A 56,706-nucleotide genomic window follows, 5' to 3' on the forward strand; every position below is an offset into this window, starting at 1 on the left:
TGGGCCTGAACCCGACGACCGCCGGGTTCGTGCTGTCCGTGATGACGCTGAGCTGGCCGCTGTCGGCGGCACTGAGCCAGCACGTGTACCGGCGGATCGGCTTCCGGCAGACGGCGATCGTGGGGATGTCGCTCGCGGTGCTGGTCCTGGCCGCGTTCCCGCTGCTCCCCTTCCCCGGGGAGGCGTGGCAGCCGGCGCTGATCATGCTGTTGCTGGGGGCCGCCCTCGGGCTCTTCCAGCTGCCGCTCATCGTCGGAGTGCAGTCGACGGTGGGCTGGTCGGAGCGCGGGACGGCAACGGCGTCGATCCTCTTCTACCGGCAGTTGGGGCAGAGCGTCGGGGCGGCGGTGTTCGGCGCGGTGGCGAACGCGACGCTGGCGTCGCGGCTGGCAGCGGCACCGGCGGAGATACGGGACGGACTGCCGGACGACCTCGACTCGGTCTCGCACGCGCTGACCGACCCGGCGTCGACGCTGCCCACCGCGGCGGCGGACTACCTGCGGCGTGCCGTGGACGTGGCGGTGGACCACGTCTACGTGGGGGCAGCAGGGGCGGGGGTGCTCGCACTGGTGGCCCTGGTGGTACTGGCCCCCCGCAGGTTCCCGGTCCTGACCGACCCGGAACCCGGCCCGCTCCCGGAACCGAAGCAGGAGCCGGCTCCGGGGGCGGGCCGGGCGACGTCTCGGCAACGGGAGCGGTAGCGGCAGCGGGACGTGCCGTCCCGCCCCCGGCGAATCCGCACGCGAGGCCCCGCACCCGAGCCCCCGGGCCCTACCCCTCCTCCGCCGCCGTCCTCCCCGTCAGCGTCGCCAGGCTGTTCCGTACGTGTGCCATGTGCGCGTGCATCTCCTCGCGCGCCTGTGTGTGCTCCCGCAGCACCCGCTCCGTCTCCCGGGCGACCCGTTCCTCCCGGGTTCGGGCCTGCGCGAGCAACTCCGCGCCCCGCGCCTCGGCGTCCTCCTGGGCGTGGCGCGCTTCCTCCGCCGTCTTCACCAGGGCCCGCTCCGCCGAGGCGAGCAGCGCCTCCGCCCGCCCCGTCAGCGCGGCGAAATGTTCGTCCTTCTCCGCCTCGCGCCCGGCGAGCTCCCGCTCCGCCGCCTCCCAGCGTTCGGCGTGCTCCTTCTCCTGGGCCGCGAGGATGCCGTGCGTGCGCCGACGCGTGTCCTTCAGCGCCGCCTCGGCCTCCGCCCGCCACTGCCCGGCGTCCGCCCGCGCCGCGGCACGCCGTTCATCGGCCTCGCCCCTGGCCAGCTCCAGCAGCCGCCCGGCGGCCTCCTCCGCCTCCGCACGGACCGCGTCCGCCTCCGCACGCGCCGCGTCCCGCATCGCCCGCGCCGCCGCTGCGGCCTCCTCCCGTACGGAAGCCACGTCCTCCACGGCGGTCTCCCGCAGTTCTTGGGCCTCCTCCTGCGCGAGGAGGAGGAGCGACCGCGCGCGCTCGCCCAGCGACTCGTACGTCTGCGGGGCCAGCCGCGCCACCCGCTCGCGCAGGGTCTCCGCCTCGGCCTCCCGCTGCTGGACGAGGACGGCCAGCCGGGCTGCCCGCTCCCGGGCGTCGTCGCGGTCCCGGGACAGTCCGGCGATCCGGTGCTCCACCTGTTCCGGTCGGTAGCCGCGGCCCCGCACCTTGGTGAAGCCCTGGGGTGACGTCGATGAATCCATCCCTGTTGTCCCCTTACATCCGGTACTGCGATGCCCGGCCGAACCCCGGCACATCCTGGTGGACCGGTTCCAAGTGTCCACAAAGCGACACTCCACCCCATACCCAGCCCCGGGGGCAACCACGGGAAAAGGCCGGGACGCACGGCCCGTCAACGGGTCGCGCACCCCGGCCTCCACTCGCGGCGGCGGAAGAGAAGCCGCTACAGGAGCCCGTCCCACATCTGTTCCAGCAGCACCGACCACCAGCTCTCCGGCGAAGCCAGCGCCGCCGGATCGAGGGCCGCCAGCTGCGCCTGGAAGTCGACCGTCCAACGACCCGCCTGCTCGGGGTTGAGCCCGAACCGCAACCGCCACATCCGCCCCAGCAGAGCCAGGCACCGCACGAACTCCGGCAGACCGGTGTTCACGAACTGCGGCGGTACGGGCTGCCCGCCGGGCCCCGCCTCGACCGGCACGGCCACGATGTTCGCCGTCCCGTACTGCACGCAGATCGCCCGCCCGAAGTCCGAGCCCATGACGAGGTACGAACCCGCGTCCGACGCGGGCTGCACACCGCGCTGCTGCGCCAGCTCGGCCAGCGTCGGCACGGGCTGCCCCGGCACCGCCTGCGCCCAGAAGAACGGGCCGAAGTCGACCGGCAGCCCCGCCCACATCAGCGTCACCGCCACGGCCTCCGGCACGCCCTGCCGCGACACCGCACCCTGGTCGAACCGGAAGACCGCCTGCGGCCCGAACGCCGAGACCAGCTCGTGCGCCACCCCGTCGGGCGGGATCGGCGGCAGCTGCGGCAACTGGCTCGGATGCGGCAACGGCGCCCGCACCGGAGCGGGCCGCGCCGGACCGTCCGCGACCTGGTGCAGCTCGCCCTGGTGGGTGAGCAGGTGCTGCATGCCCTGCTGACGCGACGCGTGATCCGTGCCGTACGGAGCGACGCACGTGATCCGTACCTGCGGCCAGGTCTCCCGGATCATGCGCGCACAGTAGCCACCCGGCAGCTCGCAGGACGCCAGCTCCGTGTGCAGCTCCAGCACCTGCTGCGGCGGCACCTGCATCGCCCGCAGCTCGTGCAGCATCTGCCACTCGGGGTGCGGGGTGCCCGGCGCGGAACGTCGGATGAGCTGCTGCTCGGAACCGTCCTGCGCCCGGTAGCGCAGGACGGCCTGGTAGCCGGGGCCGACCGTGGGCAGCCCTGACGGCTGCTGCGGATAGCCGTACGCGGGCGGCGGGCCGGGCTGCGGCTGCCGCGCGTGCGGCGGCGGCATGTGCGGCGGCGGCTGCTGGGCGTGCGGGGGCGGCATGTGCGGCGGCGGCTGCTGGACATGCGGCGGCGGCCCCGGCTGCGGGTGCGGGGGTACGGCACCGGGCGGACCCGGCGGCTGCGGCGCGCCGGGGCCACCCGGCGGCGGGCTCGCGAGCATCGTCGCCGCATGGTGGACTCCCCCGCCGGGAGGCGGAGTCGAGCCGGGCGCGCCGGGTGCACCAGGGGCGCCGGGCGGGCCGGGCGGCCGAGGAGCCCCCGGGACGCCCTGACCGCCGTGGCTCGGGTCGGCGAGCATGGTCGCCGCGTGGTGGACTCCCCCGCCCGGAGGCGGAGTCGAGCCCGGCGCGGACGGCGGACCCGGCGGGCCCGGCGGCTGAGACGCACCCGGGCCGCCCTCGGCCCCGAGGTGCGGAACCATGGCCGTCGGTACGTAACCACCCGGTGCCCCGGGCGCCGACGGCGGCGGCGTCGCACCGGGCCTGGCGCCCGGCGTGCCGGGAGCGCCGGGCGGCGGCGGAGTCGTCGCACCGCCGCCCCGGCGGGCGCCAGGCGGCAGGGTGGCCTTGCTGGTCGCGGCGTCGGCGATGTCCTCCGCCCCCGCGGACAGGCCGGGCCGGCGGGCACCACCCGGCGGGGGCGAGGCCGCACCGGGAGCCCCGGGCGGCGGTGTGCCGGAACCCGAAGCGGAACCAGGCGCACTGTCCGCGTCGGCCCCCGGCCCGGAACCGGCGTCCGTGCCCGGCCCCGAGCCCGGCAGCGGCTGCGGTTGCTGCGGTCCCGACGGGTCCGTCAGGGCCGGCGACACCGCGGTCCGCGGCAGCCGGCTGCCGCCCTGGATGAGCGAGGTCTTCGCCTCGGGTCCCACACCGGGCGGCGGCGTGTCGTCGTCGTCCGCGCCCACCAGCGGCGGCGCGAACACGGTGGCGGGCAGCGGAACACCTCCCGCGTCACCGGAGTTGGTGTCGGTACCGGCCCACGGGGTCGCCCCCGCGGGCGGCGTACCGGCCGGGCCCGGGGTCCCACCCGTACCGCCGCCGGCCCCGGACGCCGTCGCAGGCACCCCGTCCGCGGCCGTCGGCTCGTACTCGTCGGAGGCATCCCCACCGGCGGCCGGCCACGGCACGCCGACGGAACCGGAACCGGCGGAACCCGCTACCCCGCCCCCGCCCGCGCCCGACGGGGCCGCCGCGCCCGCCGGGGAAGCCGAGACGGAACCCGAAGCGGAGGACGAACCGGAACCGGACGCCGACGTACCCCCCGACGTGCCTCCGCTCCTGCGACCGGGAATACCGATCTTGTCCGCCGCCTCCTGCAACCACTCCGGCGGCGTCAGCAGGAACGACGTCTGCTGCAGGTCCACGCTCTGCGACGGCGCCGGAGCCGGCTCGGCCGGCCCGACGGGCGTCCCGTACTCCTCCTCGTACCGGCGAATCACCTCACCCACCGGCATCTCCGGCCACAGCGTGGCCTCACCGCTGTCGCGGGCGACGACCAGACGCTGCCGCCCACCGTCGGAGACCGGACCGTTCTCCCGGTCCTCGGCCCACACCACGAACCCGAGGTCGAACTCCCGAACCCGCACCTCCCGGTGCTGGTAGGCGGGCACGTCACCGTTGACCCACTCGTCGCCGCGTTCCTGCGCCTGCGCGAAAGTCACCATCGGACATTCACCCCTCGTCCGAGACCGCGACCGCGCGCGCGAAGCCGCCGTCCACCATCAGATCCGCCACTGTCTGCAACTCCGGCGGGCTGCCCGCCAACCGCTGCAGGAACTCGTCGAAGTCGTCGCCGCAGGGCAGCAACAACCGCTCCACCCGCTCCTGCACCGACCAGCCGTCCTGGTCGCGCGCGTCGTCGTACGCGCAGAACCACACCGACCCGGTGCTCTCCCCCCGCACCTTCACGGCAAGGATCCCGCCCTGCACGAACGCGACGCCGAGATAGTCCTTCGTGAGGTGATCGCGCAGACACTTGTTGACGTAGACCAGGTCATTGACACCGGCCTCGTCGCGCACCGTGAAGAACGGCTGGTCCACCAGCAGACCCAGCTCCGGATCCAGCGCCGCACCCACCGGCGCACAGCCGCCCGCCGCCTTCAGGAAGGAGCGGTACGCACCTGGCAGCCGGTATCCCAGATCCTCCTCCACACCGAGCACCTGGGACTCCGACACCGCCACCGCCCCCCTGGGCAGACCGAAGTGGACCGGCCGGGTCTCCTGGAGCGGACGGGTACCGCGCTTCTCCTGGTCGACGGCCGTCGTCGCGAGCCCACCGTGGTGGCGCAGCAGCGCCTTCACCTCCACCGGCACCAACTGCATGCGGCGGGTGTACGGAACGTGGTGCCACGTCCAGCCGTGCGGGGTCGCCACCGGGTCCAGCGTCTCCCACAACGCGTGGCCCTCGGCGTGCAGAGCGGCGTTGGCCGACACGTAGTCGGTCAGCCTCAGCTCGTCCACACCGAAGCCCTCGGGGGGTTCGGCGATCTCGGCGGCGGCACGCGCGTAGGGCGTGAAGTCCGGGTAGCCGTCCTCGTCCACCCGCACACCCCGGGGGTGACGGGCGGCCCGGACCGGGTCCGGAAAGTTCACGAGCTGCCCGGCGTAGGCCGCGTTCGGTGGCGCGGCTTGCTGCCCGAGCCGACCTGAAGTCATGGCGGTTGCCCCCTGCTGCGTCTGGCTGGATCCACCACAGCCTATGCGGTGGTGCAACAGCGGGTCCCGCCCCCGGACAGCCTCCGAGACACCCCCAGCCGCACCCCGTGACGGGGGGTCCACCGCCGGTCCACGGGCGGTCACCCGCACCCGCCCCAACCCGCTCCCCCACCCCGCCCGTCACCGCACAGCAACCCCTCCGCCACCCGGCCCGCACACCACCCACCGACCGCTCCACGACCGCCCCCGCACGGGTGACGCGCCCGAACCAGTGCCCCAGCTTCCCCAGCACAGGGCACATTTGGCAGGCTGTCCCCCGCAACTCGGGGGATTGCAGGGAGGGAACGCACCACCATGCGCACTGCACATACAGGAAATCCGCACACGTCGCGGACCACGGGGCCGAACAGCACGACAGGAGCAACGGGGACAACAACAACAGCAACGACAGCCGGACCGACGCCGACGCCCACCGGACCGACCGCCGGTGCCGCGCCCTCCCGTACCCCGGCACCCGCCTGGGCGCCCCCCTCGGCCCCGCCCCACACCTCCGCCACACCGGCCCCGCTCGGAACCCCGAGCACACCCGGCCGACCGAGCACATCCAGCACCCCAGGCACTCCGGACCCGTCCGGGACACCCGGCCGACCGGACGCATCCCGCACCCCCGGCACATCCGGCACATCCAGCCACCCGAGCACCCCCGGCACCCAGGACCCGTCCGGCACTCCCGGCACATCCGGCCGACCGAGCACATCCCGCCCACCCGTAACGCCCGGCACACCTGGCACGCCCCGAACCACAGACACCCCCGGCACGCCCACCTCGGCCGGCGCACCCCGCACCCCCAGCACCGCCGACACGCAGAACCCGTCGGCCGCCCCGGGCGCCCCCGGCGACCCCCGGCTCACCTGGAGCGCCACCACCGAAGCGCCACCCCCCGTCCTGCGCCACCGCCGCGACGGCATACTGCCCGCCGTCGCCGCCGCTCTCTCCGTACGCGGCGCGGACACCCTCACCTGCACGGCCGGCCGGGCCGACCGGCCCCCCACCCTGCACCCCCTCGTGCAGGACTTCCTCGACACCCTCAGCACCAGCCAGCGCACCCGCTTCACCGGCCGCTGCCCCGAAGCGATCCTGCTCTCCCGGCACCTGTCCGCCGCCGCGGCCGGACGCTCCAAGCGCGCGGCCCGCAAACCGCTCACCGCGAACGAAGCACGCCGCTCCCTCAAGCACTCCAAACTCACCGCCCGCCGCATCCGCGAGGACGGCGACCCCCTGCACGGCAGCTACGCACCACCCTGCCGCTCCTGCGCACCGCTGCTCGCCCACTTCGGCGTACGCCCGGTCGACCCCACCGCCGAGAAGGGCTGACCCGCACCTCATGCCCCCCAGCTCCACCACGCCACCCACCGCCGACCCGGCCCACCACCTCAACACCAGCACCACCCGCTTCCCCGTCGCCGTCGACGCCGCACTCCGCGAGGCGGGCTGGCAACCGGGCCGCTGGGACATAAGGCAGGCCGAGCACTGGGCCGACACCCTCCGCGCCCACGTCTCCCCCGCAGGCCACCGCCACAGCGTCTTCCCCGCGGCGGTCGAAGCCTGGGCCGAATTCGGCGGCCTGCACATCAACCCACCCAGCGCCGGACGCCAGCTCGCCCCCAGCCCCCTGGTCCTCGACCCGCTGCACGGCCTCCACCTCGCCCGCACGTTCGCGGACCTGGGCCGCGCCCTGGGCACCGAGGTGTGCCCGCTGGGCCAGGAGAACCACCCCGGCGGCGAGGCGCAGGCCATCCTCGCCATCGACACCGGGGGCCGCGTCTACAGCCTCGACCACACCGGCGACTGGTTCCTCGGCCACACCCTCGGCCAGGCCCTCGCCACCCTCGTCACCGGCGCCCAGCCCCACCGCCTCACCACCGGCTGAACCACCCGCCACCCCCACCACCACCGACCCGCACGCCTCCCCCGCCCCAGCGGAAAGCTCCGCCCAGCACCCACCGGACCCCCGCCCGGCACCCACCGGCAAGTCGCAGAACTCGCAGGAAAAAGGGCGCGCCCCGCCCGTAGGCTGGTCCGTATGACCGTTACGGGGGCAGACCGGAGCGACTCGGACCTGACCAGTCCGAGTCCGCGTTTCTGGTGGTGGGAACGACGCCGCAGCGTCGTACTGGACGCAGGACTGGCGGCGGCCTCGGCCGTCGAGTGCGCGCTGGAGGGAATCGACTTCGCCCAGGAGACCAGGGCGCCCCTCGCACTGGGCGTCCTCCTCGGCCTGCTCGCGGGCTCCTCACTGCTCGTACGGCGCCGCTGGCCGATCGCCGTCGTCCTGGTGTCCATCGCCGTCACCCCCGCCGAGATGGGCTTCCTGCTCGGCCTGGTCGGCCTCTACACCCTGGCCGCCTCCGAGGTCCCCCGCCGCATCATCGCCGTCCTGGCGGCCATGTCCTTCACCGGGACCCTCATCGTCTCCCTCGTACGGATGCGCTCCCTCGCGGGCCAGGAGGGCGACGCCGACTTCGACCCCGGCACCGGCTACACCCTCACCATCTCCTTCGTGCTCGCCCTCGGCATGTCCGCCCCGCCCCTCCTCCTCGGCCTGTACATAGGAGCCCGGCGCCGCCTCATGGAGAGCCTGCGCGAACGCGCCGACTCCCTGGAGCGCGAACTCTCCCTCCTCGCCGACCGCGCGGAGGAACGCGCCGAGTGGGCCCGTACGGAGGAACGCACCCGCATCGCCCGCGAAATGCACGACGTGGTCGCCCACCGCGTCAGCCTCATGGTCGTCCACGCCGCCGCCCTCCAGGCCGTGGCCCTCAAGGACCCCCAGAAGGCCGTCAAGAACGCCGCCCTCGTCGGCGACATGGGCCGCCAGGCCCTCACCGAGCTCCGCGAGATGCTGGGCGTCCTGCGTACCCCGGTAACCACCACACCCGCACCCTCCGCCACACCGATCCCGCTGGCAGCCGTCGGCGCCGCCGCGGCAGCCGCCGCCGAAGCCGCCGAGAACGGCCCCTGCCTCGCCGACGTGGACGCCCTCGTCGAACAGTCCCGGGCCACCGGAATGGCCGTCGAACTCTCCGTGGACGGCGACCCCGCCCCCTGCGGCGCCCTCGTCGAACAGACCGCCTACCGCGTCATCCAGGAAGCACTCACCAACGTCCACAAACACGCCCCCGGGGCCAAGACCTGGGTGCGCATCGCCCACCGCGAGGGCACCGAGATCGCCATGCAGATCGAGAACGGCCCCTCCGACACCGACGCCGCCCAGGCCGGCCTCCCCAGCGGCGGCAACGGACTCGTCGGCATGCGCGAACGCGTCCAGACCCTCGGCGGAGTCTTCGTCGCCGGCCCCACCGACCCGGGCGGCTTCCGCGTCTCGGCGGTCCTGCCGGTCAAGGGGCCGGGGGCGGAGTAACTCCGCCGTCCGGCCGGAAGCCCTCCCTCAGCATCACCGTGGGCTGCCCGGTGTGCCGCGCGATCGCCTCGAAGTCACGGTCGCAGTGCAGCAGAGAGAGTCCGGACAGTTCGGCCGCCGCAGCGATGAGGAGGTCGACAGGTCCGGCGCTGCGGTGCTCGCCGTGTTCCACGAGGATCTGCTGGACCTGCCGGGCCCTCCGAAAGGTGCTCTCCGGGACCGGCGCCCAGGCGTAGAAGCCGCTCAGGTACTCCTGCATCTGCCGGTAGTGCACGGCTGACCGTGCGGAGCGCAGAACCTCCAACTCGGTGATCTCGCACATGCCGACCACACCGGAGTCCAGTGCTTCCCCCCACCCCCAGGCGTCCGCGCCGTGCTGCAGGAAGCGCGCCACCGCCGAGGTGTCGACCAGGTACTTCATGCAACGTGCTCCTGGTCGTCCGCTCCGCCGTGGCTCGGACGGTATGCGGCCTTGTCCGTGAGAGCGGCGAGATTCAGCGCCTCTGCGGCCAGGCGTTCCGCGGCCATGCGGGCCTCATGGCGCTTGACCCGGTCACTGACCTCGCGCAGAGCCCGGTTGACGGTGTCCTTCTTGGTCTTCGTGCCGAACGCATCCTGCGCCACCGCCAGTGCGTCCTCATCGATTTCGATCAGCGTCTTGCCCAAGTCCTCACCCCTTCATATATCCAAAATCTTACACGGATACATCGTCGCATTCGTGGGTGGCGATGCGGCATAGTGTTGGGGTCGCCGTCAGCAGCCTGACGCGATGTCCGATTTAGTCGGCAATAGTCCCCCGTGGTGTAATTGGCAGCACTGTGGCTTTTGGTGCCATCTGTTCGGGTTCGAGTCCTGACGGGGGAGCTGTCACCTTTGGCGGGTCCCGGCCTCCCCGGTCGGGACCCGCACTCGTTTCCCTCCCGTAACCCCCCGGTATCCTGCGGAAGTCCACCCCCGTAGTAGCCGAAGGGCCCCACTGTGAGCGCCAATAACCCGGCAGCCGTCGTCGTCCTCGCAGCGGGTGAGGGCACCCGTATGAAGTCGGCCACCCCGAAGGTCCTGCACGAGATCAGCGGGCGTTCGCTCGTCGGCCACGTGGTCACCGCCGCCCGCGAGCTGGACCCGGCCGACCTGGTCGTCGTCGTGGGTCACGCCCGCGAGAAGGTCTCCGCGCACCTCGGCGAGATCGACGCCGAGGCGCACACCGCCGTGCAGGAGCGGCAGCTCGGTACGGGTCATGCCGTACGGATGGGCCTCGAAGCCCTGGGCGGCAGTCCGTCGGGGACGGTCGTCGTGGTCTGCGGCGACACCCCGCTGCTGACCGGCGAGACGCTGAAGGCGCTGGCCGCCACGCACTCCGCCGACGGCAACGCCTGCACCGTGCTGACCGCCGAGGTCCCGGACTCGACCGGGTACGGGCGCATCGTGCGGGACGCCGGGACGCAGGCGGTGACCGCGATCGTCGAGCACAAGGACGCGAGTGACGCCCAGCGGGCGATCCGTGAGATCAACTCCGGTGTCTTCGCCTTCGACGGCGAGCTGCTGGCCGACGCGCTGGGCAAGGTGCGTACGGACAACAGCCAGGGCGAGGAGTACCTGACCGACGTCCTCGGCATTCTGCGCGAGGCGGGCCACCGGGTGGGGGCGTCGGTGGCCGGCGACCACCGCGAGATCCTCGGCATCAACAACCGGGTGCAGCTGGCCGAGGCCCGTCGGCTGCTCAACGCCCGTCTGCTGGAGCGCGCGATGCTCAGCGGTGTCAGCGTCATCGACCCGCAGTCGACCTTCGTGGACTGCACGGTGACCTTCGGGCAGGACGCGATCGTGCACCCGGGTACTCAGCTGCTGGGTGCGACGCACATCGCGGCGGAGGCCGAGGTGGGTCCCAACACCCGGCTGACGGACACCACGGTGGGCATCGGTGCGCGTGTCGACAATACGGTGGCGGTTGCCGCGGAGATCGGTGCGGCCGCCAACGTGGGTCCGTTCGCGTACTTGCGTCCCGGTACGAAGCTGGGTGTGAAGTCCAAGGTCGGTGCGTACGTCGAGACGAAGAACGCGCAGATCGGTGAGGGTACGAAGGTGCCGCACCTGTCGTACGTGGGGGACGCGACGATCGGTGACCACAGCAACATCGGTGCGGCGAGCGTGTTCGTGAACTACGACGGCGAGACCAAGCACCACACGACGATCGGCTCGCACTGCCGTACCGGTTCGGACAACATGTTTGTGGCTCCTGTCACGGTCGGGGACGGTGCCTATACGGCGGCCGGGTCCGTCATCACGAAGGATGTGCCCGCCGGTTCGCTGGCCGTGGCCCGTGGGCAGCAGCGGAATATCGAGGGCTGGGTGGCTCGTAAGCGTCCGGGCAGCGCTGCCGCGCAGGCGGCTCAGGCCGCTTCGTCGGAGGTCTCTTCGCAGGCCGAGGGGTCCGACGGCGGAAGCTGACCGGAAACGGGTGCGTCGTTCTCGGCGTACCGTGATAGGTGCACGAATATTCGGCTGGCTCGTCCTGCGTGACTCATCCGCGGTTCTTCGCGGGGCGTTCGCGCGCGAGTGCGGCGGCAATGAATCACGTCCGAGGAGACAGTGCTGTGACCGGGATCAAGACGACCGGCGAGAAGAAGATGATGCTCTTCTCCGGCCGCGCCCACCCCGAGCTGGCCGAGGAGGTCGCGCACCAGCTGGGTGTCGGCCTGGTGCCGACGAAGGCCTTCGACTTCGCCAATGGTGAGATCTACGTCCGCTACCAGGAGTCGGCGCGTGGCGCGGACTGCTTCCTGATCCAGAGCCACACGGCTCCGATCAACAAGTGGATCATGGAGCAGCTGATCATGCTGGACGCCCTGAAGCGGGCTTCCGCGCGCAGCATCACCGTGGTCGTTCCGTCCTACGGGTATGCCCGTCAGGACAAGAAGCACCGTGGTCGCGAGCCGATCTCGGCGCGTCTGATCGCCGACCTGATGAAGACGGCCGGTGCCGACCGCATCGTCACGGTCGATCTGCACACCGATCAGATCCAGGGGTTCTTCGACGGCCCGGTCGACCACCTGTTCGCGCTGCCGGTTCTCGCGGACTACGTGGGTGCGAAGGTGGACCGTTCGAAGCTGACGATCGTTTCTCCGGACGCGGGCCGGGTGCGGGTGGCCGACCGTTGGTGCGACCGTCTGGACGCGCCGCTGGCGATCGTGCACAAGCGTCGTGACAAGGACGTCGCCAATCAGGTGACCGTTCATGAGGTCGTGGGTGTCGTGAAGGACCGCGTGTGTGTCCTGGTCGACGACATGATCGACACGGGTGGCACGATCTGTGCCGCTGCCGACGCGCTGTTCGAGAACGGTGCGGCGGAGGTCATCGTGACGGCCACTCACGGCATCCTGTCGGGTCCGGCGGCGGACCGTCTGAAGAACTCGAAGGTGAGCGAGTTCGTGTTCACGGACACGCTGCCGACGCCGGGCGAGCTTGAGCTCGACAAGATCACGGTGCTGTCGATCGCGCCGACGATCGCGCGTGCGCTGCGCGAGGTGTTCGAGGACGGTTCGGTGACGAGCCTCTTCGAGGAGCAGTAGTCGGCGGTTGTCCGTGGTGCGTGGTCCTGAGGGCCGGCGGGCAGTGGTCGTAGCGCGTGCGGGGCCGTCACCCGGTGGGGTGGCGGCCCCGTGTCGTGTGTGGTCGGGGGGGTGTGGTGATCCAATTGGGCGGCTCGTGATGTGCCGGGTAGACTGCCCGGGTTGCTCGGCGAGGGAGGCTCGCGGGCCGGTGTTCCGGTCTCTTGGGGTTCTCCGTTATCGACGCGCTCTTCGTAGCAGGCCGCTCGTGTGGCCGGGTGACCGTTTCCGTTTTTCGTCATCCCACGAGGAGTGCAGTCATGGCTGAGGTCAAGCTCACCGCTGAGGTCCGTACCGAGTTCGGCAAGGGCGCTGCCCGCCAGACCCGTCGCGCCAACAAGGTTCCGGCCGTCATCTACGGTCACGGTGCCGACACCGTGCACATCACGCTGCCGGGTCACGAGCTGATGATGGCGCTCAAGACCAGCAACGCCCTGCTGAACCTGGACATCGAGGGTCGCAGCGAGCTGGTCATCCCCAAGGCTGTTCAGCGTGACGCCATCAAGCGCACCATCACGCACGTCGACCTTCTTGCGGTGAAGAAGGGCGAGAAGGTCACCGTCGAGGTCTCCGTGCTGTCCGAGGGCGACCTGGCGCCGGGCGGCAACCTGCTGGAGAACGTGCTCAACACGATCTCCGTCGAGACCGAGGCCACGCACATCCCCGAGTCGGTCACCGTCTCGGTGCAGGGTCTGGACGCCGGTGACGCGATCCACGCCAAGGACATCACGCTGCCCGAGGGCACGACGCTGGTGACCGACCCCGACGCCATCGTCATCCAGGTCGTCTCCGCGCAGGTCGAGGAGCCGACGGACGCCGAGGGTGCCGAGGGCGCCGAGGCCTGAGCCTCGTAGCCGGCGGGGCCCTGTGCCTCGCGGTGGGCGGGGCCCGGTGCCTTGTCGCTCACGTTTTTCGCGGTCAGCCGCCGTTCCGTGCCGCAGGGTACGGGGCGGCGGCTGACGCGTGTGTACGGACTCGTAGGTGCACGCAGGTATGAAGGAGCCATGCAGATGACGACGCCTCCCGCCGTTCCGGACCCGTCGGCCCCCTGGCTGGTCGTGGGTCTGGGCAATCCCGGTCCGGAGTACGCGGCGAACCGGCACAACGTGGGGTGGATGGTCGCCGACCTCCTGGCCTCCCGGATCGGCGGCAAGTTCAAGTCGCACAAGGCGCGTGCGCAGGTGCTGGAGGGGCGGATCGGTCCGCCCGGTCCGTACAACCGGCGTGTCGTGCTGGCGAAGCCGTTGTCGTACATGAACCTGTCGGGCGGGCCGGTGACGGCGTTGCGCGACTTCTACAAGGTGCCGACGGCGAACGTGGTCGCGATCCACGACGAGCTGGACATCGACTACGGCGTGCTGCGGCTGAAGTTCGGTGGCGGCGACAACGGTCACAACGGGTTGAAGTCGATGACGAAGTCGATGGGGCCGGAGTACCACCGGGTGCGTTTCGGTATCGGGCGTCCGCCGGGCCGGATGCAGGTCGCGGACTTCGTGCTGAAGGACTTCTCGTCGGCGGAGAAGAAGGAGCTTGACTACTTCGTGGACCGGGCGTCGGACGCGGTGGAGGCGCTGGTGATCGAGGGCCTGGAGCGGGCGCAGTCGACGTACAACTCGTGAGCGCGCCGGGTGCGCGGTGACGGGTGACGGGTGAGGGGCACCGCCGGCGGCTGCCGGTGGTGCCCCTCACGACTGTCGGCTCACGTGTGCGCGGGCACGTGGCGGTCGCTCGCGTGTGTCGACTTGTCTACGGTCTCGTCTGCACCGTCAGCCGGTGTTGCGCAGTCCGGCCGCCACCCCGTTGACGGTGAGCAGCAGTGCCCGCGACAGCAGCGGGTCGGGTTCCTCGCCTGCGGCGGCCGCGTCGCGCTGGCGCTTGAGGAGGGCCACCTGGAGGTAGGAGATCGGGTCCAGGTAGGCGTCGCGGATGGCGAAGGTCTGCTGGAGGACGGGGTTGGTGTCCAGCAGTTCGCTGCCGCCGGTGATCCTGAGGACCTCCTGGACGGTGAGCGCGTGCTCGGCCTCGATGGTGTCGAAGACGTGCTTGAGCTCGTCGGATACGAGTGTGTCGACATAGTGACGTGCGATGCGCAGGTCGGTCTTCGCGAGCGTCATCTCCACGTTGGAGAGGAAGTTGCGGAAGAAGTGCCAGTGCGCGTGCATCTCCTCCAGGACGCTCTCCAGTCCCGCCTCGCGGAGCGCCTTGAGGCCGGAGCCGACGCCGAACCAGCCGGGCACGATCTGCCGGGACTGGGTCCAGCCGAACACCCACGGGATGGCCCGCAGGCCGTCGAGGGAGACGCCCGAGCCGGGGCGGCGGGAGGGGCGCGAGCCCAGGTGCAGGTCGGCGAGCTGGTCGACGGGGGTCGAGGCGAGGAAGTACGTCGGCAGGTCCGGGTCCTCGACGAGCTTGCGGTACGCGGTGTGGGCGGCCTCGGACACGGTGTCCATGGCGGCGTCCCAGCGGGCGAGGGCCTCGTCGGACTGGCGGGGCGCGGTGTGCAGGGCGGATGCCTGAAGCGTGGCGGCGACCGTCAGTTCCAGGTTCTCCCTGGCCAGGGACGGCACGAGGTACTTGTCGGAGATGACTTCGCCCTGTTCGGTCACCTTGATCTCGCCTTCCAGCGTGCCCCACGGCTGCGCGAGGATCGCGTCGTGCGAGGGGCCGCCGCCGCGGCCGACGGTGCCGCCGCGGCCGTGGAAGAGGCGCAGGCGCACGCCGTAGCGGTGGGCGACGTCGCGCAGGCGGCGCTGTGCGCGGTGGATCTCCCACTGGGAGGTGGTGATGCCGCCGAACTTGGAGGAGTCCGAGTAGCCGAGCATGACCTCCTGCACGTCACCGCGCAGGGAGACGAGGCGACGGTAGGAGGGGTCGGCGAGCATCTCGTCGAGGATGACGTCGGCGGCCCGCAGCTCGTCGGTCGTCTCCAGCAGCGGGACGATGCCGATCTTCGCCCAGCCGGCGTGCAGGTCGAGCAGTCCGGCTTCGCGGGCGAGGACGGCGGCGGCGAAGACGTCGTCGGCGCCCTGGCACATGGAGATGATGTACGACTCGATGACTTCCGGTCCGAAGCGCTCCAGTGCTTCCCTGACGGTGAGGAACACCCCGAGGGTCTTCTCCCCGGCGGCGTCCAGTGGTGCGGGTACCGGGGCGAGCGGGCGCCGCGACCTGAGTTCCTTGGCGAGGAGCTTCTGCCGGTACTCGCGCGGCATGTCCGCGTAGCGCCAGGATTCCTCCCCGAGCCGGTCGAAGAGCTGGCCGAGCGCGTGGTGGTGGGCGTCGGCGTGTTCGCGGACGTCCATGGTGGCGAGCTGGAGGCCGAAGGCGGCGAGGGTGCGGATGGTGCGGTCCATCCGGCCGTCGGCGAAGAGGCCGCCGCGGTGCTCGCGCAGCGAGGTCTGGATGAGGGTCAGGTCCTCGATGAGCTGGCTGGTGCCGAGGTAGTCGCAGCCGGGCTTGTGGGCGGTGCCCCTGGCGAGGCGTTCGCGGGTGTTGACGAGCTTCTGCCGGATGCAGGTGGCCTTGAGCCGGTAGGGCTCCTCGGCGTTGAGGCGCTTGTAGCGGGGGCTGATCTCCGGGAGGCGTTCCAGGTCGGCCCTGAGGGACTCCAGCAGTTCGTCGGTGGCCCCGGCGTAGCGGATGGAGTTGGAGAGCTGTCCGCGCAGCTGGTCGATGAGTTCCAGGGCGTCGGTGATGCCGTGCTCGTGCTGGAGGATGAGGACGTCCCAGGTGACGGCGGGGGTGACGTTGGGGTTGCCGTCCCGGTCGCCGCCGATCCAGGTGCCGAAGGTGAGCGGGCGGGTGCCGGGCGGGATTTCGACGCCGAGCCGTCCCAGTTCGGCGGCGAGGTCCTCCAGTACGTCTCCGACGGCGTTCGCGTGCAGCTCGTCGAGGTAGTAGATGGCGTTGCGGGCCTCGTCGGCGGGCTCGGGCCGTACGACGCGGAGTTCGTCGGTCTGCCAGATGAGGTCGATGGACTCGGCGAGCCGCAGGTCGTGCCGTCGCCGGTCGGAGGCGATGACCGGGGTCTCCAGGAGTTCGGCGATGCGGCGCAGCTTGTTGAGTACGGAGCGCCGGGCGGCCTCGGTGGGGTGGGCGGTGAAGACCGGTCGGACGTTCAGGTTCTTGACGGTCTGCTTGAGGTGCTCGGGGTCGGCGTCCTTGAGCAGGTCGGCGGTGCGGGCCAGCAGTCCGCCCTCGGCCGCGCGCAGTTCGCGCATCTCGCGTCCGCGGTGCACCTGTTCCGTCACGTTGGCCAGGTGGAAGTAGGTGGAGAAGGCGCGCACGAGGCGTGCGGCGGTCTCCAGGTCCGTGTCGCCCAGCAGCTCTGCTGCCGCTTCGCCGTCGGTGCGGGTGAGGGCCCGGACCCGTTCGACGAGCTCCAGGAGTTCGGGGCCCTCCTGGCGTACGAGGGTCTCGCCGAGGAGATCGCCGAGGCGGCGGATGTCGGCACGCAGTTCGGGGCTGCTGTGCGGGGTCGTCTGGTCGGCACTGCTCACAGGTGCGGCTCCTTGCAGTGGGGAAACGCGTCAGGCAGGAACTCGGACCGCGCTGTCCGACTCGGCCCAGGATATGTGCCCCCATATTCGGGTACTCGGCGGCCTCGTACAGCGGGCCTCACCGCTGTCATACTTACGAAGCCGTAGGTTACGGAACCGTAGCCAGGTAACCCGTACCTGGTGACCCGTATCCGCGGCTCATCTCGCAGTCCTCACCCCCAGGGGATCTCATGACCACAAGCCCCGATCTACGCAACGAGACCACGCCGGCGTCCGGGACGCCGGGCGACGGTCCGGAGCCGCTGGCCACGCGTGGCGGCGAGTCGAAGCGTTCCATCGAGCAGATCGCACTCCTCCTCTTCATCACCGTCCCCTTCGTGGCCCTGCTGGCGGCGATTCCGTTGGCCTGGGGCTGGGGGGTGAGCTGGCTGGACCTGGGCCTGATGGTCTTCATGTACTACCTGGGCTGCCACGGCATCACGATCGGTTTCCACCGGTACTTCACGCACGGCTCCTTCAAGGCGAAGCGGCCGCTGCGCATCGCGCTGGCGGTCATGGGGTCGATGGCGGTGGAGGGTCCGCTGGTCCGCTGGGTGGCGGACCACCGCAAGCACCACAAGTTCTCGGACGCGGAGGGCGACCCGCACTCCCCGTGGCGTTTCGGCGAGGATCTCCCGTCCCTGATGAAGGGCCTGTGGTGGGCCCACATCGGGTGGATGTTCGACGAGGAGCAGACTTCGCAGGAGAAGTACGCCCCGGACCTCATCAAGGACCCGGCGCTGCGCCGGATCTCCCGTGACTTCGTCTACTGGACGATCCTGTCCCTGGCGATTCCGCCGCTGGTCGGCGGTCTGGTCACGATGTCCTGGTGGGGCGCGTTCACGGCGTTCTTCTGGGGGTCGCTGGTGCGCGTCGCCCTGTTGCACCATGTCACGTGGTCGATCAACTCGATCTGTCACGCGGTCGGCAAGCGTCCGTTCAAGTCGCGCGACCGGTCGGGCAACGTGTGGTGGCTGGCGGTCCTCTCCTGTGGTGAGTCCTGGCACAACCTGCACCACGCGGATCCCACGAGTGCCCGGCACGGTGTGATGAGGGGCCAGGTCGATTCGTCGGCCCGGCTCATCCGCTGGTTCGAGCAGGCAGGCTGGGCGTACGACGTCCGCTGGCCGACGGCCTCACGTCTGGCGTCGCGCCGTCAGGACCAGGACGCCCCGAGCAAGACCGAGTCGACAGAAACGGCATGATGGAGCCTGTGGCCACCGACGGAACCAGCAGCAGCACCGGCAGCACCAGCAGCGACACACCGCGCACGGTGCCTCGGCGGGCCCGCCGTGTCCGGATGACGGGTGCGGAACGCCGTGAGCAGCTGCTGGACATCGGCCGCACGCTCTTCGCGGAGAAGGGCTTCGAGGGCACGTCGGTCGAGGAGATCGCCGCGAAGGCGGGTGTCTCCAAGCCGGTCGTCTACGAGCACTTCGGCGGCAAGGAGGGCCTGTACGCGGTGGTCGTCGACCGTGAGATGCGGTCCCTGCTGGACATGGTCACCAGTGCGCTGACCGCGGGTCATCCGCGTGAGCTGCTGGAGCAGGCCGCGTTCGCGCTCCTCGACTACATCGAGACGTACACGGACGGCTTCCGCATCCTGGTCCGGGACTCCCCAGTCGCCCAGTCGACGGGCACCTTCGCGTCCCTCATCTCCGACATCGCCACCCAGGTCGAGGACATCCTGGGCCTGGAGTTCAAGGCCCGCGGCTTCGACCCGAAGCTGGCGCCGCTGTACGCCCAGGCCCTCGTCGGCATGGTGGCCCTGACCGGCCAGTGGTGGCTGGACGTGCGCAAGCCGAAGAAGGCCGAAGTGGCCGCCCACCTGGTGAACCTCTCCTGGCACGGCCTGGAGAACCTGGAGGCCAAGCCGAGGCTGATAGGACACCGCAGGAACTGATCCCCCAGGCACGGTCGGGGACACGGGCCGCCTCCAGCACCTCCGCCGGGGGCGGCCCGTCGCGTGCGCCGTACCCGTGTGTCCCTGAGGGGCGCCGGTTCAGGGCCCGGTGATGGCGTCCCCGATGACGAGACCGCCGGCCGCGGTCCCCTCCGGGAGCACGGCGTCCTTGCCGTACGGGACGCGGTGCTCGTCGGTGTAGGCGGCCTCGCGGGGGTCGGGCGAGGTCAGCACGACGACCGCGCCGTCCCTGTCGAAGTCGTCGACGAGGACGTACACGGGAATCCCGGCACGGGCGTACTCACGACGCTTGCGGATGCGGTCGCGCTGGGTGTTCTGGCGGCCGGGGGAGACGACCTCGACGACCATCAGGACACCGTGCGCCGCCACCCCGAGGCCGTCCTCGTCCGGGATCTCCTCCAGGTCGAGCGGGGCGACGAAGAGGTCGGGGATCCAGGACTTGCGCTCGTGGATGACGTTGACGTCGTGGTGCACGCCGAGGTCCGCATCCGTGAGGTGTGCTTCCAGCGCACGCCGTACGCGTCCGATCAGAATGCCGTGACGACGGCGGCCAGTAGGTGACACCTCGATGGACCCCTCGATGATCTCGGCCCGGTAGCCCTCCGGAAGGTCCATGGCCTTCCACGCCTCCCACAGGACCTCGTCCAGTTCGGATGCCGAGTGGTCGGTCACAGCCGGGGACACCTCGTGTGCGAGTGCGGTCATCGTGCAGCACCTCCTTCATCAGTGTGGGCGCGGGCGCCACTGCGGCACAAGCGACACCCGCACGTTAGGGGCGGCAGGCCACCGAATGGGAGGAACGGTCGCCGGTCACACGGACGAGTGAGGACTCACTCCTGTCCGGCGCGCCCGCGGGCGGTGGCCCGTGGGCGCGCCGGGTCCCGGCGCTTCACGGGGCCGCGTCCGGCTCCAGGAACTCCAGCCTGTTCCCGACCGGGTCCTGCGAGTAGAACCTCCTGTGTTCCGGAAGGTGGGCGTCCCAGACGACTTCCGCGCCGAGCCCCTCCAACCGCGCCCCGTACCGCTCGATGTCCGTGACCCGAATCCCCGGGTGGGCCTTGTGCGCCGGGTGGAAGTTCTCCTCGATGCCCAGGTGGAGCTGGACGCCGGCGGTCTCGAACCAGCAGCCGCCGCGGGCCGCGAGCACCGGGGGTTTGGGGATCTCGCGCATGCCGAGCACGGTGACGTAGTACGCGCGCAGGGCGGGTTCGCTGCCGGGAGGGGCGGCGAGCTGGACGTGGTCGAGGGCGGTGATCATCGGCGGACTCCTACGGCGAAGACGCGGCGGAAGGGGAAGACGGTCCCGGGCGGGGCGGGTGGGTAGGCGCGGCGGAGCAGGGCGGCGTACTCGGCGGTGAAGGCGGCGGTGGCCTCCTCGTCGTCGGCGAGGGCGGTGAGGACCGGGCGCAGGGCGGTGCCCTTGACCCAGTCCAGGACGGGGTCCGCGCCCGGGAGGAGCTGGAGGTAGGTGGTCTCCCAGACGTCCGCCTCGCAGCCGTGGGCGGTGAGGAGCGCGAGGTATTCGGCGGGGGTGGGGACGGCGGCCGTGCGGTCGCCGACACCCGAGAGTCGGCCGCGCCACCTCTTCGACTCCCGCAGCCGTGCGAGGAGCGTGTGGCTGGGGGCGTCGTAGTTGCCGGGGACCTGGAGGGCGAAGGTGCCGCGGGGGGTCAGGGCGTCGAGCCAGCCGGGGATGAGGGCGGGGTGGCCGGGGACCCATTGGAGGAGTGCGCTGGAGACGATGAGGTCGTACGTGCCGGAGGCGGCGGGGGCCCAGGTGGCGGCGTCCGCGTGGGCGAAGTCCAGGCAGGCCGTCGCGTGGCTCTGTGCCTTCGCCAGCATCTCGGGTGAGTTGTCGAAGCCGGTGATGCGGGCGTGCGGCCAGCGGGCGGCGAGCAGGGCGGTGGCGTTGCCCGCGCCGCAGCCGAGGTCGGCGATGCGGGCGGGCGCGGCGGGTGGGTCGATGCGGGCGAGGAGGTCGTGGAAGGGACGGGTTCGGTGGCCCTCGTGCCGGAGGTACTGGGCGGCGTCCCAGCGTGGTGCGGGCGAGTGCGTCATGGGGTCAGAATCACCGGACAAGTATCTTGATGTCAAGAGACTTGATCTGAAGAGACTTCATGTCGACAGACCCTTTACACTGATCGTCATGGAGGACGAGGTCGACCGACTGGTCGCAGCATGGCGCCGAGAGCGCCCCGACCTCGACGTGGAGCCGCTTGAGGTGCTCAGTCGGGTGTCTCGTCTGGCGCGCCATCTCGACCGGGCGCGACGCCTGGCGTTCTCGGAACACCACCTGGAGCCCTGGGAATTCGACGTCCTGACCTCGCTGCGGCGGGCCGGATCGCCGTACCAGCTCTCGCCGGGACAGCTGCTCACCCAGACGCTCGTCACGTCCGGGACCATGACGAACCGCATCGACCGGCTCGCGAAGAAGGGCCTCGTCGAGCGGCTGCCCGACCCCAGCGACCGCCGGGGTGTACTGGTGCGGCTGACGGACGAGGGCCGCGACCGTGCGGACCAGGCGCTCGCCGGGCTGCTGGAGCAGGAGCGGGCCATCCTCGGCGAGCTCTCGCGGACGCAGCGGGGCGAGCTGGCCTCCCTGCTACGCCAGCTGACCGCCCCTTTCGACAACATCCCCGGCGCCGGCGGATAGGTCCGCGGGACCGACGCCCGCCCGTCGGGCGAGGGCGACCGCCGCGAGCGTGGAGTGCACGCCCAGCTTCCCCAGCACGTTCTGCATATGGGTGCGGACCGTGTGCGGGGAGAGGAAGAGGCGTTCGGCGACGGCCTTGCGGCCCAGGCCCGCCACCATGCAGCGCAGCACCTCGCGTTCGCGCGGGGTCAGGGACTCCACCAGGCGTTCGCTCTCCGTGCGGTGTCTGCGGGCGGCCGTCAGTTCGCGCAGCACGCCGGTGAGAAGGGCGGGCGGGAGGTGGGTCTCGTCGCGCAGTACGCCCCGGATGACGGCGAGGAGACGCTGGAGGGAGCAGTCCTTGGCCACCCAGCCGGTCGCTCCGGCCTGGAGGGCGAGGGCGGCCCGCCGGGGGTCGTCCTTCTCCGCCAGGACGACCGCGCGGACCGTCGGATGGCCGCTGCGGACACCCACGACCAGCGAGATGCCGTCGACCGGGCCGTCCCGTCCGGCCCCGTCGGGGACGGCCACCGCCACCGCGTGCGGGTGGGGGTCCGAGTGGGCGCCGGGCTGCCGGGGGATCTGCGCGTGAACCGGCAGGCCGGTGCCCGGCATCCCGCCCGGCGCACCGCCGCCCGGGGCGGGCGCCGTGCCGAGGTCGGCGTCGATCAGCATCACGTCGAACGTGCGGCCCTCCGCCGCCGCCCGCTCCAGACACCGCAGCGCGGCGGGGCCGCTGCCCGCGGCCGCGACGTCCACGTCCGGTTCCGCCGCGAGGGCGGCGGCGAGCGACTCCGCGAAGATTCGGTGGTCGTCGACCACCAGGACCCGGATACGAACCACAGTCTCTGACACCCCCATGGGTCGGGGGGCGGACCTCTGCGGACACGACCCCCGGGGCCGGGCGGCTCCGTCGTGCGCACGGCCGCCGCCGTGTGCAGATCACTACCCCGCCCCGGGCGTCGTATCCGGCTGTCTCGCCCCCTGATGAGCACCGGCCCCCACCGGTGCTCACGCCTCAGAGTACGGATGGGGGCGGTCTTCGGAAGGGCATGTGCAGAACTGTTCGGGCTCGGGGGCCGGTGTGTGTCTCCCGTGTCGCCTTGTGGCGGAAGGAGGGCGGGAAGGAGCGGTTCGCGTTCGCCGCCGCTCCCGACCCACCGTCACCTCCCTTACGCGCCAGTACAGTTGGCGGGTCAGGCCAGTTGCTGTGCGCCTGCCGACGGCACGGCCGGGAAGATGCGCGGCGTACGGTGACCCGCGGCCTCGAACGCGGCCTCGATGGACCGGGTCAGTTCCGCCACCGCGTCGGCGTCCGCGAGGACGATCGCCGAGCCGCCGAAGCCGCCGCCGGTCATCCGCGCGCCGTACGCGCCGGGGGCGTGCGCCGCGGTCTCGACGACCAGGTCCAGCTCCGGGCAGGAGATTCGCAGGTCGTCGCGGAGCGAGGCGTGCCCTTCGAGGAGCAGCGGGCCGACGGCGCGTACGTCGCCCGCGTCGAGGAGGGCACTCACCTGCTGGACGCGGTGGTTGTCGGACACGACGTGCCGGACGTACCGGCGGACGCGCTCGTCCGGCAGCCGGGCGAGGGACGCGTCCAGTTCTTCGTACGGCACGTCACGCAGATGGCTGACCCCGAGCAGGCGGGCCCCCTCCTCGCAGCCCGCCCGGCGTTCGGCGTACGCGCCGTCGCCGAGGGCGTGCTGGACGCGGGTGTCCACCACGAGCAGGGAGAGGCCGCGGGCGGGGAGGTCGAAGGGGATCTGGCGGCGGGACTGGTCGCGGGTGTCCAGGAGCAGGGCGTGGCCCTCCTCGCAGCAGGCGGCGGCCGTCTGGTCCATGATGCCGACGGGTACGCCGACGAAGTGGTTCTCGGCGTACTGGCAGAGCTTCGCCAGCCCGGTGCGGTCGAGCGGGAGCCGGTGGAGGTCGACGAGGGCGAGGCCGAGGGCGACCTCCAGGGCGGCGGAGGACGACAGCCCGGCGCCGGTGGGGACGGCCGAGCGCAGGTGCACGTCGGCGCCGCCGTGCACCGCGGTGTGGCCCGCCTCGCCCAGCGCCCAGACGACGCCCGCGAGGTAGGACCACCAGCCTCCGTCCTCGGACAGGGCCTTGAGGCCGTCCACCCGGACCTCGGTGACGCCCTCGCCGTTGTCGCCCGAGTGCAGCCGCAGCAGGCCGTCGGTGCGGCGGGCCGCCGCGAGCCGCACCGTGTGCGGCAGGGCGAACGGCATGACGAAGCCGTCGTTGAAGTCGGTGTACTCACCGATGAGGTTGACGCGGCCCGGGGCCGCCCAGATCCCCTCCGGTTCGACGCCGTACAACTCCTCGAACTCCGCGGTGAGTCGGCCCAGGTCCATCGCTGTCTACTCCTTCGTTCCGCTGATGCTCCGGGCGAACTGCCAGGCGTCGCCGATGATGGCGGCCAGGTCCGTACGGGACGGGCTCCAGCCGAGGACGGTGCGGGCCCGCTCGGCGGACGCGACGAGGACCGCCGGATCGCCGGGGCGGCGCGGGGCGAGGGCCTCGGGGACGGGGTGGCCGGTGACCTCGCGGACGGCGTCGACGACCTCCCGTACCGAGAAGCCCCTGCCGTTGCCGAGGTTGCAGATCAGGTGCTCGCCGGGCTTCGCGGCGGCGGCGGCCAGCAGGTGGGCCTCGGCCAGGTCGGCGACGTGGATGTAGTCGCGGACGCAGGTGCCGTCGGGGGTCGGGTAGTCGTCGCCGTACAGGGAGATCGCCTCGCGGCGTCCCTGGGCGACCTGGAGGACGAGCGGAACGAGGTGCGACTCGGGATCGTGCCGCTCGCCGTGACTGCCGTACGCGCCGGCCACGTTGAAGTAGCGCAGCGAGACCGCCGCCAGGCCGTGCGCGGTGCACTCGCCGCCGATCATGTGGTCGACGGCGAGCTTGGAGGCGCCGTACGGGCTGGTGGGCGCGGTCGGGGCGTCCTCGGTGAGCAGGTCGGTGGCGGGTTCGCCGTACGTGGCGGCCGTGGACGAGAAGACGAGGCGGCGCACACCGGCGTCGCGCATCGCGGAGAGCAGGGCCATCGTGCCGCCGACGTTGTTCCGCCAGTACTTCTCCGGGTCGGCGACGGACTCGCCGACCTGGGAGAACGCCGCGAAGTGCAGGACGCCGTCGTAGGAGGGGTCCAGGTGGCGGCTCGCGTCCTGGATGCGCCCCTCGATGAACGCCGCGCCCGCCGGGACGCCCTCGCGGAAGCCGGTGGAGAGGTCGTCGAGGACGGTCACCTCGTGACCGGCTTCGAGGAGGTGTGCCGCGACGACGCTGCCGATGTAGCCGGCGCCGCCGGTGACCAGGTATTTCACTTCTCGCTCGCAACCTCTCGCAGTCGGATGGCCGCGGCCTCCGGCGACACGTCGTTGATGAACGCGCCCATGCCGGACTCGGAGCCCGCGAGGACCTTCAGCTTGCCCGATGTCCGACGAATGGTGAAAAGCTCAAGATGCAGCGCGAATTCGCCGCGCAGCGGGTGCCGGACCGGTGCCTGGTGCCAGGCCGCGATGTACGGGGTGGGCGGCTGATCGGGGCCGAAGATCCGGTCGAAACGGCGCAGCAGTTCCAGGTAGACGGCCGGGAACTCGGCGCGCGCCGCGTCGTCGAGGTCGCGCAGGTCGGGGACGCGGCGGGCCGGGTAGAGGTGCACCTCGTACGGCCAGTGCGCGGCGTAGGGGACGAAGGCGACCCAGTGGCCGGTGTCGAGCACGATGCGGGAGCCGTCGGCGCGTTCCCGGGCGACGACCTGGTCGAAGAGGTTGACCGCACGGCCGGCGGGGGCCTCGGGGTGCGCTTCGGCGTGTGCGCGGAGGGCGTCGAGCATCCGTGCCGTGCGGGGGGTGACGTAGGGGTAGCCGTAGATCTGGCCGTGCGGGTGGCCGAGGGTGACGCCGATCTCCGCGCCGCGGTTCTCGAAGCAGAACACCTGTTCCACGGAGGGGAGCCGGGACAGCTCGGCGGTGCGGTCCGTCCACGCTTCGAGGACGAGTGCGGCCTGTTCCTCGGTGAGGTCGGCGAACGAGGAGTGGTGGTCGGAGGTGAAGCAGACCACCTCGCAGCGGCCGGAGTCCCCGGCCAGCGACGGGAAGCGGTTCTCGAACACCGCCACGTCGTAGTCCGCCGCCGGGATCTCGCTCCGGTGGCCCTCGCGGGACGGGCAGAGCGGGCAGGCGTCGGTGGGCGGCAGGTACGTGCGGTCCTGGCGGTGCGAGGCGATGGCCACGTACTCGTCGAGGAGCACGTCGCGGCGGACCTCGGAGGTGGTGGCGACGGGGGTGAGCGGGCGGGGGTCGTGGGCGTCGCGGTCGCGGTCGTCGGCCGCGTCGTAGTAGAGGAGTTCACGACCGTCGGCCAGCCGGGTCGATGTCTTCTTCACTACCGCCACCTCGCGCGCACAGGCATCAACAGAATCGAACACAAGAAACCATAGGTCAACAGCGGAGTCAACGGTGAAGACACCCGGGCGCCGGACGCGCGGGCCGTCCGCCGGGTGTGCCGGGCCGGACGCGGTTACTGGTCCTGGGAGGGCGGGGCGGCGCGATCGAGGAGGCCGGTGCGCGCGGCGAGGGCGGCGGCTTCGAGCCGGGAGCCGACGCCGAGTTTCATCAGGACGCGCTGCACGTGGGTGCGCGCGGTGCTGGGGGCGATGCCCATTCCGGCGGCGATCAGACGGGTGTCCTCGCCGTCGGCGACCCGGACGAGGACCTCGACCTCGCGCGGGGTGAGCATCTGCAGCAGCCGCTGGCCCTCGTCGTCGGGCTGGGCGGCCGGGTTGAGGAGTTCGGCGAACGCACCCTGGAGGAGCTGCGGCGCGACGGCCGCCTCCCCCGCCCGCGCCTTCACCATGGCGCGCTCCACGCCCTCTATGCGCTCGTCGTGCCGTACGTAACCGGCCGCACCGGCCGCGAAGGCGGCGGCGATGCCGCGCGGGCTGGGCACCGGACCGAGGACGACGACGGCCACCTGCGGGCGCTCGCGCCTGATCCGTACGATCGGGTCGAAGGTGCCCGGCAGTGCGGGCGTCGCCGTACCGAACAGGCAGACCTCCGGGGCACGGCTCACCACGAGTTCGGCCGCGCCCGCGGTGGGCGCGGCGGCGGCGAGCACGCGGTGCCCGCGCAGCTTGAGCGCCGAGGCGAGTGCCTCGGCCAGCAATCGGTGGTCGTCGACCACCATGAGCCGCACGCCCATCGGAACATCCCCCCGCATTCCCCCGTGAGCAGACCCCCCGGCCTCCTGACCCGGCAAGCTACACGCTCGTTCGGCGTCGCGCGCCCCTTACCCGTGAGGGACCGCTCGAAGTGGCCAAAGTACCTGGCGCCGGGCCCCGGTGGTGAGAGGCGGGCGAACACTGGATCCTTCCGTCCGCGGCCACGGCCTCCCGCACACGACGCGCGTCCCACCCGGGGCCCGACGCCCCCGCGACACGCCAGGAGGGGCAGTGACGAGAGCCGCCACTGCCCCTCCTGCGGTACGGCTGTCGCTACTGCGCCGGGACGAAGGCCAGCGCCAGGTACTTCTTGTACGAGGACGGGGTGTCGCTGATCATCTGAGTGCCCATGTAGAGGCGGCCCTTGTGGAACCGGACCTCCTCCAGCTTGAGCGTCATGGTCTGCTCGGCGTCCCGCACCGCGCGGTCGGCCGGGTTCTCCAGGAGGAGGGTCTCCTTGCCGCTGCCGCCGTCGATGCTCGCGACGCGGCCGCCCTTGTCGTACGGAGGGAACTTGTAGACGATCAGGTTTCCGCCGTCCATCCGCAGCGGGAACATCGTGTACCGCTCGCCGGCCGGGAAGTTGTCGCTGGTGGGCTTTCCGGTGGCGAGGTCGAAGGAGACGATCGAGTTCGTACGCCCGGTCTCGGCCTGGCCCCTGCGCTCGGCGGTGGACAGGTAGACGCGGCCGTTGCCGACGGCGACCTTGGTGCAGTTGCCGACGTCGTTGAGGTCGCAGTCGATGGGGTGGCGCTCGCCGTCCACGCCGAACTGCGCGCGCTGCTTGCCGGTCTTCTCGTCGATCGAGAAGAGGTGGCTGATCTTCGTCTTGTACTCGCCCGACTCACCGACGTTGGCACCGACGAGCAGTGGCTTGGTGGACAGCACCGAGACGTACTTGGAGTTGGCCGGCATCTTGAAGGTGCTGAGCGGCGCCCCGTCGGCCGGGTTCAGGTTCTGGATGAGGATCTGCTCGGCGTCGTAGCCGCCGCACTTGCGCACGGCGACCAGGTTGGTGCCGCCCGCGTAGCCGACGTCCGCGCACTGGTCGGCGGTCGGCTTCGGCGACCACAGTTCCTTGCCGTCGGCCAGGGCGAGGCCGCCGCCGCCCGAATAGCCCGCCGCGGCCACCGTGTTGCCGGAGATGGTGACCATCTGCAGCCGCTGCTTGCGGTCGCCGTCCGCGAAGCTCTTCTGCCAGAGCAGCTTGCCCGCGTTGAGGTCGACCAGGCCGACCTCGGTGCAGGCGGCGAACTTCTCCCCCGCGGCCTTCTTGCCGTTGAAGACGATCGCGACCTTGTTGTCCGGGGTGACCTGCCGGGAGCCGCCGCACGGCGAACCGTCGAGGGCGACCTTCCACTTCTCGGCGCCGGTCAGCGCGTCGTAGCCGACCACGCTGTCGACGGCGCTCTTCGCGTACACGGTGTCGGTGGCCCACGAGCCGCGCACGGTGGTGATCTCCTTCACCACCGGAAGCGGGATCTGGAAGCCGACCTTGGCGTTGGTGACCGGCGGGGCCTGCTCCTTGCCCGCGCCGTCCGGTGCGGCGGGGCCGGCCTGTTCGCCGCCCTTGGCCTCGCCGCCGCCTCCGGAGGAGGTGCCCGCGACGTCCTTGGGGTCGTCGCTGCTGGTCGCCTTGTAGACGACGCCCGCGCCGACGATCAGGACGACGGCGACGACCGCCGCGATGATGATCTTCAGCTGGGTGGTCAGTCCGCCGCCGCTGCCGCCGTTGACGCCGCTGCCCTGGACGACGGTCTGCGGGGCGGGGGGCTGGGCCGGGTAGCCGCCGTACTGGCCCAGCCGGCCCGGGGCGGGCTGACCGGGCTGAGCCGGGAAGCCGTAGCCGGGCTGCGGAGGCGGGGGCTGCTGGCCGGGGTGGCCGGGCTGGCCGGGCTGGCCGGGCTGGCCGGGCTGGCCGGGCTGGCCGGGGTAGCCGGGGTAGCCGTAACCGGCGGGGGGTGCCTGCGGCGACTGGCCCGGAGCGGGCGGCGGGGTGCCTGGGGTCTGCGGGTAGCCGTACGCGGGCTGCTGGGCCGGGGGCTGACCCGGCTGGCCGGGCTGCTGGCCGGGGGGCGGCGGGGTCGGGGCACCGAAGCTGCCGGCGGGCGGCTGTGGCGCGCCGAAGCCGGGGGCGGGGGGCAGGGGTGCCTGCGGGGGGAGGTCGGGAGCGCCCTGCGGGGGCTGCGGGGACTTGTCGAGCGGGGACGGGGGCCGCTGGCCCTCGTCCTTCGGGGGCTCGTGGGGTGGCTGCGTCATCGTGGTCTACCTCTGGATCGGGGAGCTTGGTGGATCAACCGGGCGAAGTATCAGGAGGCTCGGAGCGGGGCGGCGGGGACGCGGCGGCGCGGGCAGCGGGCAGCGCCTCGCGGCCCGCGCCCGTGCGTCCGTCGCGCCGCCGGCGCCCGCCGCGCCCCGCAGCTCAGTTGCCGAAGGCCAGCAGCGCCTGGGGCTTCTCGTCGTCCCGGCCCGAGATGCGGTCGGGTGCGAGGAAGAGACGGCCGCCCTCGTACGCGAGCTGCTTGGAGAACATGCCGCGCTCGACCGCCGAGACCGACGACGGGTGCTTGAGGACCTGGACCGGGTTGCCGCCGGCGGCGGGGACCTTCACGAGGCCGCCGGCCTTGTCGTACGACGGCTCGGAGTACGCGTAGACGAAGCCGCCCTCTGCCTTGACCGGCACCAGGGTCCGGCCCTCGCCCTTCGAAGCCCACTTGCGCTTGCCGGTGTTGGCGTCGTAGGCGCGGATCTCGTTGCTGCGGCCCGCAGCCGCGTCGGTCTTCGTCTGGCTGGGCAGGTACAGGGTGCTGGCGTCGGCGGTGATGCCCTCACAGCTCTGCAGGCCACCGCTCAGGGAGAACATGCCGCACCGCAGGTCCGGCATCTCCTCCCCCTTGGGCAGCTGCGCGGCGAACGTGCCGTTCGGCTTGAAGAAGGCGATGCTGGCCCCCTCGTCCTTGCCCTTCACCAGGTACAGCGCCAGCGGCTCGACGGACAGGACCTTCTTCACGGACCAGCCCTTGGACACCTTCCAGGTCCACTTGGCCTTGCCCGTCACGGGGTCGAGCTCACGGAGCTGCTCGGGGGCGTTCTGCTCGGTGCCGCACTGGTCGACGACGATCAGCCGGGCGCCGTGGGAGGCGAAGCCGTCCATCCGGCACGCACCGTCCCGCACGTCGCCGAAGAGACTCGAACCGTCGCTGATCCGGTAGGCACTGGGGAAGGTGCGCTGTGCCACGACGGTGTCGCCCGCGACCACGAGTCCGTCGAGGCCGAAGTCGAACATGTTCTGCTTCTCGATCGTCTTGCGCCACCCGGCCTTGCCGGCCTTGAGGTCGACCATCTGGAGCTCGACGCAGCGGCCCTTCTCGGTGTTGTTGTCCTTGACCGCGATGACGACCTTGTCGCCCGTGCCGACCTGGCGCGGCGCGGCGCAGACCTCGTTCGGGAACGGGATCTCCCACCGCTTCTTGCCGTCGGCGACGCCGTACGCGGTCATGGTCTTGTAGTACGTCTGGACGACGGTGTCGCCGACGAACCACATCGGCATCACCTTGCCGCCGCCGCTGGGCAGGTCGAAGGTGTTGGCCTGGTTCCACAGGACCTTGGCGTCGCCGGGCTGGCGGGCCGAGTTGAAGTCCGTGCCCGCGTCCCGTCCGGCGGCGTCGCCACCGGGGCCCTTGCCGTCGCCGTCGTCCACGGTCGGAGCGGTGGTCGGCTTGTCCGTGGCGGTGGGGCCGGCGACGGGTTCCTTGTCGCCGTCGCCCGAGACGAGGTAGATGCCGCCCGCGATGACGATCAGCGCGGCGACGGCCGCACCGATGATCAGCATCAGCTTCTGCTTGTTCTGCGGTCCGCTGCCGCCGGGCCCTCCGGGGCCGGGGGCGCCGGGGTACGTCGGCTGGCCGGGGTAGCCGTAACCGGGCTGCTGGCCGTACGCGGGCTGCTGCTGACCGGGCTGCCCCGGGTAGCCGTAGCCGCCGGGCGGCGGGGTGGGCTGCGCGTACGGGTTGTCGGCGGCGGACGGCGGGCCCTGCGGATACCCGTACCCGGGCTGACCCGGCGGCGGACCGGCCGGAGGGCCGGACGGCGGACCGGCGGGCGGCCCCGGGGGCATCTGCGGTGGGGTCGGCTGCGGCTGCGGAGCTCCGGGAGGCGGACCCTGCGGAGCCCCGCCCTGGGGGGACTGCGGGTCCTGAGGGGCGCCGAAGCCCCCCTGCGGCGGCTGGTTGGGCGGCTGAGACATCAGCACTTACCTCTTCACACGGGTGGTCCGCTGCCCGGTCGGTCTCCCCCGCGATTCCGGGCGGTCACATCCCCCGGAAAGGAGCGAATCGGGCTTGGATCCCGCAGATCTACGTCAGTCGAGCGGGGCTTCTTTCTATCACTGGAGTCACCTCGAACAAGGGGCCGGTCCGCCCCTGTTCCCAAGGGAGGACCGGCCCGTGATGCGCTCGTTATGAGCCCTCGGCGCGTTCTCTGCGCCCGCCGCCGCCGCGTCCGTACGGTACGGACTCAGGCGTCCTCGGCCAGTTCCAGCCAGCGCATCTCCAACTCGTCGCGCTCGCCCACGAGTCCGCGCAGTTCGGCGTCGAGTTCGGCGACCTTCGCGAAGTCGGTGGCGTTGTCGGCGATCTGCGCGTGCAGCTTGGTCTCCTTGTCGGAGAGCTTGGTGAGCTGCCGCTCGATCTTCTGGAGTTCCTTCTTCGCGGCACGGGCGTCCCCGGACGACTTCGCCGGTGCGGCCGGCGAGGCGCCGCCGGACCTCGCGGCCAGTGCCGGAGCCGCGGGCACGGCGGCGTCGATGACCTTCTGCCGCCGCTCCAGGTACTCGTCGAGCCCGCGCGGCAGGTTGCGCAGGGTCGAGTCGCCGAGCAGGGCGAAGACCTTGTCGGTGGTGCGCTCGATGAAGAACCGGTCGTGCGAGATGACGACCATGGTGCCGGGCCAGCCGTCGAGGAGGTCTTCGAGCTGGGTGAGCGTCTCGATGTCGAGGTCGTTGGTGGGCTCGTCGAGGAACAGGACGTTCGGCTCGTCCATCAGCAGCCGCAGGATCTGGAGCCGCCGGCGCTCACCTCCGGACAGGTCGCCGACCGGCGTCCACTGCTTCTCCTTGGTGAACCCGAACTGTTCGCACAGCTGGCCCGCGGTCATCTCCCGGCCCTTGCCGAGGTCGACCCGGTCGCGGACCTTCTGGACCGCCTCCAGGACCCGCAGGTTCGGGTCCAGCTCGCCGACCTCCTGCGAGAGGTACGCCAGCCTGACGGTCTTGCCGACGACGATCTTCCCGGCGACGGGCTGTACGTCTCCCTGCGTACAGGAGGCCTCGGCGAGCGCCCGCAGCAGCGACGTCTTGCCCGCGCCGTTGACGCCGACGAGGCCGACACGGTCGCCGGGGCCGAGCTGCCAGGTGAGGTGCTTGAGGAGGACCTTGGGACCGGCCTGGATCGTCACGTCCTCCAGGTCGAAGACGGTCTTGCCGAGCCGGGCGTTGGCGAACTTCATCAGCTCGCTGGTGTCGCGCGGCGGGGGCACGTCCGCGATCAGCTCGTTGGCGGCCTCGATGCGGTAGCGCGGCTTGGACGTACGCGCCGGGGCGCCCCGGCGCAGCCAGGCCAGCTCCTTGCGCATGAGGTTCTGCCGCTTGGTCTCCTCGGTGGCGGCGATCCGCTCCCGCTCGGCGCGCGCGAAGACGTAGTCGGAGTAACCGCCCTCGTACTCGTGGACGGCACCGCGCTGCACGTCCCACATGCGGGTGCAGACCTGGTCCAGGAACCAGCGGTCGTGGGTCACGCAGACGAGGGCGGAGCGGCGGGACTGGAGGTGGCGCGCCAGCCAGCTGATGCCCTCCACGTCCAGGTGGTTGGTGGGCTCGTCCAGAACGATCAGGTCCTGGTCGGCGATGAGGAGCTTGGCGAGCGCAATGCGGCGGCGCTCGCCGCCGGACAGCGGTCCGATGACGGTGTCCAGGCCCTGGTCGAAGCCGGGCAGGTCCAGCCCGCCGAACAGGCCGGTCAGCACGTCGCGGATCTTGGCGCTGCCCGCCCACTCGTGGTCGGCCATGTCGCCGATGACCTCGTGACGGACGGTGGCGGCCGGATCGAGGGAGTCGTGCTGGGTGAGGACGCCCAGGCGCAGACCGCCGACGTGCGTGACGCGGCCGGAGTCGGCGTCCTCCAGTTGCGCGAGCATCCGGATGAGGGTGGTCTTGCCGTCGCCGTTGCGGCCCACGACGCCGATCCGGTCGCCCTCCGAGACGCCGAGGGAGACGCCGTCGAGCAGGGCACGGGTGCCGTACACCTTGCTGACTGCCTCGACATTGACCAGGTTGACGGCCATGAATGCGTGCTCCAGGGGTAAGGGGTGGAATCCCTACCAGCGTATGGCCTGGGGCGGGGGGCTTGAGCGCGGGCGGGGTTTTGGGGGTTCCGGGGGCGACGAGAACGACAGGTCGGACTGCACCGGCGACTGCGCCAGGACGTGGCCACGCCGCAGGAGGACGGGCACACCCGGTCACGCACGGTTATCCCTTTGCCCGCGCTAACGGTCCGTGTCTACGGTCGTCCCATGAAGCAAGCCACCGAGAGCGACATCCGGAAGTCGTTCATCAACTGTTCCAAGGGCGAGGCCCAGCGGCTGCCGATGCCGCGCGACCTGGCCGAACGCCCGTGGGGGGACCTGGACTTCATGGGCTGGCGCGATCTGTCCGCGCCCGACCGGAGTTACCTGGTCACCGAGGACCCCGCCGACGGGCGCCTCTTCGGCGTGACATTCCGTTTCCCGTCCCGGCAGCGCGGGTTCCTGCACCGCAGCATGTGCGCCGTCTGCCTCACCACGCACCCCGGCAACGGCGTGTCACTGATGACCGCCCCCAAGGCGGGCCCGGCCGGCAGGCAGGGCAACTCCGTCGGCATCTACATGTGCACGGACATGGCCTGCTCGCTGTACGTGCGCGGCAAGAAGACCCCCGAACCGGGCGGCCGGTTCGAGGAGTCCCTCACCGTCGACGAGCAGATCGACCGCACCCGCGGCAACCTCTTCGCCTTCCTGGCGAAGCTGACGGACTGAGGTCGGGAGCCACCGGGGCCGGCGGGGGCGGTCGACGGGTAGTTCAGCGGGTGAGCACCGTCGCGCCGGCCGCCGGTGACACCGCGGGCCGTGCCGCCGCGCAGGTCCCCGACGCCCGCAGTGCCTCCGCGACCCGCTGTGCCGCGTCCGCGTCCTTGACCAGGTACGCCGTCGTGGGCCCCGAGCCGGAGACCAGGGCCGCCAGCGCTCCGGCCGCCGTGCCCGCCGCGAGGGTGGCGGCCAGCGAGGGGCGCAGGGAGAGGGCGGCGGGCTGCAGGTCGTTGCCGAGCGCCGCCGCGAGGGCGGTGGCGTCCCCGGTACGCAGTGCTGCCAGGAGCGCGTCGGAGGCCTCCGGCGCCGGGACCGCCGTACCGGCCGTCAGACGGTCGAACTCGCCGTAGACCGCCGGCGTCGACAGTCCGCCGTCGGCGACCGCGAAGACCCAGTGGAACTCGCCGCCGACGGGCAGCGGGGTGAGCTGTTCGCCCCGGCCCACGCCGAGCGCCGCACCGCCGACCAGGCTGAAGGGGACGTCGCTGCCCAGCTCGGCGCAGATCGCCAGGAGCTGGTCGTGCGGCGTGTTCGTGCCCCACAGTGCGTCGCAGGCCAGCAGGGCGCCCGCGGCGTCCGCGCTGCCGCCGGCCATGCCGCCCGCGACGGGGATGTCCTTGGCGATGTGCAGGTGCACGTCGGGCGCGAGGCCGTGCAGGGCGGCGAGCGCGATCGCCGCGCGGGCCGCCAGGTTGGTGCGGTCCAGGGGTACCTGGCCGGACCGCGGCCCCTCGCAGGTGATCGTGAGTTCCGGCGCGTCGGTCGCCGTCACCTCGTCGTACAGGCCGACGGCGAGGAACACGTTGGCGAGCGGATGGAAGCCGTCGGGACGGGGTGCGCCGACCGCCAGCTGCACGTTGACCTTGGCGGGGACGCGCACCGTCACCGCGGGTCGCCGCGTCACGCCCCGGCCCCCTTGGCCTCGGCGATCCGCGCGAACTCCTCCACCGTCAGGGCCTCGCCGCGCGCCTGCGGAGAGATCCCGGCGGCGACGAGGGCGGCCTCGGCGGCGGCGGGCGAACCCGCCCAGCCCGCGAGCGCCGCGCGCAGCGTCTTGCGCCGCTGCGCGAACGCCGCGTCGACGACCGCGAAGGCCTCCCTGCGGGTGGCGGTCGTCTTGACCGGCCTCGCACGGCGTACGAGGGAGACGAGGCCCGAGTCGACGTTCGGGGCGGGCCAGAAGACGTTGCGCCCGATGGACCCGGCGCGCTTGACCTCCGCGTACCAGTTGGCCTTCACGGAGGGCACTCCGTAGACCTTGTTGCCGGGCTTCGCGGCGAGCCGGTCGGCGACCTCGGCCTGGACCATGACGAGGGTGCGCTCGATGGTCGGGAAGTGCTCCAGCATGTGGAGCAGGACCGGCACCGCCACGTTGTACGGAAGGTTCGCGACCAGCGCGGTCGGCTCCGCCGGAAGCTCGGTGACCAGCATCGCGTCCGAGTGGACGAGGTGGAACCGGTCGGCCTTCTGCGGCATCCGGGCCTGCACCGTGGCGGGCAGGGCCCCTGCCAGTACGTCGTCGATCTCGACGGCGACGAGCCGGTCCGCGGTGTCGAGCAGCGCCAGCGTCAGCGAACCGAGGCCGGGGCCGACCTCCACGACGACGTCGTCGGGACGCACTTCGGCCGTCCGCACGATGCGGCGGACGGTGTTGGCGTCGATGACGAAGTTCTGCCCGCGCTGCTTGGTGGGGCGCACGCCGAGGGCGGCGGCCAGCTCGCGGATGTCGGCGGGGCCGAGAAGGGAGTGCTCGGGGGCGGTAACAGGTTCAGGGGTGCTCACCACCCCACCCTAAAGCGCACCCCCACCCCCAACCCCCCGGCAGCCCCGTCCGGCGCCGCCGCCGCCCGACGTGCGCCCCCTGGGCGCCGGGACCGCCCACCCCCGGTAGGCCCCTTGGGCGGCGGGGCCGCCCAAGGGGCGGAACGGGCGGGCAAGGGGGCGGCCCCACCGGACGGTGCACCCCCCGCCCTACGCCCCACCCCGCTCGTACGCCCCGCCCCACCGCACGCCCCGCTCGTACGCCCCGCCCCGCCCCGTACACGCAGCGGAACCGTCCGCGCCGCGCCGCGCCACCGCCCGGCCCGACCCGGCGCAGCTGCCCCGCCCTAGAGCCTGCGCCCACAGTGCGGCCAAGGACTGGCCCCCCGCTGCACATAGAGCTTCTTCGCCCGAAACGTCTGCTCCGAAGCCGGCGCCTCCTGCGGCGCCCCCTTCCCGCCCAGCGACTGCCACGTCTGCCTGTCGAACTGGTAGAGCCCCCCGTACGTCCCCGACGGGTCCGTCGCGTTCGGGCGCCCGCCCGACTCGCACTGCGCCAGGCCCGCCCAGTTCAGGTCGTCCGCGCCCGCCACCGCCGTGGGCATCGGCTTCGTACCGACTTTGATCACCTGGTCGACCGGCCGCCGTACGACCTCGTCGGAGAGCTTCTTCGGCTTCTGCCTGACCCCGTTGACCGTGCGCAGGGCGTACGTCACGCGCCGGGCACCCTTGACCCCGGACCGTTCGACCTCCTCCGTGCCCTTGAAGATCGTCGGGTCCTTCTTGCGGATCACCTCGAAGTCGATCGGCTCCTCCCGGACCACCCGGGACCCGGTGATCCGCATGATGGTGACGGTCTGCCCGTCGCGGGGGAAGCTGTCCAGCGGCACGGAGGTGGTGTCCTGATTGCCGAGCGAGAGGCCGGCCTCCTCGACCGCTTCCTCGACGGTCGCCGCGTTGGTACGGATGGTGCGTTCGCGCCCGTCGGCCATGAGGGTCAGCGTCCGTTCCGTACGGACGTCCAGGGCGAGGCCGTTGCGGGAGATCGGGGCGGACCGGGACGCCGACAGGTACGCCCCCTCCGCACGCACGCCCAGTTGCCGCAGCGCCCCGTCGACGGTCTGCGCCGTGGTCCAGATGCGGCGGCGTTCGCCGTCGAGGGTGAGGGTGACGGGGCGGCCGTAGCGGACGACGACCTCGTCGCCGCTGGCGAGGGTCTGGCCGGGGCCGGGGGCGACCAGGTCGTGCTCGCCGACGTGGACGCCCTCCTTCTCCAGGAGTTCGGTGACGTCGTCGGCGAAGGTGTTCAGCATCCGGGGGGTGCCGTCGACGCTGAGTTCGATCGTCTTGTCGTTGGCGACGAACGCCGACGTGCCGCCCGCGAGAAATGCCACGACGAGGGCCTGCGGTACGAGTCTGCGCAGGGTGTCGGGCCGTTCGCCCTTCTCGGCGCCCGCCGGGGCCCCGGGCGTGCCGCCCTTGCGGCGACGGGCCGCGCGCCGCGATGCGGCCCGGCCGCCACCGTCGGGCGCCTCCCCGTCGCTTCCGGGAGCCACCTGCGGCTCGGCGCCGGGGGCGGGCCCGAAGGCGGAGTCGAGCGCCGTGTGGGCGTCGAAGGGAGCGCCGGAGCGGTAGGCGGCGTCGCGAGGGAAGTCGTGGGCCGGGTCACGGGCGTAGTCGTGTCCCCAGCCGTAGGCGGGCTCGGGACCGGAACCCCGGACCGGAACGTGGGCGTCCCCACCGGGCCCGGGAACGCCCGGGTCCGCGTGCACCCCCCCGCCCGGGTCCGGGAAGCGCCCCGCGTCCGGGTCGATCCGGGTGGCGGCCACCGCGTCGGCCGTTCCGCCCGCGTACGGGTACGCGTCCACCCCCACCGACCCGTACGGCTCGCCCGTCCCGTACGGCTCGGCGCTCGCGTACTGCGCAGAGTGCCCGTACGGTGCGTACGGTTCGTGGGGCGCGGGCGGATCGTACGGCGCGGGCGACTCGTACCGTCCGTACTGTCCGTCTCCGTACTGCCCGTCCCCGTACTGTCCGGCCCCGTGCGGCCCCGCCTCGTACGGCTGCTCGTACCGCCCCTGCTCCGGACCCGGCCGCCCGTCCGGCCCCCGGCGCTCGTCCTGGCCCTGCCTCGCCCCGGGCACCGGTTGCTGCGGGTGCGCGTCGCCGTACGGCTCGTAGGTCGCTCCGTACGGCGGCGCTTGCCCGTACGGCGCCTCGTACGACAGCGCACCACCCTGCGTATTGCTCACGTCGCTCCCGGTCCGCCCGACGGACAGCCGGACGGACCCGGGCTGCCACTGCTGCGGCCCGGGACACTAGCGGAGCAACCGTCACTCTCCAAAGCGACGCGGCTACGGAGGGTTGTTCCACGAACCTCCGTGCGATCCCGGGGCAGGCTCGCAGAGGGCTCAGTAGCCGAACGCGCGCGCCGTGTTCGCCGAGATCGCCGACGCCATCGCGTCCTCGTCGACGCCCCGCACCTCCGCCATCGCCCGCACCGTGATCGGAATGAGATACGGGGCGTTGGGCCGTCCGCGGTACGGGGCCGGGGTCAGGAACGGGGCGTCCGTCTCGACGAGCACGAGCTCCGCCGGGGCGACGGCGAGCGCGTCGCGCAGCGGCTGGGCGTTCTTGAACGTGACGGTCCCCGCGAAGGACATGAAGTACCCCTTCGAGGCGCAGATCCGCGCCATGTCGGCGTCGCCCGAGTAGCAGTGGAAGACGGTCCTCTCGGGCGCGCCCTCCTCGTCCAGTACGCGCAGCACGTCCGCGTGCGCGTCCCGGTCGTGGATGACCAGCGCCTTGCCGTGCCGCTTGGCGATCTCGATGTGCGCGCGGAAGGACCGCTCCTGCGCGGCCTTGCCCTCCGGGCCGGTACGGAAGTGATCGAGGCCGGTCTCGCCCACGCCCCGTACGTACGGCAGGCCCGCCAGCCGGTCGATCTCGGTGAGCGCGTCGTCGAGGGCCGCGTCCCCGCCGCCGGGGCGGGCACCCTGCCGGGACCAGCCGTCGGGGTCGCCGTGGACGATGCGGGGGGCCTCGTTGGGGTGCAGGGCGACGGCCGCGTGGATGTTCTCGTACGCCGCGGCCGTCTCGGCCGCCCACTGGGAGCCCTTCACGTCGCAGCCCACCTGCACCAGGGTGGTCACTCCCACGGACGCGGCCGTGGCGAGCGCCTGCTCGACGGTGACGCCCTGCATGTCCAGGTGGGTGTGCGAGTCGGCGACCGGCACGCGCAGGGGCGCGGGCGGGGGAGGCGGGCTGCTCTTGTCGGTCGACTTGTCGACTCGGGCCTTGTCCGCGCGGGGAGGGGCGGCGGGAGGGCCGTCGGGGCGGGGATCGTCGGGGCGGGGATCGTCGGGGCGGGGGCTCGGACTCATGCGGTCGATCCTACGAAAGCCGCACGTCGGCCCCGGGCCCCGCGTCCGCCGGCACCCTACCTCCGGTGGAAGGGGTGGAGGAGGTCCGAGAGGTGCCAGTGGTGCGGCTCGCGCTTGGGTTCGTCGGCGTCACCGGCCACCGGGCCGGCCGCCTGCCGGTCGCGTTCCTGGACCTGCTGGATGGTCGACACCTGCCCGGAGCGCATGATCCGCACGACCGTGCCGCCGCAGTTCAGGCAGGAGGGGCGGGAGAGCGGCGAGGGGACGCGTTCCCCGTTCGCCCGGTACACGACGAAGGGGTGCCCGGCGCCGTCCGTGTGGTGCTCGATCGCGTACGCCTGTTCCCAACCGTGTCCGCACTTCATGCAGGCGAACGCGTACGCCTCCTCCACCGGCTCCTGCGTGGTGCTGCTGTTCCCGGAGGTCTGCCGCGCCGTGATGCTGCCGGCTGCGCTCTGTGCGATGTCGCTCATGCCAGCTCCTTTCCACTCACCTTCCAGTGGACGCCATTTCGGGCGGAAGCGCGACAGACCTGTTGAAACGTGGGGTGCATTTGACGCGGCCTTCAAAAAGATGGCCCGCACACGGGATTGGCTTTACCTTTCACGGCTTCCCTTTGCCCGCACCCGACCCCGGCGCCTGGGACCGTGCCGCGTTCTTTGCCGCCACGACCGCGTCGAACACCTCCCGCTTGGGCAGCCCCGCCTCGGCGGCGACCGCGGCGATGGCCTCCTTGCGCCGCTCCCCCGCCTCCTCGCGCACCTGCACCCGGCGCACCAGTTCCTCGGCGTCGAGATCGGCGGGCCCGGTCTCCGCGGCGCCCTCGACGACGACGGTGATCTCGCCGCGCACGCCCTCCGCCGCCCACTCGGCGAGTTCCTTCAGCGGTCCGCGCCTGACCTCTTCGTACGTCTTGGTCAGCTCGCGGCACACCGCGGCCCGCCGCTCGTCCCCGAACACCTCGGCCATCGCGGCGAGGGTGTCGTCGAGCCGGTGCGGCGCCTCGAAGTAGACGAGCGTGCGCCGCTCGTCCGCCACCTCGCGCAGTTTGCCCAGCCGCTCCCCCGCCTTGCGCGGCAGGAACCCCTCGAAGCAGAACCGGTCGACCGGCAGCCCGGACAGCGCGAGAGCGGTGAGCACCGCGGACGGGCCCGGCACCGCCGTCACCCTGATGTCCTTCTCCACCGCGGCGGCGACCAGCCGGTAGCCCGGGTCGGACACCGACGGCATGCCCGCGTCGGTCACCAGCAGCACGCGTGCGCCGTTCTCCAGCGCCTCCACCAGTTCCGGGGTCCGCGCGCTCTCGTTGCCCTCGAAGTACGACACGACGCGCCCGGTCGTGTACACGCCGAGCGCCTTGGTGAGGTGACGCAGCCGCCGGGTGTCCTCGGCGGCGATCACCTCGGCCGCCGCCAGCTCCTTGACGAGCCTCGGCGGGGCGTCCGCGACGTCCCCGATGGGCGTCCCGGCGAGCACGAGGACACCGCCGGCGGAGGCGGCGGGGGCAGATGCGGGTGCAGTCGATGCAGTCACACGGCCCATCCTCCCAGGGTGGACGGGCGACGCGCACAGCCGCGTTACCTACGATGGCGCGGTGACCAGTACCGCGCCCCACGCCCCGCACGGGCGGGCCCCCCAGGAGGAGCCGCCCACCTGGCAGCGACGGCTGCGCCGGTTCGGCTACGTGCCGCCCCGGCGGACCACGCTGCGCGAGCGGCTCGTACCGCCGTACGCGCCCCCGCCGGGCCCGTACTTCTGGTCGCTGCTGCGCATCGGTCCGGCCCCGGCGCACCGGCTCGTCCGGCTCGCCCCGTGGGGCGGCCCGCTTCTGGTGACGCTGCTCGCGGGGGTCATGCGGTTCTGGAACCTGGGCAACCCCCGAGCGGTGATATTCGACGAGACGTACTACGCGAAGGACGCGTGGGCGCTGGTCAACCGGGGGTACGAGGGTGCTTGGCCCAAGGACGTCGACAAGTCGATCCTCGCCGACCCCGGTTCCGTTCCTCTCCCCACCGACCCGGGATACGTCGTGCACCCCCCGGTCGGCAAGTGGCTGATCGGCTGGGGCGAACAGCTCTTCGGGTTCACGCCGTTCGGCTGGCGGTTCGCGGTCGCGCTGCTCGGTGTGCTGTCGGTGCTGCTCCTGTGCCGGATCGGACGCCGTCTGTTCCGCTCGACGTTCCTGGGCTGCCTGGCGGGTCTGCTCCTGGCCTTCGACGGCCTGCACTTCGTGATGAGCCGCACGGCGCTGCTCGACCAGGTGCTGATGTTCTTCGTGCTGGCCGCCTTCGGCTGCCTGCTGGTCGACCGCGACCGGTGCCGCCGCAGGCTCGCGGACGCGCTGCCCGTCGACGCGGACGGCGTCCTGCGCCCGGACGCGCACCTCGCCGCGACCCTCCGGCTGGGCCTGCGCCCCTGGCGGCTGGCGGCCGGTCTGTGTCTGGGCCTCGCCTTCGCCACCAAGTGGAGCGGCCTCTACACGCTCGTCGTCTTCGGCCTGCTGACCGTCCTGTGGGACGTCGCCGCCCGCCGCACGGCCGGTGCCAGGCGCCCGTACGCCGCCGTCCTCAAGCGCGACGTACTGCCCGCCTTCCTCTCCACCGTCCCCGTCGCCCTCCTCACCTACCTGGCGTCGTGGACGGGCTGGATCCTCTCCTCGAAGGGCTACTTCCGCGACTGGGCGAAGGGCCGCGCGGGGCTCTCCCCCGACCACTTGGGCCCGATCCCTCTCCCCCGGTTCGACATGACGTGGGTGCCGGAGTGGCTGCGCAGCCTGTGGCACTACGAGAGCGAGGTCTACTCGTTCCACATCCAGCTGGTCTCGGGCCACACGTACCAGTCCAACCCGTGGTCGTGGATCGTGCTGGGCCGCCCCGTCTCGTACTTCTACGAATCCCCGAAGCCGGGGGTCGACGGCTGCCCCGCCACGGAGGCCGAGAAGTGCGCCCGTGAGGTCCTCGCCCTCGGCACGCCGCTGCTGTGGTGGGCGGGCGCCTTCGCCCTGCTGTACGTCCTGTGGCGCTGGTTCTTCCGCCGGGACTGGCGGGCGGGCGCGATCCTCGCGGGGGTCGTGGCGGGCTGGCTCCCGTGGTTCCTGTACCAGGAGCGCACGATCTTCTTCTTCTACGCGGTCGTCTTCGTCCCGTTCCTGTGCCTGGCGGTGGTGATGATGATCGGCGCCGTCCTCGGCCCACCGGGCTCCGACGAGCGCCGCCGGGCGGTGGGTGCGATCGGCGCGGGCGTCCTGGTCCTGCTGATCGTGTGGAACTTCATCTACTTCTGGCCGATCTACACCGGCACCACCATGCCGATCGCGGACTGGCGGCACCGGATGTGGCTGGACACGTGGATCTGACGCGACCCCGGGGGCCCGCCCCGCCCGCCGAAAGGTCCATACCAGTCCCGTAACGCCGGTCGCTCCTGTCACCGACACCCCGTAAAGTCACTCTCCGACATCTGCTCGGCACCGACCGTCGGGCAACTCCTGGGGAGGGGACTGCGACATGCGCAGCGGAGCCAAGGTCGCCATAGTCGGCGGCGCGTTCGTCATCGTGGCAGGCGGAGTGGGGTACGGGGGGTACAACCTCTACACCGGACTCACGGGGAACGACAGCCCCGGCAAGGGCGGCAACACCACCCTGGCCGGGGACGCAGCCCCGCAGAAACCCACGGGGCCGCCCACCTCCGCCGAGGTCAAGAGCACCGCCGACGCCTTCTTCGCCGCCTGGGCCAAGGCCGACACCGGCGCCGCCGCCGGACTCACCAACAACGCGGCGACCGCGTCCTCCACCCTCACCTCGTACTTCGGCGAGGCCCACATCTCGGGCCTGAAGATCACCCAGGGGACACCGACCGGCGCGAAGGTGCCGTTCACTCTGACCGGCAAGGTCTCCGCGAACGGCAAGCAGACGCCGATCTCCTACGCCTCGTCCCTCACGGTCGTACGCGGCAAGACCACCGGCAACGCACTCGTCGACTGGCAGCCGGCGCTCGTCCACCCGGAGCTGAAGAAGGGCGAGACCCTCAAGACGGGCACCGCCTCCGCACCCCCGATCGAGGCCGTGGACCGGAACGGCCGGCTGCTGACGAAGGAGAAGTTCCCCTCACTCGGCCCCGTCCTGGACGAACTCCGTAAGAAGTACGGCGAGAAGACCGACGGCAAGCCGGGCGTGGAGCTCTACATCGAGCCCGAGTCGAGCACGGACAAGGCTCCTCGGACCCTCCTCACCCTCTCCAAGGGCGAGCCCGGCAAGCTCCGCACGACCCTCGACGCGAACGTCCAGGCGGCAGCCGAGGAGGCGGTGACCCGCTACAAGGGTGGGTCCGTCGTCGCGCTCAACCGGCAGTCCGGCGCGATCCGGGCCGTCGCGCACAGCGCGGGAACCGAGTTCAACCCGGCGGTGAGCGGGGGGACGGCTCCCGGCTCCACGCTGAAGATCCTCACGGCGGCGATGCTCATGGAGAAGGGCATCGTGAGCCCCGACAAGATCGTCGAGTGCCCGCCGGACGTCACGTACTACGGCACCACCGTCAACAATCTCAACCACAAGGGTTACGGCAACATCCCCTTCTCCCAGGCCTTCGCCGTGTCCTGCAACAGCGCGTTCATCAAGCAGATCGTCCCGGTGAAGGACGACGGCGCCCTGCCCGCCTTCGCCGCCTCCCACTTCGGCGTCGGCGCGAACTGGCAGACCGGCATCGCCACCTTCGACGGTGACATCCCGGTGGACGCAAAGGGGGCGGCGGCGACCCAGTACATCGGCCAGGGCCGGACCCGTTTCAACCCCCTCAACATCGCCTCGATCACCGCGACCGCCACCACCGGCACCTTCCGTCAGCCGTACATCGTCGCGCGGGAACTCGACGACCGGGAGTTCGCGAAGCCCTCCGCCACGCTCTCCCCCGCCACTGTCTCCGGCATCCGCTCGATGATGAACCTGACCGCCACCAGCGGTACGGGCAAGAAGTCCATGGTCTCCGTGAGCGGGAACAAGGGCGCCAAGACCGGCTCCGCCGAACTGGACGGCCAGGAGAACTCCAACAGCTGGTTCACCGGGTACGCGGACGACCTCGCCGCAGCCGCCACCGTCCCCGCCGGCGGCCACGGCGGCGACGCGGCGGGCCCGATCGTCGCCCAGGTCCTCAACGCCCGCTGACCCCCGCACCGCCGCTCACGCACCACCCCCGCCGAGCCCGCGCTCCCGGCCCGCGCGCCCGCCCATGGCGTGCGGGCCGTCCGCACTTCGGCGCTTCCACACTCCTCGGCGCTTCCGCACTCCTCACCGCTTCCGTGCGTTCGCCACGGGTCGACCCGGTGACGTGAAAATCTCCTCCCCCACCGGTAAGTCCCACCCCCCTGCCGGACACAGACCGGGTGAAGGGGACAGGAGGACGATGAACGACGAGCAGTTGTTTACGGACGCCTACCGCCGCCACTTCGCGGCTGTGGAGACGTATGTACGGCGCCGGGTCGGCGTGGACGCCGTGCAGGACGTCGTGGCCGAGGTGTTCACGGTCGCCTGGCGGCGCTGGCACGAGGCGCCCCGGGAACGGCTCCTGCCGTGGCTGTACGGAGTGGCCCGGCTGACCCTCGCCAACACCCACCGGGACGCGAGACGCCGCGACGCGCTCACCGACAGCCTCGCCAGGGCGGCGGCGGAACGCATCGAGGCCGACCACGCGACCGCCGTCTCCGAACGCCTCCTGGCCGCGGCGGCGTTCGACGCGCTGAGCCCCGGCGACCAGGAGGTGCTGCGGGTGGACCTCTGGGAGGGGCTCGGCGCACGGGACGCGGCGGTGGCAGTGGGCTGTTCCACCGCCGCTTTTCACGTACGGCTGCACCGCGCACGCCGCCGGTTCCGGCAGGCGGCGGCGGCCATGGACGTACCGGCCGCGCGGCCGACGCCCGTGGCGGTGGCGGCGGACGGTCCTGTCGGAACGGAATGGGAGACGCGATGAGGAACGACTCGTTCGAGACACTCAGGTCGATCGACCCGGCGGCGGGACCTGAGGGCGGGTGGCGCAGTACGCGGGCGGAGCGGGACGAACTGCTGCGCGGCGTGCTGCGGACCCGTGCGGCGGAACCCGCCCCCCGCAAGTGGCGTTGGCCGCTCGCCGGACTCGCCGTCGCCACGTCGCTGGCGGTGGCCGTGTCGGCGCACACGCTGCTGGGCCCCGACGTGCAGCCCGCGCAGGCGGTGACGCCCGAACCCCTCAGCTATCAGGCCGACGGCACCTCGCCGAAGGCGGTCCTCGCCCGGCTCGCGGCAGCGGCACGCAAGGACACGTACACGGCTCCCGCAGACGCCGACCTGTACTTCAAGAACTCCAGCTGGTCGCTCTCCTCGCAGATCGACGGCATCCGCGTCACGTCGGCGATCCTCCCCGAACAGCGGGAGACGTGGCGCAAACCCGACGGCTCGATGACCTGGAAGAACCGGACCCTGCCCCCGCAGTTCCAGGACCCCCGCGACGAGGAGGTGTGGCAGGACGCCGGCTCCGTCGGCGAGGACCCGTTGCTCACCGAGGACTCCACCGGCCCGCTGAACAGGAACGACCCGCTGAACCGCCCGGCCCCGTACGACGCGCGCGCCATGGGCGCGTGGCTCTTCGCCAGCCAGGAGTACCAGGGCACCGGCGAACTCTTCGACTCCGTGGCGGCCCACCACCTCAACGAACTCTGGAACGGGCGGCAGCGCGCCGCGATGCTCGACTTCCTCGCCACCCGTCCCGACATCCAGTTCCGCGGCTCGGTCACCGACCGGGCCGGCCGCACCGGACAGGCGGTGTCCGTCGACTCGGCCTACGCGGGGCTGCCCACCCGGTACACCCTGATCTTCGACCGGAACGACGGAAAGCTGCTCGCCTACGAGGAGGAACTCACCACCCGGGCCGGAGCGCTCAACGTCAAGGTCCCGTCGGTGATCAGCTACGTGTGCTACCTGACCGCCCGGCCCGCCTGACGGGGCACGGCCGACGCCGGTGGAGCGGCGTCGGCCGCATGCGCGTCAGGACGCCGTGAAACAGTCCGCGATGTTGTTGAGCGCGCCCAGGGAAGCGGCTCTGGTGTGCGCGGGCTCCACCCAGCGCAGTTCGGCACAGGAGTTGCTGTCCCCGGCTCGGGTTCTGCTGTAGACCCTGACGTTCAGGCCGCCCTTGTTCGACCACGACGACGTCTTGTTGATGAAGTCGTGCTTGGCGAAGTCCACGAACCAGGTGTGCGTGGCGTTCCACTGAAGGCGTCGCCCGGTGAAACTGGTGCCGTCGTAGAAGCAGTACCAGTCGTTGCCGAAGACTTCGGTGGGGCAGGGGTCGACTGCCATGGCCGCCGACTCGGCCTCCCTCGTGCCCTCCGGCAGTCCCGCCACCCTGGCCTGGAGTTTCTGCGCGGCCGGGCTGCTCACCCGGGTACGGGCCTCACCGGGCAGGGTGAAGGTCATGATGGCCTGGCCACCGTGCCACGCGATCTCGTTGCGGCTGATCTGCACGCCGCCCTCGGTGCCCGCCAGCACCTCGTCGATCTCCTGCTGCAAGGTGTCGACCGGAACAGCCGCGCCGGCCTGCGTCGAGCCGAGGACCGTGGCTGCCACCACGGTCGCGACGCAGACGGAACGTGCTTTCCTGCTGAGCATGAAAACCCTCCCTCGGCCCCGGGTCACGCACCCGACGACCACGGGATGTTCACACGCGTGTTCGCCGTGCGCCTAGGCGGTTTTGCCCCACGTTGCATCTGGCTCGTTCTCATCAACTGGCACAGGACGCACAGGAGTTGACGACGGGGGTCGCGTCGCGGGCAACCACCGGTCCCCGCATTCGCACCGCACTCGCACCCCTCACCTCCTACGCTCGGCGGCATGCCGAGCACACTGCGTTCCGCCGCTGCCGCCCTGTTCCTCTCCGCCGCCCTCCTGGTGACCGGCTGCACGAACGAGCCGCCCGCGTACTACTCCGGCAGCACCACCGCCGGGCCCGTCCCCCTCGAAGCGGCGCAGCGCGCCGAGCGGTTCCGGACGGCCGGGGGCGAGGAGGCGATCCAGGGCGTGGACAGCGCGGGCGAGGCGGAGGGGGTGCCACGGGTCGTCGTGTGGTCGAAGGACACCGAGAGCGATGCCGAGCACTTCGAGAAGTTCAAGCCCGCGCTCATCGCCTTCCTCAAGGAGAAGGAGGGGCTCAAGTCCCCCAAGGGCTACCTCCTCGACATGTACGGCGGCGACGGCACGCTCCTGCACCGCCTCGATGCCCGCCAGAGCATGCCGTAGCACCCGCCGGAGCCGCCGGATTCCCACGTCCGCCCCGAGGCCCCCGGCGTGGCCGCCTACCCCGTCGCCGGGCTCCCGGCCGACGCGTCCCGAACGCCCCCACCCCCGCCCCCGTGCCGTTCGCCACCGCAACGCGGGCACGCGCACAGCGGGTACCGGCCGCCCGCTTCGAGCGGGGCCGCCTTCCGGTCGGGTGCGTACGTGGTGCGCGGCCCCCAGGTGCGGCCCCCGTCCCGGGACACCCGGAGGGTGAGGACGGGCCCGAGTCCGCGCGGCTCCCGCGTACCGCCCGTCACCACGTTCCCCCGTACCGCTGCTGCCGCGCCCGCAGCCAGGCGACGACCTCGGCCCGCTCCTCGTCCGTCGCCGGGCGCAGGTTCCGGGTGTCGATGCTCGCCACGAACCGGGTGAACCGCACCCGCCGCCACGTGCCCTCCAGACCCAGCACCTTGCCGGGACCGTAGATGTCGGTCTCGGTATGGGCCACGAACTCACCCTCCGGGAAAGGGACTTCCATTGCGCTCACCTCTCGCTGTGTGTACCGAACACCTCACACAGTGCAGTCACTCTCGCTACCCTCGGTAGGGGTTTGCGTGTGACAACGCGGAGCGTAAGGGAGTTGATCTACGTGGCCATCGAGGACAACCCGATCTCCCGGGAGAAGTACGGCCAGCAGCTCAAGCTCAAACGCGAGGAACTGGGCCTCACCCAGGAGGAGCTGAGCGAGCTGACGATCATCTCGCGCACCCACATCGCCCACATGGAAGCCGGGCGGCGCAGGCCGACGGTGGACGACGCCCGGCGGCTGGACAAGGTGTTCGGAGGGAACTTCTTCGAGGAGTTCCTGCCGACCCTGGACGGCAAGCGGGTGGCGGAACACTTCAAGGAGGCGCTGGAGTTCGAGGGCCAGGCCACGGTCATCCGCGAGTACGCGCCGAAGCTGGTGCCGGGTCTGCTCCAGACCGAGGAGTACGCGCGTGAGGTGCTCAACTCCGGCTCCACGCCCAAGAACGACGAGGAACGTGACAGGCTCCTCGCCACCCGGCTCGGCCGCGCCCGCATCTTCGACGACTTCGACTCGCCGCTGTTCTGGGCGATGCTGGACGAGTCGGTGCTGCGGCGCCCCATCGGCGGTCCGGGGATCATGTGCCGCCAGCTCCGGCACATCGCGGACCTGGGCGAGAGCCGCCGCATCCGGGTGCACGTACTCCCGTTTTCGGCTGGCGCTCACTCGCTGCTGGAGGGCTTCGTCTCCCTCATGTGGTTCGACGAACTCCCGCCGATCGCCTACACCGAGAGTCTGCTGTCCGGCCGCGTGTGGGAGCTTCCGTCCGTGGTCCGACAGTGCCAGGTGGCTTACGACCATGCCCTGGGCGACGCCCTGTCGCACCGGGAGTCCCTGGCCATGCTGCGATCCGTCGCGGATGATTACGAACATGAAGCGCTCCAAGCAGACCATCCCTGACGCCTCGCTCCTGACCGACTGGCGCAAGTCCTCGCACAGCGGCGGATCCAGCGGAGAATGCCTCGAAGTCAGCGACGCCTGGCGCAAGTCCTCCTACAGCGGCGGCGACAGCGGCGACTGCCTCGAAGTGAACGACGACGCCTGCGCCGACCACCTCCCCGTCCGTGACAGCAAGAACCCCACCGGCCCGGCGATCCTCTTCCCGGCGACCGCCTGGACCGCGTTCGTCGATTCGTTCAAGTAGACCGCCGAACAGGCCCTCCGGGCGGTGGTCCGGACGCGCCCCGCGCGGCCGGCCGCCGTCCCGGGCGGGGCCTCAGGTAGCGAATAGGTAAAGACTCCACCCCATGGCGCATCCATTTGCCCCGCGCAAGCGTCACATGTGCAGGCGGCCGCCTTACGTGACCGCATTTAAAGGGCATTTGGAGCATCCACGTTGAAAACTGGAATTCAGGCGGTCTGCCGCATATCGGCAACCCTGGTCACCGCCGGATCGGTCGTCACCGCCGGGGCGGTCGTCGCTCCGGCCGCGTACGCCGCGCCCCCCAAGGCTCCGTCCATCGTCGCCAAGGGCGGCTTCCTGATGGACGCGGCGTCGGGCCGTACGTACTTCGGCAAGTACGCCGACACCCGGCTCTCCACCGGCTCGACCACGAAGATCATGACCGCGCAGGTGGTGCTCTCGACCAAGGGGCTCAACCTGGACACCAAGGTCACGATCCAGAAGGCGTACAGCGATTACATCGTCAGCAAGGGCGCGTCCTCGGCGCGGCTCATCGTCGGTGACAAGGTCAGCATCCGTCAGCTGCTGTACGGGCTGATGCTGCCGTCCGGCTGCGACGCCGCGTACGCGCTCGCCGACAAGGTGGGCACGGGCTCGACGCGGGCGGCACGCGTGAAGTCGTTCATCGGGAAGATGAACGCCACCGCGAAGAGCCTGGGCATGAAGAACACCCGCTTCGACTCGTTCGACGGCATCAGCAACGGGTCCAACTACTCGACCCCGCGCGACCTCTCGAAGCTCGCCGCGCAGACGATGAAGAACAACCACTTCAAGGCGATCGTGAAGACGCGGTCGACGACACAGCGGGTCACCACCAAGAACGGTGGCTACCGCAATATGTCTTGGACCAACACCAACAAGCTGCTCGGCAGCTACGCGGGGGCGATCGGCGTGAAGACCGGCTCGGGCCCGCAGGCGAAGTACTGCCTGGTGTTCGCCGCCACCCGCGGCAAGCGCACGGTCGTCGGCACGGTGCTGGCCTCCACCAACGAGGTCAACCGGACGACGGACGCGAAGAAGATCATGGATTACGGCTTCAAGCTCTGATCCTGCCGCCCCGGCCGGGCGCCCCTCTCGGGAAACGTCCCGCTTACAGGTGTAAGCGGGACGTTTTTCTGTACCCCCTGCCCGGCCCCCCGCCTCAGCCGAGCGACGCCCGCACCCCCGCGATGAGGGCGAGGGCGCGCGGGTCCGCCGTGACGCCCTGGCGCAGGCCGTTGGTCACGTAGCCGAGCGCGATGCCGGACTCCGGGTCGGCGAAGCCGAGGGAACCGCCGCGTCCGGGGTGGCCGAAGGAGCCGGGGCCCAGCAGCGGCGAGGCCGATCCGTGCAGCATGAAGCCCAGCCCGAAGCGGGTGTTGACGACCAGGACGCGGTCGGGGCCCGAGGACTCCTCGGTACGGGCGAGGGTGAGCGTGGCGGGGGCGAAGAGGCGGGGGCCGTCGTCGACGGGGCCGATCATCGCCGCGTAGCAGCGGGCCAGCGCGCGGGCGGTGGAAATGCCGCCGGAGGCCGGGAGTTCGGCGGCCCGGTAGGCGGGGTCGTTCTCGTCGGGCAGCGGGTCGATGGCGCCGAACGCGCGGCGGGTGAGGGAGTCGGGGTCGGCGTAGGCCTCGCTGACGGCGCGCTTGGGGCGGAGCTTGAGACCGCCCTCGGCCGCGGGCTCCTCGACGGGCGCGATGCGGCCGACCCGGTGGGACTCCTCCTGCGGCAGGCCGATCCAGAAGTCGAGGCCCAGCGGGCGGGCGATCTCCTCGGCGACCCAGCGGCCGATGGTGCGGCCGGTGACCCGGCGGACCAGCTCGGCGACGAGGAAGCTGTACGTCTGGGCGTGGTAGCCGTGGTCGGTGCCTGGTTTCCAGACAGGGGCCTGCGCGGCGACGGCACGTGCGCCTGACTCCCCGTCGCAGGCCTCGGCGGGCGTCAACGGGCGGTCCAGTACGGGGACCCCGGCCCGGTGGGAGAGGAGGTGGCGCACCAGGACCCGCTCCTTGCCCGCCGCCTTGAACTCCGGCCAGTACGTGCCGACCGGCGCGTCGAGGTCTATCTGTCCGCGCTGGTGCAGGAGGAGGGGAACGGCGGCGGCCACACCCTTCCCGGCGGAGCGGACGACCTGCGCGGTGTCGAGCGCCCAGGGGACGCCGCTCCCGACGTCGCGGGTGCCGCCCCAGAGGTCGACGACCTTGCGTCCGTGCCGGTAGACCGCCACGGCGGCGCCCCGGTCGCCACGGTGCCGGAAGTTGCGTACGAAGGCCTCCCGCACCGGTTCGAAACCGGCCGTCACCGTGCCCTGGACGTCCACGCCCGCTCCACTCTCCCTCTGCCGCCCGGCCCCGTGCGTGCTGCCCCGCCCCGCACACCCCCATGGTGCTACGGGGCGGTGAGAGGGACGCAGCAGGGGTAGCACCGGGGGAACGCACACATATTCGCACCAGGAACGGGGGAGCATAAGGAACATTAAGTGACAAATCCTTCGAAAGGAGGCGGGCCGATGTCCCGCACCGCCGAGGAACCCGCAGTGCCGGGCACAGTCCGATCCGCCTTCGAAGTCCACCTGTGCGGCCGTCTGGTCACCGACGCCCCGGTCAGCCCGCGCATCCCGGTCGCCCTGCGCTACGACCCGGTCGCCGACCCGCGCACCGTCGAGGTCGTCCTCCACCACCCGTCACCGGGCCCGGGGCCGGACCGGCACGCGTGGGCGTTTCCCCGGGCCCTGCTCGAAGCGGGCCTGCGCTCCCCCGCGGAACAGGGCGACGTGCGGATCTGGCCGTGCGGCCGGGTGCAGGCGGTACTGGAACTGCACGCGGGGCACGGGGTGGCTCTCGTACAGCTGGACAGTGCGCCGCTGGTGCGCTTCCTCAAGCGCACCTACGCGCCGTCGGCCACATAGCGCATCCGGGCCGCCACGTAAAGATCCGGTGGTACGAGTTGCCGGGGGTGTGGTGCGCGGAAAGCATGGGGGGCATGCGTGTGCCCATGAACGACGACGCCGAGCCCACCGCCACCGGCACGGCGGCCACTGCGACCAGTGCCTCCCCCGCCGGCTCCGGATACCTGCGCTTCCCGCACCTGCACGGCGACACCCTCGCCTTCGTCGCCGAGGACGACGTCTGGGTGGCGCCCCTCACCCCCGCCGGGCAGGCGCCCGGGCGGGCGTGGCGGCTGACGGTGGACCGGACGCGGGTCGGGCATCCGCGCTTCTCGCCGGACGGCACCCACCTCGCGTACACGTCCTGGCGGACCCTCGATCCGGAGGTCCACCTCGTGCCCGTGGACGGCGGCCCTTCCCGGCGGCTGTCGTACTGGGGGTCGACGGACGCACGGGTGTGCGGCTGGACGCCGGACGGCCAGATCCTCGCGGTGTCCTCGCACGGTCAGCCGTTCTCGTACTTCACCTGGGCCTACACGCTGCCCACCGACGGCAGCCCCGGCGGCCGGCTGCCCTGGGGGCCGGTCTCCGCCATCGCCGTCACCAACTCGCTGCCCGGCTGCGACCGCGTCACCCGCACCCTGCTCCTCAACGGCAAGCCGCCGCACGAACCGGCCGCCTGGAAGCGCTACCGGGGCGGCGCCACCGGCCGGCTGTGGCTGCACGGCGAGCGGCTGCTGCCCAACCTGAACGGGCACCTGGACAGCCCCATGTTCGTGGGCGGGCGGATCGCGTTCCTCTCCGACCACGAGGGCATCGGCAACCTGTACTCCTGCCTGCCCGACGGCAGCGACCTGCGACGGCACACCGACCACGACGACTTCTACGCCCGGCACGCCTCCTCGGACGGCTCCCGGGTGGTCTACCAGTGCGCGGGCGACCTGTGGCTGGTCGACGACCTCTCGCCGGACGCGGTGCCGCGCAAGCTGGAGGTACGGCTCGGCGGGCCGCGCACCGGGCGGCGCGGCTACCAGATCCAGGCGGCCGGGCACGTCGGCGGACTCGCCGTCGACACCACCGGGCGGGCGAGCGCGGTGTCGGTGCGCGGCAGCCTGTACTGGCTGACCCACCGTGACGGCCCGGCCCGCACGATCGCGGACACCCCGGGGGTGCGGGTACGGCTGCCGGAGATGCTGGGGCCCAGTGGGCAGGTGGCGTTCGTGACGGACGCCGAGGGCGAGGACGCCGTCGAGATCGCGTACCTGCCGCGCGCCACCGGCACCCGCGCCCCGCGCCGGCTCGCCACCGGGCAACTGGGCCGCGTCCACGAGATGGTGGCCGACCCGGACGGCGGACGGCTGGCCATCGCGTCGCACGACGGGCGACTGCTGCTGCTGACCGTGACGGAGGGCGAGGAGGCCCTCAGCGAGCTGGTCCGCTCCGTCAACGGACCCGTCCGCGACCTCGCCTTCTCCCCGGACGGCGCGTGGCTGACCTGGTCGCATCCGGGCATCGGCCGTTCGCTGCGGAAGATCAGGATGGCCCGCATCAGCGACTCCCTCGTCATCGACGTCACCAACGGACGCTTCGAGGACGAGAACCCCGTCTTCACGAGCGACGGCCGCTATCTGTCGTTCCTGTCGTGGCGGGGCTTCGACCCGGTGTACGACGTGCATACCGGCGACCTGTCGTTCCCGCTGGGCTGCCGGCCCTACCTGGTGCCGCTGTCCTCGGCGACCCCGTCCCCGTTCGCCCTCTCCCCCGAGGGACGTCCGGCGGCGGGCGGGCTGGACGCGGACCAGGCCGCCGAGGGCGACGGCACGGTCCACGTGGAGGTGGAGGGCCTCGCGTCGCGGGTGACGCCCTTCCCGGTCGCGGCGTCCAAGTACTCCTCCCTGGCGGCCGTCAGCGGCGGCGGCCTGGTCTGGCTGCGCTGGCCGATCTCCGGCGCGCTCGGCGAGACCTTCGCCAACCCGGCCGACACCTCCGGCCGCCCCACCCTCGAACACTTCGACCTGGCGAAGGCCCGCAGGACCGAACTCGCCGTCGACCTGGAGCGGTTCGCGATCAGCGGCGACGGAACGCGGCTGATCGTCGTCGAGGACGGCGAGCTGCGCGCCGTACCGGCCACCGAGCGCGGCGACGGCGACACCACCGTCCACCTCGACATGCGCCGCATCCTGCACGACGTGGACCCCGCCGCGGAGTGGCGGCAGGCGTACGCGGAGGCGGGCCGCATCGTGCAGGCGTACTTCTGGGAACCGGAGATGGGCGGCATCGACTGGGCGGGCGTCCTGGAGCAGTACCGGCCGCTGGTCGAACGGGTCGCGTCCCCGGACGAGTTCGCGGACCTGCTGCGCGAAGTCCTCGGCGAACTCGGCACCTCGCACGCCTACGTGTCGGCCGCGCGCCGCAACGAGGGCCCGCCCCACTACCAGCGGGCGATGGGCCTCCTCGGCGCCAACTTCTACGTCAAGGACGGCAACTGGACCGTCTCGCGCATCCTGCCCGGCGACTCCTCGGACTCCAAGGCGCGCTCCCCGCTCGCGGGCACCGGCATCCGGGTGGGTGCGGTGCTCACCCATGTGGACGGGCGGGCCGTCGACCCGGTCACCGGCCCCTACCCGCTCCTCGCGGCGGCCGGCGGCACGACCGTCGAACTGACCTTCCTGCCCGAGGTGCCGGAGGGCCGCGAGGCCCGGCCGCGCCGGGTGGCGGTCGTTCCGCTCGTCGACGAGCGTCCCCTGCGCTACCAGGACTGGGTGGCGAAGCGGCGGGAGGTCGTCCGGGCAATCAGCGGCGGCACGTGCGGCTACCTGCACATCCCCGACATGGGCGGATCCGGCTGGGCGCAGTTCAACCGCGACCTGCGGCTGGAGATGTCACGCCCGGCCCTGATCGTCGACGTGCGCGGCAACGCCGGCGGAAACATCAGCGAGCTGGTGATCGAGAAGCTGACGCGGCGGATCCTCGGCTGGGACCTGACCCGCAACGCCGAGCCCGTCTCGTACGCCTCGAACGCACCCCGGGGTCCGGTGGTCGCCCTCGCCGACGAGGCGACGTCCTCCGACGGCGACATGATCACCGCCGCGTTCCGGCTGTTGAAGCTGGGACCGGTCGTCGGACAGCGGACCTGGGGCGGCGTCGTCGGCATGACCGGCCGCCATGCGCTGGGCGACGGCACGATCATCACGGTGCCGATGAACGCGGCCTGGTTCGACGAGTACGGGTGGGCCGTCGAGAACCACGGGGTCAGCCCGGACATCGAAGCGCTGCGCACCCCGCTGGACTGGGCGGAGGGCCGGTACGCGGTACTGGACGACGCGGTGAAGGTCGCCCTCGACCTCCTCGCCACCCACCCGGCGGCAGCCCCCCCGGACTACACCACCGTCCCCTCCAAATCCCGCCCGCCCCTCCCACCCCGCCACTAGCTCCTCTGCGCGGGGCCACACGCCCCCGTAGCCCCCTCGGGCGCCGGGGGCGCAACGCCCACCGGTAGCCCCCTTGGGCGGCGGGGCCGCCCCCGGGGGACGGGCGGGCAAGGGGGCGGCCCCCCACCGGACGGTGCCCCCACCCCATGCCCGCGCCACTTCCGTACGCCCTGCCCACCCCCCGTTCCCCCACCGGCGCGCCACACCCCCGCGCCGCCCCCGCACTACACCCCCCGCCCCCTCCCCTCGTCCGCCGCTCCCCCCGCCCCCACCAATCCCCTCCGCACTCCACCCAACCGCGCCCCGAACCTCCGCATCTCCCGCTGCCCCACCGTCCCGATGACCGCGGGCAGATACCCCCGCACCGACTGCATGCCCCGCAGCCACCACTGCGCGTACACATGCGCCGAGCGCCGCTCGATCCCGGCGACGATCCGGTCCACGGCAGGCCCCAGCGGGTACGTCCGGTTGGCGGGCCACGGCAGCCGCTGCCGCAGCTCCCGCATGACCTCGTCCTCGTCCGCGCCCCGCACCATGTCCGTGTCGGTCCACGACAGATAGCCGACGCCGACGCGCACCCCCTGGTGGCCGACCTCCGCCCGCAGGCAGTGCGCGAACGCCTCCACCCCGGACTTCGACGCGCAGTACGCGCTCATCATCGGCGCGGGCGTGATCGCCGCCAGCGACGCGATCTGGAGGAAGTACCCCCGGCTCTCCATCAGTACCGGGAGGAAGGCCCGCGCCGTCACCGCGCCCCCGATCAGGTTCACCTCGATCACCCGCCGCCACGCGTCGGGGTCGGAGTCCACGAACGGGCCCCCGGACGCGACGCCCGCGTTGGCGACGACGATGTCGACCTTTCCGAAGCGCTCCTTCACCTCGGCGGCGACCTGCACCATGGCCTCCTGGTCGGTGACGTCCGCGTGCCACCAGTCGCTCTCGGTGTGCAGGCGGCCCGCGACGTCCTTCAGCAGCTGCGGCTCCAGGCCGACGAGCGCCACGTTGGCGCCTCGCGCCGACAGCTTGCGGGCGAGGAGCTCTCCCACTCCCCGCGCCCCGCCCGTGACGACCGCGACCTGACCCTCCAGGCTGTAACTCATGTGACTTCCTCCCCGACTCGCCCCACACGGCCTTCAGAACCCGCGGCGGTACCCGCCGCCCCTGCCTCACCCGAGTCGCCCACCGCACCCGCGCCGCCCGCGCCGCCTGC

Annotated in this window: 49 protein-coding genes, 1 tRNA gene and 1 pseudogene (2 of these 51 running past the window's edge); 23 read left to right on the forward strand and 28 right to left on the reverse strand. The window is 72.0% G+C overall.

Annotated elements, in window-relative coordinates:
- Window positions 1-701 carry the final stretch of an MFS transporter gene (locus tag HNQ79_RS33580; protein WP_229923540.1) on the forward strand. The gene continues 1,033 nt to the left of window position 1, outside the view, so 701 of the gene's 1,734 nt are visible here — the last part of the coding sequence; its start codon lies off the left edge, out of view; its stop codon occupies window positions 699-701.
- Window positions 702-771: 70 nt separating this feature from the next.
- Here the strand turns inward: HNQ79_RS33580 and HNQ79_RS09265 are convergent, their stop codons facing one another.
- From HNQ79_RS09265 to HNQ79_RS09275, 3 genes are all read right to left on the reverse strand, one after another.
- Window positions 772-1,662, reverse strand: a complete 891-nt coding sequence (locus HNQ79_RS09265) for a coiled-coil domain-containing protein (protein WP_185028965.1) — start codon at window positions 1,660-1,662, stop codon at window positions 772-774.
- Between the two features lie 200 nt (window positions 1,663-1,862).
- Window positions 1,863-4,583, reverse strand: coding sequence for an SUKH-4 family immunity protein (locus tag HNQ79_RS09270; protein WP_185028967.1), 2,721 nt, complete (start codon window positions 4,581-4,583; stop codon window positions 1,863-1,865).
- A gap of 7 nt (window positions 4,584-4,590) precedes the next feature.
- Window positions 4,591-5,574, reverse strand: coding sequence for an SMI1/KNR4 family protein (locus HNQ79_RS09275; protein WP_185028969.1), 984 nt, complete (start codon window positions 5,572-5,574; stop codon window positions 4,591-4,593).
- 891 nt (window positions 5,575-6,465) lie between these two features.
- Between HNQ79_RS09275 and HNQ79_RS09280 the strand changes: the two are divergent.
- The 3 genes and pseudogenes from HNQ79_RS09280 to HNQ79_RS09290 form a co-directional block, all read left to right on the forward strand.
- Window positions 6,466-6,948 (forward strand): annotated as a pseudogene (locus tag HNQ79_RS09280) (YwqJ-related putative deaminase); the annotation flags it as partial.
- Between the two features lie 10 nt (window positions 6,949-6,958).
- On the forward strand, window positions 6,959-7,504 hold the full coding sequence (locus HNQ79_RS09285) for an SUKH-3 domain-containing protein (protein ID WP_185028971.1): 546 nt from the start codon (window positions 6,959-6,961) through the stop codon (window positions 7,502-7,504).
- A 153-nt stretch (window positions 7,505-7,657) separates the two neighbouring features.
- Window positions 7,658-8,995, forward strand: coding sequence for a sensor histidine kinase (locus HNQ79_RS09290; protein WP_185028973.1), 1,338 nt, complete (start codon window positions 7,658-7,660; stop codon window positions 8,993-8,995).
- Here the strand turns inward: HNQ79_RS09290 and HNQ79_RS09295 are convergent.
- Together HNQ79_RS09295 and HNQ79_RS09300 are read right to left on the reverse strand one after the other, a co-directional pair.
- Window positions 8,973-9,416 (reverse strand): PIN domain nuclease, encoded by a 444-nt coding sequence (locus HNQ79_RS09295; RefSeq protein WP_185028975.1) that lies wholly within the window; start codon window positions 9,414-9,416, stop codon window positions 8,973-8,975. The two genes, HNQ79_RS09290 and HNQ79_RS09295, sit on opposite strands and share 23 nt — an antisense overlap.
- The gene (locus HNQ79_RS09300; protein ID WP_185028977.1) at window positions 9,413-9,661 is read right to left on the reverse strand and encodes a type II toxin-antitoxin system VapB family antitoxin; all 249 of its coding nucleotides are present in this window, start codon (window positions 9,659-9,661) and stop codon (window positions 9,413-9,415) included. Before HNQ79_RS09300 ends, HNQ79_RS09295 begins: the two co-directional genes overlap by 4 nt.
- A gap of 126 nt (window positions 9,662-9,787) precedes the next feature.
- Between HNQ79_RS09300 and HNQ79_RS09305 the strand changes: the two genes are divergently transcribed.
- From HNQ79_RS09305 to pth, 5 genes are all read left to right on the forward strand, one after another.
- Window positions 9,788-9,859 (forward strand) — tRNA-Gln (locus HNQ79_RS09305).
- A gap of 114 nt (window positions 9,860-9,973) precedes the next feature.
- The gene (gene glmU, locus HNQ79_RS09310; protein ID WP_185028980.1) at window positions 9,974-11,443 is read left to right on the forward strand and encodes a bifunctional UDP-N-acetylglucosamine diphosphorylase/glucosamine-1-phosphate N-acetyltransferase GlmU; all 1,470 of its coding nucleotides are present in this window, start codon (window positions 9,974-9,976) and stop codon (window positions 11,441-11,443) included.
- 146 nt (window positions 11,444-11,589) lie between these two features.
- On the forward strand, window positions 11,590-12,564 hold the full coding sequence (locus HNQ79_RS09315; protein ID WP_185028982.1) for a ribose-phosphate diphosphokinase: 975 nt from the start codon (window positions 11,590-11,592) through the stop codon (window positions 12,562-12,564).
- A 299-nt stretch (window positions 12,565-12,863) separates the two neighbouring features.
- Window positions 12,864-13,448 carry a 50S ribosomal protein L25/general stress protein Ctc gene (locus HNQ79_RS09320; protein ID WP_185028984.1) on the forward strand — a complete coding sequence of 195 codons (585 nt, stop codon included), beginning with the start codon at window positions 12,864-12,866 and terminating at the stop codon, window positions 13,446-13,448.
- Between the two features lie 165 nt (window positions 13,449-13,613).
- The gene (gene pth / locus HNQ79_RS09325) at window positions 13,614-14,222 is read left to right on the forward strand and encodes an aminoacyl-tRNA hydrolase (protein WP_373312568.1); all 609 of its coding nucleotides are present in this window, start codon (window positions 13,614-13,616) and stop codon (window positions 14,220-14,222) included.
- A 147-nt stretch (window positions 14,223-14,369) separates the two neighbouring features.
- On the opposite strand, the gene ppc is transcribed toward pth, so the two are convergent.
- Window positions 14,370-17,102 (reverse strand): phosphoenolpyruvate carboxylase, encoded by a 2,733-nt coding sequence (ppc, locus tag HNQ79_RS09330; protein WP_185028988.1) that lies wholly within the window; start codon window positions 17,100-17,102, stop codon window positions 14,370-14,372.
- A gap of 230 nt (window positions 17,103-17,332) precedes the next feature.
- Between ppc and HNQ79_RS09335 the strand changes: the two genes are divergently transcribed.
- Window positions 17,333-18,346 (forward strand): acyl-CoA desaturase, encoded by a 1,014-nt coding sequence (locus HNQ79_RS09335; protein WP_185028990.1) that lies wholly within the window; start codon window positions 17,333-17,335, stop codon window positions 18,344-18,346.
- Window positions 18,343-19,044 carry a TetR/AcrR family transcriptional regulator gene (locus tag HNQ79_RS09340; RefSeq protein WP_185028992.1) on the forward strand — a complete coding sequence of 234 codons (702 nt, stop codon included), beginning with the start codon at window positions 18,343-18,345 and terminating at the stop codon, window positions 19,042-19,044. Before HNQ79_RS09335 ends, HNQ79_RS09340 begins: the two co-directional genes overlap by 4 nt.
- A 99-nt stretch (window positions 19,045-19,143) precedes the next feature.
- Here HNQ79_RS09340 and HNQ79_RS09345 read toward each other — a convergent pair whose 3' ends face one another.
- The 3 genes from HNQ79_RS09345 to HNQ79_RS09355 all read right to left on the reverse strand — a co-directional run bounded on the left by HNQ79_RS09345 (window position 19,144) and on the right by HNQ79_RS09355 (window position 21,123).
- On the reverse strand, window positions 19,144-19,770 hold the full coding sequence (locus tag HNQ79_RS09345) for a Uma2 family endonuclease (RefSeq protein ID WP_185028994.1): 627 nt from the start codon (window positions 19,768-19,770) through the stop codon (window positions 19,144-19,146).
- A gap of 184 nt (window positions 19,771-19,954) precedes the next feature.
- Complete coding sequence (locus tag HNQ79_RS09350) at window positions 19,955-20,323, reverse strand: VOC family protein (protein WP_185028996.1); 369 nt, start codon at window positions 20,321-20,323, stop codon at window positions 19,955-19,957.
- Window positions 20,320-21,123: a trans-aconitate 2-methyltransferase gene (locus HNQ79_RS09355; RefSeq protein WP_185028998.1), complete on the reverse strand. Its 804-nt coding sequence runs from the start codon at window positions 21,121-21,123 to the stop codon at window positions 20,320-20,322. The genes HNQ79_RS09350 and HNQ79_RS09355 overlap by 4 nt, the downstream gene beginning before the upstream one ends.
- A gap of 88 nt (window positions 21,124-21,211) precedes the next feature.
- On the opposite strand from HNQ79_RS09355, the gene tamR reads away from it, so the two are divergent.
- Window positions 21,212-21,718 carry a MarR family transcriptional regulator TamR gene (gene tamR, locus HNQ79_RS09360; RefSeq protein ID WP_185029000.1) on the forward strand — a complete coding sequence of 169 codons (507 nt, stop codon included), beginning with the start codon at window positions 21,212-21,214 and terminating at the stop codon, window positions 21,716-21,718.
- Here the strand turns inward: tamR and HNQ79_RS09365 are convergent.
- The 8 genes from HNQ79_RS09365 to HNQ79_RS09400 form a co-directional block, all read right to left on the reverse strand.
- Entirely contained in the window at window positions 21,668-22,540 is an 873-nt protein-coding gene (locus HNQ79_RS09365) for a response regulator transcription factor (protein WP_185029002.1), read from the reverse strand. The two genes, tamR and HNQ79_RS09365, sit on opposite strands and share 51 nt — an antisense overlap.
- Window positions 22,541-22,893: 353 nt before the next feature.
- Window positions 22,894-24,057 (reverse strand): galactokinase, encoded by a 1,164-nt coding sequence (galK, locus tag HNQ79_RS09370; protein WP_185029004.1) that lies wholly within the window; start codon window positions 24,055-24,057, stop codon window positions 22,894-22,896.
- A gap of 6 nt (window positions 24,058-24,063) precedes the next feature.
- Window positions 24,064-25,029, reverse strand: a complete 966-nt coding sequence (gene galE / locus HNQ79_RS09375; protein WP_185029005.1) for a UDP-glucose 4-epimerase GalE — start codon at window positions 25,027-25,029, stop codon at window positions 24,064-24,066.
- A complete protein-coding gene (gene galT / locus HNQ79_RS09380; RefSeq protein ID WP_185029007.1) occupies window positions 25,026-26,093 on the reverse strand; it encodes a galactose-1-phosphate uridylyltransferase in 1,068 nt (355 codons plus the stop codon). Before galT ends, galE begins: the two co-directional genes overlap by 4 nt.
- A 134-nt stretch (window positions 26,094-26,227) precedes the next feature.
- Entirely contained in the window at window positions 26,228-26,908 is a 681-nt protein-coding gene (locus tag HNQ79_RS09385) for a helix-turn-helix transcriptional regulator (RefSeq protein ID WP_185029009.1), read from the reverse strand.
- Window positions 26,909-27,200: 292 nt separating this feature from the next.
- Entirely contained in the window at window positions 27,201-29,186 is a 1,986-nt protein-coding gene (locus tag HNQ79_RS09390; protein ID WP_185029011.1) for an outer membrane protein assembly factor BamB family protein, read from the reverse strand.
- 163 nt (window positions 29,187-29,349) lie between these two features.
- A complete protein-coding gene (locus tag HNQ79_RS09395; RefSeq protein WP_185029013.1) occupies window positions 29,350-31,173 on the reverse strand; it encodes an outer membrane protein assembly factor BamB family protein in 1,824 nt (607 codons plus the stop codon).
- 269 nt (window positions 31,174-31,442) lie between these two features.
- Window positions 31,443-33,266 (reverse strand): ABC-F family ATP-binding cassette domain-containing protein, encoded by a 1,824-nt coding sequence (locus HNQ79_RS09400; RefSeq protein ID WP_185029015.1) that lies wholly within the window; start codon window positions 33,264-33,266, stop codon window positions 31,443-31,445.
- Between the two features lie 228 nt (window positions 33,267-33,494).
- Between HNQ79_RS09400 and HNQ79_RS09405 the strand changes: the two genes are divergently transcribed.
- Entirely contained in the window at window positions 33,495-33,995 is a 501-nt protein-coding gene (locus HNQ79_RS09405) for an FBP domain-containing protein (RefSeq protein WP_185029017.1), read from the forward strand.
- A gap of 43 nt (window positions 33,996-34,038) precedes the next feature.
- Here the strand turns inward: HNQ79_RS09405 and HNQ79_RS09410 are convergent, their stop codons facing one another.
- The 6 genes from HNQ79_RS09410 to rsmI all read right to left on the reverse strand — a co-directional run bounded on the left by HNQ79_RS09410 (window position 34,039) and on the right by rsmI (window position 40,723).
- Window positions 34,039-34,950 carry a 4-(cytidine 5'-diphospho)-2-C-methyl-D-erythritol kinase gene (locus HNQ79_RS09410; protein ID WP_185029019.1) on the reverse strand — a complete coding sequence of 304 codons (912 nt, stop codon included), beginning with the start codon at window positions 34,948-34,950 and terminating at the stop codon, window positions 34,039-34,041.
- Complete coding sequence (rsmA, locus tag HNQ79_RS09415) at window positions 34,947-35,828, reverse strand: 16S rRNA (adenine(1518)-N(6)/adenine(1519)-N(6))-dimethyltransferase RsmA (protein WP_185029021.1); 882 nt, start codon at window positions 35,826-35,828, stop codon at window positions 34,947-34,949. The genes HNQ79_RS09410 and rsmA overlap by 4 nt, the downstream gene beginning before the upstream one ends.
- 326 nt (window positions 35,829-36,154) lie before the next feature.
- Entirely contained in the window at window positions 36,155-37,579 is a 1,425-nt protein-coding gene (locus tag HNQ79_RS34465; RefSeq protein WP_185029551.1) for a resuscitation-promoting factor, read from the reverse strand.
- Between the two features lie 639 nt (window positions 37,580-38,218).
- Window positions 38,219-39,190 (reverse strand): TatD family hydrolase, encoded by a 972-nt coding sequence (locus HNQ79_RS09425; RefSeq protein ID WP_185029023.1) that lies wholly within the window; start codon window positions 39,188-39,190, stop codon window positions 38,219-38,221.
- A gap of 56 nt (window positions 39,191-39,246) precedes the next feature.
- Window positions 39,247-39,663 carry a hypothetical protein gene (locus HNQ79_RS09430; protein ID WP_373312566.1) on the reverse strand — a complete coding sequence of 139 codons (417 nt, stop codon included), beginning with the start codon at window positions 39,661-39,663 and terminating at the stop codon, window positions 39,247-39,249.
- Between the two features lie 130 nt (window positions 39,664-39,793).
- Window positions 39,794-40,723, reverse strand: a complete 930-nt coding sequence (rsmI, locus tag HNQ79_RS09435) for a 16S rRNA (cytidine(1402)-2'-O)-methyltransferase (protein ID WP_229923539.1) — start codon at window positions 40,721-40,723, stop codon at window positions 39,794-39,796.
- A 61-nt stretch (window positions 40,724-40,784) separates the two neighbouring features.
- On the opposite strand from rsmI, the gene HNQ79_RS09440 reads away from it, so the two are divergent.
- The 4 genes from HNQ79_RS09440 (at window position 40,785) to HNQ79_RS09455 (ending at window position 46,152) form a co-directional block, all read left to right on the forward strand.
- Entirely contained in the window at window positions 40,785-42,545 is a 1,761-nt protein-coding gene (locus HNQ79_RS09440) for a dolichyl-phosphate-mannose--protein mannosyltransferase (protein WP_229923538.1), read from the forward strand.
- A 148-nt stretch (window positions 42,546-42,693) separates the two neighbouring features.
- Complete coding sequence (locus HNQ79_RS09445) at window positions 42,694-44,346, forward strand: penicillin-binding transpeptidase domain-containing protein (protein ID WP_185029030.1); 1,653 nt, start codon at window positions 42,694-42,696, stop codon at window positions 44,344-44,346.
- 238 nt (window positions 44,347-44,584) lie between these two features.
- On the forward strand, window positions 44,585-45,148 hold the full coding sequence (locus HNQ79_RS09450; RefSeq protein ID WP_185029032.1) for an RNA polymerase sigma factor: 564 nt from the start codon (window positions 44,585-44,587) through the stop codon (window positions 45,146-45,148).
- Entirely contained in the window at window positions 45,145-46,152 is a 1,008-nt protein-coding gene (locus HNQ79_RS09455; RefSeq protein ID WP_185029034.1) for a CU044_5270 family protein, read from the forward strand. Before HNQ79_RS09450 ends, HNQ79_RS09455 begins: the two co-directional genes overlap by 4 nt.
- Window positions 46,153-46,197: 45 nt before the next feature.
- On the opposite strand, the gene HNQ79_RS09460 is transcribed toward HNQ79_RS09455, so the two are convergent.
- Complete coding sequence (locus HNQ79_RS09460) at window positions 46,198-46,821, reverse strand: peptidase inhibitor family I36 protein (protein ID WP_185029036.1); 624 nt, start codon at window positions 46,819-46,821, stop codon at window positions 46,198-46,200.
- Window positions 46,822-47,043: 222 nt separating this feature from the next.
- Between HNQ79_RS09460 and HNQ79_RS09465 the strand changes: the two genes are divergently transcribed.
- Complete coding sequence (locus HNQ79_RS09465) at window positions 47,044-47,448, forward strand: hypothetical protein (protein WP_185029038.1); 405 nt, start codon at window positions 47,044-47,046, stop codon at window positions 47,446-47,448.
- Window positions 47,449-47,740: 292 nt separating this feature from the next.
- Here the strand turns inward: HNQ79_RS09465 and HNQ79_RS09470 are convergent, their stop codons facing one another.
- Window positions 47,741-47,965, reverse strand: coding sequence for a hypothetical protein (locus tag HNQ79_RS09470; protein WP_185029040.1), 225 nt, complete (start codon window positions 47,963-47,965; stop codon window positions 47,741-47,743).
- A 111-nt stretch (window positions 47,966-48,076) separates the two neighbouring features.
- Here HNQ79_RS09470 and HNQ79_RS09475 point away from each other — a divergent pair, with 111 nt between their 5' ends.
- The 3 genes from HNQ79_RS09475 (at window position 48,077) to HNQ79_RS09485 (ending at window position 50,243) form a co-directional block, all read left to right on the forward strand.
- Window positions 48,077-48,913 (forward strand): helix-turn-helix domain-containing protein, encoded by an 837-nt coding sequence (locus HNQ79_RS09475; protein ID WP_185029555.1) that lies wholly within the window; start codon window positions 48,077-48,079, stop codon window positions 48,911-48,913.
- On the forward strand, window positions 48,885-49,157 hold the full coding sequence (locus HNQ79_RS09480; RefSeq protein ID WP_185029042.1) for a DUF397 domain-containing protein: 273 nt from the start codon (window positions 48,885-48,887) through the stop codon (window positions 49,155-49,157). Before HNQ79_RS09475 ends, HNQ79_RS09480 begins: the two co-directional genes overlap by 29 nt.
- A 192-nt stretch (window positions 49,158-49,349) precedes the next feature.
- Window positions 49,350-50,243, forward strand: coding sequence for a D-alanyl-D-alanine carboxypeptidase family protein (locus HNQ79_RS09485; protein ID WP_185029044.1), 894 nt, complete (start codon window positions 49,350-49,352; stop codon window positions 50,241-50,243).
- 94 nt (window positions 50,244-50,337) lie between these two features.
- Here the strand turns inward: HNQ79_RS09485 and HNQ79_RS09490 are convergent, their stop codons facing one another.
- Window positions 50,338-51,498 carry a serine hydrolase domain-containing protein gene (locus HNQ79_RS09490; protein ID WP_185029046.1) on the reverse strand — a complete coding sequence of 387 codons (1,161 nt, stop codon included), beginning with the start codon at window positions 51,496-51,498 and terminating at the stop codon, window positions 50,338-50,340.
- 189 nt (window positions 51,499-51,687) lie between these two features.
- On the opposite strand from HNQ79_RS09490, the gene HNQ79_RS09495 reads away from it, so the two are divergent.
- Together HNQ79_RS09495 and HNQ79_RS09500 are read left to right on the forward strand one after the other, a co-directional pair.
- The gene (locus HNQ79_RS09495; RefSeq protein ID WP_185029048.1) at window positions 51,688-52,086 is read left to right on the forward strand and encodes an SsgA family sporulation/cell division regulator; all 399 of its coding nucleotides are present in this window, start codon (window positions 51,688-51,690) and stop codon (window positions 52,084-52,086) included.
- Between the two features lie 74 nt (window positions 52,087-52,160).
- Window positions 52,161-55,496 (forward strand): S41 family peptidase, encoded by a 3,336-nt coding sequence (locus HNQ79_RS09500; protein ID WP_229923537.1) that lies wholly within the window; start codon window positions 52,161-52,163, stop codon window positions 55,494-55,496.
- 224 nt (window positions 55,497-55,720) lie between these two features.
- Here HNQ79_RS09500 and HNQ79_RS09505 read toward each other — a convergent pair whose 3' ends face one another.
- Window positions 55,721-56,596, reverse strand: coding sequence for an SDR family oxidoreductase (locus HNQ79_RS09505; protein ID WP_185029050.1), 876 nt, complete (start codon window positions 56,594-56,596; stop codon window positions 55,721-55,723).
- Window positions 56,593-56,706: the end of an alpha/beta fold hydrolase gene (locus tag HNQ79_RS09510; RefSeq protein WP_185029052.1), read on the reverse strand. The gene runs 933 nt beyond the window's last position; 114 of the gene's 1,047 nt are visible here — the last part of the coding sequence; its start codon lies off the right edge, out of view; its stop codon occupies window positions 56,593-56,595. Before HNQ79_RS09510 ends, HNQ79_RS09505 begins: the two co-directional genes overlap by 4 nt.

Source organism: Streptomyces candidus (assembly GCF_014207445.1).
In the GTDB taxonomy this organism is placed as follows: Bacteria; Actinomycetota; Actinomycetes; order Streptomycetales; family Streptomycetaceae; genus Streptomyces; species Streptomyces candidus.

Bases quoted from the DNA above. Each gene is read 5' to 3' on its own strand.
- HNQ79_RS09265 (WP_185028965.1), bottom strand. From the start codon at position 1,662: ATGGATTCATCGACGTCACCCCAGGGCTTCACCAAGGTGCGGGGCCGC.
- HNQ79_RS09270 (WP_185028967.1), bottom strand. From the start codon at position 4,583: ATGGTGACTTTCGCGCAGGCGCAGGAACGCGGCGACGAGTGGGTCAAC.
- HNQ79_RS09275 (WP_185028969.1), bottom strand. From the start codon at position 5,574: ATGACTTCAGGTCGGCTCGGGCAGCAAGCCGCGCCACCGAACGCGGCC.
- HNQ79_RS09285 (WP_185028971.1), top strand. From the start codon at position 6,959: ATGCCCCCCAGCTCCACCACGCCACCCACCGCCGACCCGGCCCACCAC.
- HNQ79_RS09290 (WP_185028973.1), top strand. From the start codon at position 7,658: ATGACCGTTACGGGGGCAGACCGGAGCGACTCGGACCTGACCAGTCCG.
- HNQ79_RS09295 (WP_185028975.1), bottom strand. From the start codon at position 9,416: ATGAAGTACCTGGTCGACACCTCGGCGGTGGCGCGCTTCCTGCAGCAC.
- HNQ79_RS09320 (WP_185028984.1), top strand. From the start codon at position 12,864: ATGGCTGAGGTCAAGCTCACCGCTGAGGTCCGTACCGAGTTCGGCAAG.
- pth (WP_373312568.1), top strand. From the start codon at position 13,614: ATGACGACGCCTCCCGCCGTTCCGGACCCGTCGGCCCCCTGGCTGGTC.
- HNQ79_RS09335 (WP_185028990.1), top strand. From the start codon at position 17,333: ATGACCACAAGCCCCGATCTACGCAACGAGACCACGCCGGCGTCCGGG.
- HNQ79_RS09340 (WP_185028992.1), top strand. From the start codon at position 18,343: ATGATGGAGCCTGTGGCCACCGACGGAACCAGCAGCAGCACCGGCAGC.
- HNQ79_RS09345 (WP_185028994.1), bottom strand. From the start codon at position 19,770: ATGACCGCACTCGCACACGAGGTGTCCCCGGCTGTGACCGACCACTCG.
- HNQ79_RS09350 (WP_185028996.1), bottom strand. From the start codon at position 20,323: ATGATCACCGCCCTCGACCACGTCCAGCTCGCCGCCCCTCCCGGCAGC.
- HNQ79_RS09355 (WP_185028998.1), bottom strand. From the start codon at position 21,123: ATGACGCACTCGCCCGCACCACGCTGGGACGCCGCCCAGTACCTCCGG.
- tamR (WP_185029000.1), top strand. From the start codon at position 21,212: ATGGAGGACGAGGTCGACCGACTGGTCGCAGCATGGCGCCGAGAGCGC.
- galK (WP_185029004.1), bottom strand. From the start codon at position 24,057: ATGGACCTGGGCCGACTCACCGCGGAGTTCGAGGAGTTGTACGGCGTC.
- HNQ79_RS09385 (WP_185029009.1), bottom strand. From the start codon at position 26,908: ATGGGCGTGCGGCTCATGGTGGTCGACGACCACCGATTGCTGGCCGAG.
- HNQ79_RS09390 (WP_185029011.1), bottom strand. From the start codon at position 29,186: ATGACGCAGCCACCCCACGAGCCCCCGAAGGACGAGGGCCAGCGGCCC.
- HNQ79_RS09395 (WP_185029013.1), bottom strand. From the start codon at position 31,173: ATGTCTCAGCCGCCCAACCAGCCGCCGCAGGGGGGCTTCGGCGCCCCT.
- HNQ79_RS09400 (WP_185029015.1), bottom strand. From the start codon at position 33,266: ATGGCCGTCAACCTGGTCAATGTCGAGGCAGTCAGCAAGGTGTACGGC.
- HNQ79_RS09405 (WP_185029017.1), top strand. From the start codon at position 33,495: ATGAAGCAAGCCACCGAGAGCGACATCCGGAAGTCGTTCATCAACTGT.
- HNQ79_RS09425 (WP_185029023.1), bottom strand. From the start codon at position 39,190: ATGAGTCCGAGCCCCCGCCCCGACGATCCCCGCCCCGACGATCCCCGC.
- HNQ79_RS09430 (WP_373312566.1), bottom strand. From the start codon at position 39,663: ATGAGCGACATCGCACAGAGCGCAGCCGGCAGCATCACGGCGCGGCAG.
- HNQ79_RS09445 (WP_185029030.1), top strand. From the start codon at position 42,694: ATGCGCAGCGGAGCCAAGGTCGCCATAGTCGGCGGCGCGTTCGTCATC.
- HNQ79_RS09450 (WP_185029032.1), top strand. From the start codon at position 44,585: ATGAACGACGAGCAGTTGTTTACGGACGCCTACCGCCGCCACTTCGCG.
- HNQ79_RS09455 (WP_185029034.1), top strand. From the start codon at position 45,145: ATGAGGAACGACTCGTTCGAGACACTCAGGTCGATCGACCCGGCGGCG.
- HNQ79_RS09460 (WP_185029036.1), bottom strand. From the start codon at position 46,821: ATGCTCAGCAGGAAAGCACGTTCCGTCTGCGTCGCGACCGTGGTGGCA.
- HNQ79_RS09465 (WP_185029038.1), top strand. From the start codon at position 47,044: ATGCCGAGCACACTGCGTTCCGCCGCTGCCGCCCTGTTCCTCTCCGCC.
- HNQ79_RS09470 (WP_185029040.1), bottom strand. From the start codon at position 47,965: ATGGAAGTCCCTTTCCCGGAGGGTGAGTTCGTGGCCCATACCGAGACC.
- HNQ79_RS09480 (WP_185029042.1), top strand. From the start codon at position 48,885: ATGAAGCGCTCCAAGCAGACCATCCCTGACGCCTCGCTCCTGACCGAC.
- HNQ79_RS09495 (WP_185029048.1), top strand. From the start codon at position 51,688: ATGTCCCGCACCGCCGAGGAACCCGCAGTGCCGGGCACAGTCCGATCC.
- HNQ79_RS09500 (WP_229923537.1), top strand. From the start codon at position 52,161: ATGCGTGTGCCCATGAACGACGACGCCGAGCCCACCGCCACCGGCACG.
- HNQ79_RS09505 (WP_185029050.1), bottom strand. From the start codon at position 56,596: ATGAGTTACAGCCTGGAGGGTCAGGTCGCGGTCGTCACGGGCGGGGCG.